The following is a 57,671-nucleotide window of genomic DNA, read 5'->3' as shown; positions in this document are numbered from 1 at the left end:
TTTCCTTGAACGAGGATGAAGAATGGATCATTGCCAGTGATATTAGTAGTGGCATTGGCTTGCAAGAACATGATGTATTAGCCGTACCCTATGATAGGGTGGGGGCCTTTGCTGCTCGTGTGGCCATGCTCGAAATTCTATGCGCTAGAGGTACTGTGAAAGCCATACAATACCTCATTGGCGGTGACTATGATACAGTAGTGAACTCTGTGGTTCAGGGAATCCGAGAAGAATTGAATATACTAGGTATTACTGTGCCCATTAATGGTAGCCATGAAAGTAATATGAAAGTGAGCACTACTTCTGTAGGGATTACTGCTTTAGGAATAGGGGAACCAGAAATACTTGGCGCAGGGGAACCCTATGCTGTATACATATTAGGAAAACCCTTAGTAGGTAATGAAGTGCTAGAGCAACCAGAATGGATTATTACCTATGATGAAGTTCAACGAGTTTTGGCACATCCCAGTACGTCCCGTGTAGTGCCGGTGGGGTCCAGAGGCATCCGCCAAGAGTTGACGGTGTTGAGCTATTTGGAAGGGTCGTCCTTGGAGTTCATAGAATTGACTGATGAGGAATTAGATCATAGTGGAGGACCAGCTACGGCTGTGGTTGTGGCTGTTCGCGCTAGTGGTGAAGCGGCGTGGTTAGCAGAGTTCCCTAAGGCACAGTATGTGGGACGGCATAGGTAATAGAAAGGATATAGATATGAAACAATTACGATATTACATCGCCTTGGCATTGGTGGCAGGTGGATTGACAGTAGCGCAAGCAGAGGCGAATCCTTATGGTGTCGTGAGTCCCCCTGATTGGGAATACCAAGCGCTCATGACTTTGGTGAAACATGGGGCGATTACGGATACAAAAGGCGTTGACTTAGGATCAAGGGCTTTCACTAGAAAAGAACTCATTCCGATGATGGCAGATGTGGTATCACGTCGTGAAACCATGAATGAAAGTGACCGTATGTTGGCATTACGACTATACAATGAAAATCGTCGGTCCATTATGAACTATGAGATTGAACAGGAAGAAACGGCGCAAGGGAAAGACCAAGAAGTGGGAAACGATGGGGGCATGCCGATTGTGCTGGAGCCAGCCTTGACGAAGGAAGAAATCCAAAAGAAAATGGAGACCTTCCAAATTGATGCGACTGCGTTGCCAACGCATGGCGCGGTATCCTTGCGGACGTATAAACAGGGCACAACTGAGCGAAAACAGTTAGAATTAGTAGTACCTTCGGTGAAAGCCGAAAGGAATATAGCCTTGCAACCGATTGACGAAGAAGTACAAGTGGCTATGGCTGGAGACCAATGGGATGCATCTAAAAAGGAACAACAACCGATTATGAAAGCGGCCAAACAAGGATAAGCATCAAGCGGTTAAAATAGAGGGGAAAATTATGAATAATGTTGAAGTCATAATATTTGATTTAGATAATACTCTATATGACTTTAAATATTTTTGGGGAAAAGCTCACTATCAATTGTATAAAGGATTAAACATAAAAGAATTTGACTATAATACCTTTATGACGGAGTATTTACTTCAAGACACACTGCTGTGGGCTGATATGTTAGCAGAAAAAATAGATTTAAATGAGTTGAGGGTCATTAGAACATATAGAACTTTTAAAAAGTTAGGCATAGATAAATCTATAAAGTTTTGCGAAGAATTTTATAGAAAAATGTTTAGTATTTTAGTTGAGGAAATGTCGATAGATTATACAATAGATAATATATTATCTAATCTAAGTAATAATTATAAGCTGTATATGCTAACTAATGGTTTAAAAAATGAACAAGAACTAAAAATACAAAAATTAGGGCTCAACAAATATTTTGAGAACATAGTAATTTCTGAGTGTATAGGATATGAGAAACCTAGCTTAAATGCATTTTTATATGTAATTGATAATTTTGGTATAAAACCAAGTAATAGTATTATGATTGGTGATTCGTATATACATGATATTGAACCAGCAAAAAAACTGAATTTTAATACACTTCATATAGATTATCAAAAAATAGTTACGCTAAATTATAATTTTAATAAAGATATATTAGAATTTTGGTGGGAGAACATTCTATGGGCTTAAATACAATAGCTATTTTATGAATTGCTGTATTTTTTTCATCTAGTATAGCACTATGCTTTTTGGGGGCCATAAATGATATTGCTAAGGAATTTAGTATATCATTATCTTTATCGGGTCAAACTGCAACGGTGTATGGTGTGTCATTGGCTGAGGTGTACTCAGTGTTAATAAATATATATGCTTGAATTAAAAGAAAAAATTCAGTATACTAAAGGGTATCAATCCATTTGGTGTACTTTCATCATGAACCGGAGGAACTATGATTATACGAGAAGAGAAAAAGCGTGAATTTTATACGGTCACAGCTCTCGTGCGAGAAGCCTATATCAACGCAGATCGCAGTACAGGACGAGAATATAAACTAGTGGAATTGTTGCGCGAGTCTGATGCGTATATTCCTAAGTTGTCCTTAGTGGCTGTTATCGACAATGCCATTGCAGGGTATGGTATGTTTTTGCGTGGTAAAGTAGGTAATCAAGATGTACTTATCTTGGGACTACTAGCGGTAGCACAGTCCATGCGTGGACATGGTGTCGGTGGTGCTCTTGTATTAGCAGGTCAACGATTGGCTCGGAAGATGGGATATTCCTACTTGTTCGTGTACGGTAGTAATGTGTACTACCCACGGTTGGGCTATGATTTTGCATATAACTTTGGTGTAGAACCACCAGAAGGATTGGACCGGGAGCATCTGATGGGGATTAAGCTTGATGCCCAAGCAGCACCTTTAGAAACTGGCACATTGGAATACCCGGTGCTTTTCAAAACCCTAGAAATGTTCTAGGTGACTACGAGGTATGTCGTAGTAGGTATTAGATAGACAGTTCGAGATCCTCCTGTCTGTAAACAAAACTAAGGAGTTACAATGAAACAATTTAACAACACACAACGATTGACGATTTCTGCCATTTCCATCGCTATGTATTTGGCGCTTATGATCGGTACACAAGGCTTTGCCTTTGGTCAGTATCAAGTGCGTATTGCTACAGCGCTCTATGGATTGTCAGCGATCTTCCCATTCACTATTCCAGCCTTTACTATTGCGAACTTTTTAAGTAATACAGTGATGGGCGGTTTTGGTATGGTGGATGCTATCGGTGGAGCTATCGTAGGCTTATTGACCACAGGTCTAATCGTCCTTGCGAAGCGCCAAGGCTTAGGCAACTGGGTATTGATCCCTATCATTACTTTTGTACCGGGTTTGATTGTACCAATTTGGTTGTCCTATTTCTTGCCAGTTCCGTACTGGGTATTAGTGAGCTCCCTTGTAGTAGGCCAGTTCGTGTGTGGTGTGGTGAGCTACTTCCTAATCAATGCATTGGAGAAAGTAGTTTATAAAAATAAGGAGGTTTTAGTTCGTGAGTAGTGGTCGTAATGCAGCGGAATTACAAGGTGTTCATGCTTTAGGTAGCCATACGGACTATCCCACAGATTATGCACCACAAGTGCTAGAAGCATTTCCTAATAAACATCCAGGGAATGACTATTTTGTGAAATTCAATTGTCCAGAGTTTACGAGCCTTTGTCCCATGACGGGGCAACCAGACTTTGCAACGATTTATATTTCCTATGTGCCAGATGAAAAACTGGTGGAAAGTAAATCCTTAAAATTATATTTATTTAGTTTCCGCAACCATGGAGACTTTCATGAAGATTGTATCAATATCATCATGAAAGATTTAGTGGCATTGATGGAGCCTAAATATATTGAAGTGTGGGGCGAATTTACGCCGCGTGGGGGCTTGTCCATTGACCCTTATGCTAACTATGGCAAACCGGGCACTGATTGGGAAGCCACAGCGAAGGAGCGCTTGCACTTTCACGATATGCAACCAAAACGGGTAGCGTACCGTTAATTACATACATACTATTGCCAGGTCAATCTCTTGAGGGACCTGGCAATTTTACTAAGTGCTCCAGACATGATAGGATAGAGATAGATACAACGTGTTGAGAGGAAAAGGAGTTGGACATGCAACCACAGTTATATATTGGCGGAGCGGGTACGGGAAAGACCACAGCTTGTTTCGCAGAGATAGAACGAATTTTACAAGACTATCCAGATCACCAGATTATCCTTCTTGTGCCAGACCCAGCTACGTATATGATGGAGCGCAAGTTAGCAGAGTACCGCCAAGAAAAAGGGTTCACTACGGTGCGCGTAGTGGGTATGACACGGTTAGCCTATCAAGTGTATCAATCCTTGGGCAAGGTGAAAGAAGGCGGTTTGTCAGAGATTGGCAAAAAACTAGTCCTTCGTGTATTGTTAAAGCAATCCGCAGGGGAATTGGACTTGTTTAAACAAGCGGCGAAACAACCTCATTTTGGAGATGTTATTCAAGGGTTGTTGACGGAGTGTAAAGCCTTTGGAGTGACGCCAGAGGACTTGTCTGGCGCAGTGGAACAAGTGGATTCCATGGTGTTGGGCAGGAAATTACAAGAATTATCCTTGTTGTTAGAACGCTACGACGCAGCATTAGAATCACTAGGCGTTCAAGATTCCATGGAAACATTGATCGAAATCTTACCGCAGTCGCCACTGATGCAACAATGTCATGTTTTTGTGGATGGATTCCATTGGTTTACGCCCTTGCAGTATCGCCTGATTCAACGGTTGTTTTCACTCAGTGAATCTTGCCATATGACGATTAGCTTACCATCCTTGGAGGAAGAGGTGCACAGTCGAAAGGGGTCTATGTATTTCCGTGTGTGGGAAACGTACCGAGATATGATGGCTTGGTATCCAGATGCAGTGGTGCATGACATGAACACCGTCTATCGTGGGACACCTGTGTTACAGCAGTTGAATGCACAGTTTTTTAGAACACCTATGAAACCAAACACCACCGAAGATTCGTTGACCATGGTGAGCGCCTACAATCGAGAACGGGAAGCCGATGCGGTATGTCGGAAGATATTGGCATACCGTCAAGAAGAGGGGCATCGCTGGAAAGACTGTACCATTATAGTGCGGGACATGGAGTCTTATGGTGATGTACTGGAAAAAGCGTGTATGAATTATGGCATCCCTTTTTTCTCGGATCAACGGAAGATGATGACTAGCCATCCTTTGGCGGAGTTTTTGCAAGGTCTATTCCATGTATATCGCACCTTTTTTGACCATGATGCGGTGTTCCGCTTGCTGAAAACGGATTTTGCTCCTTTCACACGGGAAGAAGTAGACCGATTAGAAAACTATTGTTTAGAATACGGCATTCAAGGGGCGGCGTGGCTCCGAGATACATGGACTTATGGTGGCGAGGACGATATTGAGCGACGGGCTGTGATGCAAGAGTTGCATAATCGCGTGTTGCATCAAGTATTACGACCTATTTATGACTTCTGTAAATTGCCACATAGGGGTCAGGAATGGAGTGAGTTTCTATACCAAACGATACAAGATTGGCACATACCAGAGCAATTGAAACAGTGGTATGACGAAGCAGAAGACCGTGGGGATGTGCAAGAAAGTGCTAGCCATGTACAGTTATATAAACATGCTATTCAATTGTTAGAGGAGTGTGCATCTGTAACGGGCACAGAGGAATTAAGCGCTGAAGAGATGGGACTCATCATCGAAGAAGGACTCGGTGAAGTGACCTACTCCTTGGTACCGCCATCGTTGGACCATGTGACCATTACCACCATCGACCGCAGTTATATGACAGATGCGAAGGAAGTCTATGTGCTAGGCCTTAATGAGGGCGTATTCCCTCGAAAAATGGGGGACGAAGGCATTCTGCGTGACCAAGAGCGGACTGCTTTGGCGAAGGTAGGGGTGCAACTAGCGGCGGGCGCTTTAGGGCAAATGTTCAATGAAAATTTCTTGTTCTACTTAGCCTGCACCCGTGCTAGCCAAGGATTGCACCTGTCCTATGTCACATCCGATGAAGAAGGGTCTAAAATGGAACCGTCTTTGGTGGTGCGCCGTTTACAGCAATATGGGTATGTGACAGCTATAGAAGAAGCGCCACTATCTATGCCAGAAGGACGAGAACAGGACTACTTATGGCGACCATCCCAGAGCTTAGGCCTCTTTTCTAGTCGCATGAGCGCCCTTATGAAAGGAGACCCTATCTCCTCTACATGGTGGAGTCTTTATAATTGGGGATTGGAATCGGGCTACAGAGGTGAGGTGTTCTTCGCCACACGAGGTATGTTTGATTCCAATACGGTGCCACGGATTGAGCAGAGTATTGTGCGAGGGTTATTGCTACGCAGCGATGCCTTAACGGGTTCCGTCACACGATTAGAACGATACCATCGCTGTCCATACAGTTTTTATGCCCAATATGCGTTACGCTTAGCCCCACGGAAGGTGAAATCCTTTGGATCCCCTGAAATCGGTACTTTTCTACACGAGACATTGCGTTATTTAGGGGAATATTTATTACAACAAGGTCGACAATGGCGTGATGTAACAGAGGAAGAACAAGAATCCTTATGTCGTGAAGCGGCCGATGCAGTGATGGGCACAGAGGATCGAGACGCCTACGAAGCGCAATTGTATACTCGATTAACATCCACCTTGTCTGCTACGGTAGCACGTCTCGTAGATTGGTCTAAGAAAAGCGAGTTTTCCACTACCGAAGTAGAGCAAAGTTTTGGCATGGGCGAATCTGGTTGGTACCCAGTACGCATTCCCTTGGGTAAGAACTACGGTGAAAGTATCGTACTGCGAGGTCAAATTGACCGTGTCGATGAATATCGAGGGCCTCTTGGTCATTATGCGGCAGTTATCGACTATAAATCAGGGGGCACTACGGTGCGTGCCGATGAAATTTACTACGGTTTGAAATTGCAGTTAATGACCTATCTATTGGCATTGGAAAAGAATACACAGGATAGAATTGGTACGGCGGCTGCTCTCTATACGTATGTGCGGAATCCGCAAGTGAAATTGTCTGAAGTCGTGAATCACAGACGGGCAGAGGAAGAAAAATCGGAAGGCCAACAATTGAAAAACAGTGGATATTTTGTAGATGGTGACGTGTTACAATCCTTAGATGTGACAAGGGCTTACCAAAGTAATTCCCCTTATGTACCGATTGTTCTGAAAAAGGATGGCACTCCAGATAGTCGCACATCCAAGAGTTTGAAGACGATGGAACAATTTGGCCTTATGAAGGAATACACAAAACAAATTATTTCCAACAGTGGTACACAGATGATGGATGGAGAATTTCCTATTAGTCCCTATCAAAAGGATAAACGGCGACCATGTGAATTTTGTGAGTTCCAAGCCCTATGTCGCTTTGATGGAACACGCAACAGATATCGCTATATTAAGACCATGACCGAAGAGGAAGCATTGGAGAAGATGGAAGCATTACAAAGAGGAGGGGCTACCTATGAAATGGACTGATGCGCAACAGAGCGCTATTGATGCACCTAGACCAGGGCAGTTACCATCTCAAACTATTTTGGTGTCTGCTGCGGCGGGATCCGGTAAGACGGCAGTCCTCGTAGAGCGTATGATACAACGCCTGAAACGGCGAGAACTAAGTATTCAAGAACTGATGGTGGTGACTTTCACAAAGGCGGCAGCAGCGGAAATGAAAGCCCGTATCGGGGTGAAACTAGCAGAAGAATTTCAAGCCACAGGGGATGCCTACTTAGAAGAACAATTGAATATGTTGCCGTCCGCCCATATTTCCACATTGCACTCCTTTTGCCAATGGGTCATCCGCAGTTATTTTTATAAACTAGATATAGACCCGTCTTTCACCATCGGTAATGAAGGGGAATTGGCGCTTATGCGCTACGATGTTCTAGATGCCATTTTGTTAGAAGCCTACGAACAAGGTTTGTATAATATTTACGATGTGAGCGATATGTTTAGCACGGAACGGTCCGACCAGGTTTTGAGGGAGACCGTGTTTCAAATTTACAACTTTGCCTTGGCGCAAAGTCAGCCTATGCGTTGGTTAGATCAGGTCTGTACTACCTATGAAAGTGCTTTACACCAAACCTTGTTAGAAACTACTTGGGGCACATTATTTTGGAAAGAACAACAACGACAAATTGAGTATCTTCTAGAGCGCTATGAAGAGGCACAGCGGTTGGCGACGTTAGGTACTGGGTTCGACAAATGGATGGAGAAGGTCAGCGAATTGCAAACGCTGTTACAAGCCATGCAAAAAGCAGACACCTGGGATGCTATGCATGTGGGTGTAGTCGGTATTGGGGGATTTAGTTTCCCCGTACTCCGTGCCACTAAGGCTATGAATGAAAGCGACCCAGCTATCTTGAGCGAAATCAAAGCTATTTTGGCTGAAGGAAAAGAAATACTGCAAGCCATGCCGAAAGGTGTCTTTGCTATTACGGAAACAGATTGGCGAGAGCAAATGGAGTACTTAGTGCCGTTGGTACGAGGTATTATCGAGTTGGTGAAACGATTCCATGAGGACTTTCAGAGGGCAAAACAAGAAGCGGGTATGATCGATTTCTCCGACTTGGAACATCTATGCTTAGCCTTGTTAGTAGACCCAGAATCTACAGAAGAACTCAAGCCATCTGAGGTGGCGCTGGAGTTACAAGAGACCTTCAAGGAAGTGATGGTCGATGAATACCAAGATACGAATGGCGTCCAAGAGGCCATCGTGAATTTAGTATCTCGTGGGGACAATCGATTCTATGTAGGCGATGTAAAACAGTCGATTTATGGATTCCGCATGGCAGATCCGCAGCTATTTATGGAAAAGTATCATCGTTTTAACCACGATGTGAACGGTGTGGAACGGCGCATCGATTTGTCCCAAAACTTCCGTTCCCATGAGGCGATTCTAAATGTGACGAACTTTATTTTCTCTCAAATTATGACTGATGAAGGGGCGGGGCTTACCTATGGTGAGGCAGAGGCGCTCCACACAGGTCGTATCGTAGAAGAGGCGCCACCAGAATGGGTAGGTGGCGATGTAGAAGTACACGTTCTCTGCTGTGATGAGGATAAAGCTCAAACAGAACTAGAAGATGGAGAAGACCTAGAGAACGATGAAAAAGAAATGCTCTTTGTCATCCGTAAAATTCAAGAGTTGAAGAACAATGGGGCCATGGTGCAAGATAAAGATGGCACCTTCCGTCCTATGGAATGGCGGGACATTGTGCTCTTGAAACGGTCTATCTCCGGGTCCGCGAGTCGTATGATCGACCTACTACGGCGAGAGGGCATCCCTGCCTATGCAGAAGAGAAATCCGGCTATTTCAGTGCTATGGAAGTGCAGTTTGTACTGTCCTTGTTGCAAATTATCGATAATCCAGAACAGGACTTGCCCATGGCCATCGTTTTGCAATCGCCTTTGATCGGGATGGATGCGAACGATTTAGGGCGCCTTCGCCTATCCGTAGGGGAGGACAGCTTGTGGAGTGGATTGCGCTCATTTGTAGAAACATCCCAGAATGCAGGCTGGATTCGCTTTGTGGACTCTATGGATACTTGGCGGACTATGTCTCGCCGTCAAGGCATTACGGACTTAATTTGGCACATCTACGACACCTTGCATGTGGTGGAATACGTGAGTGCTATGCCGAATGGTTTGGTGCGCCGTGGCAATGTGCTAGCCTTGTATGAGCGCGCCAAACAATATGAAAATGGCAATTACCGTGGCTTATTCCGGTTCTTGCGCTTTATTGAAAGCTTACAGGCATCTGGAGAAGACCTCAGTGTCGCTAAAACAGTGAGTGAAGCGGACAATGTGGTGCGCATTATGACCATCCACAAAAGTAAGGGCTTAGAATTCCCTGTAGTATTCCTTATGGGTACTCAAAAGGGCTTTAACAAGATGGATTTGAACCGATCCTTGCTATTGCACAAGGAATATGGAGTGGGCTTAAAAGGGTATTTCCCAGACTTGCGTGTGATGTATAACTCTGTGCCATGGATTTTTGTGCGCCAAGCCTTAGAAGAAAATTTGAAAGCCGAAGAGGAGCGTATCCTCTATGTAGCATTAACTCGGCCTAAAGATAAGCTGTATATCACAGGCTATCGAAAGGGGTCTATCAATGGCTCTACGGACCGACCGGCGACGAAGAAAATGGGCGAATGGGTAGCCCCTGTCTTGCAGTGGGGTGAAAGTGCTTTCACAAAAGAACAGATTCTAGGGTGTAATTCCTATTTAGATTGGATTTTGCGAAGTTTAGCTCGCCATGTTGCAGGAGGCGCGCAGTTACGTCAATTTGCGGAGGTAGAAAGCCCGCAATTCCCAGATATACCATACAAAAATTGTCCTGTATCCTTCCACGTTCATGATGGAAATGATTACAGTGTTTCACAGGAAACACCGTCCGTAAAAGTAGATATTCTGGAGCAAGTACGAGCCCAATTGCCAGTGGAAGCGCCACCACTAGATCCTATCGTGGTGGACCGATTGACCTCTGTGTATCCTTATGAAAGTTCTACAGAGCGGGCAGGGAAAATTTCTGTGTCTGAAATCAAACGTCGCTTTGTGGAGATGGAAGAATTGGCGAAACAGATGATTGAGCCGGACTATCGAACAGAGCAACATAACAGTAATATAGAAGGAGAATCTGGGACACCAGATGGGTCTGAACTACTCGTAGTAGACGCTAGTAAGGACTTAGATAGTTCCGTAGAAGGTATGTTAATAGGCGATAGTATAGTAGACCTAGGACCCTTCGACGTAGGCTTATCTTCCATGAATGAATCTACGCCGATTCGCAGTGGTGCCCGTTGGGGTACTCTCATGCATGAAGTGATGCAGTGGTTGCCATTGGAAAACTACACACGACCATCTTTGCGAGAAACTTTGGATTCGCTAGCATTACAAGGATACTTGACGGATGAAGAACGGAAGGCCATCAGTGAAAAACGGATTTATGATTTCTTTCAGTCTGACCTAGGACAACGATTGCTAACAGCACAGCGAGTGGAACGAGAACTACCATTTAGCATGCTATTTCCAGCGAATCGAGTGTATCCAGATATGCTAGATGGAGAAGAACTATTCCTACAAGGGATCATCGATACAGCATTCCTAGAAGACGGCACTTGGGTCCTAGTGGATTATAAAACAGACCGACTAGACGAAGAAGCCTTGGTAGAACGCTATCGCATTCAGCTCATGCTCTATAAAGAAGCCTTGGAACGATTGACACCATACCCTGTGAAAGAGGTATACATCTATTCCTTCCGATTGGAGCGGGCTATACCTGTATAGAGTTCTTGTTATAAGAAAATAACTCATATATACAACAGAGGAACGTTGATTCTATAGTGTCAACGTTCCTCTATTTTTGCACAAAAAAAGGGTCCCTTCGGGACCCTTTCAGTATGCTATTATTCGTTTTCGTGACCTTTATGCCACCAAGATATGCCTTTTTGAGTTGGTAAAATAGCACGGTCGAAGATTGGATCTTCAATACCACGAGATTTTTGTTCAAAGTAATCTTTCAGTGCAATTGTTACCAGTTTGCCAAGTCGAAGAATGGAGGTAATGTTACAAAGCACTAGGAATGCCATGAATAAGTCGGCCAAGTTCCAAACTAAGTTTAACTCAGAAACACAACCTACATAAACCATAATAATGACACAGATGCGGAAAAGGTTCACAGCAAACTTGTTATTCTTTGTCATATGTGCAATATTGACTTCCCCATAGAAATAGTTGCCTAAAATGGAGCTATACGCAAACATGAACACGAAGAGAGCGATTAAGGCAGGAGCCCAAGAACCTAGTTGTTGACCGATACTGTGTTGCACCAAGGCGATACCAGTTAAATCAGTATGCGCGTAGTCTCCAGATACAAGGACGATGAATGCAGATGCAGTACATACAAGCATAGTATCCACAAATACACCGAGAGCCATGATGAGACCTTGTTTAACAGGGTGGTTTACATCGGCAGAGGCGGATGCATTTGGTACAGAACCTTCACCGGCTTCGTTAGAGAACAAGCCCCGTTTAATTCCTTGCATAACTGCAGCACCGATGAAACCGCCAGTAGCAGAATCGATGGTGAAAGCATTGGTAAAGATAGCAGAAATAACTGCTGGTAATACGGTGATATTAGCAATCACGATGTACAAGGCGATGAGGAAATATAAACCTGCCATGAAAGGAACTAAAAATTCTGCTGTGTGGGCAATACGCTTAGCCCCACCGAAGATAACTAAGGCGGATAAAGCAGCTACAATCAAGCCTGTAGTAGAAGCATCGATATTCCAAGGTTGTACGGCAATAGCAATCGTATTAGCCTGTACAGAGTTATAGATTAAGCCGTAAGTAACGCTGATTAAGATGGCAAACAAGACTGATAAGAACGGGCTATTCAAGCCATGGCGGATGTAATAGGATGGACCGCCACGGAAGGATCCGTCAGGTAAACGCTCTTTGTAGATTTGACCTAATGTATTTTCGATGAAACTAGTAGCCGCACCGAGTAGAGCGATGAACCACATCCAGAATATAGCACCTGGACCACCTAAGGCGATAGCAATAGCGATACCAGCGATATTACCAACCCCAACATGAGAGGCAACACTGATACAGAATGCTTGGAATGGTGAAATGTGATGGTCTCCTTTACTTTTTTCGCCAGCACCAGATTTTAAGATGCGGAACATTTCAGGTAGTTGTCGTAATTGTACAAAGCGAGTAGTTGCAGTGAACCAAACGCCAGCGATGATGAGGAGTGCAATGATGATATTGTTCCATAGGAACCCATTTACATCCCCCAAGAGTTGAATGATTTGATCTTGCATAAGGACATCCTTTCTTTTCACATGGACAATGTATATATTCTATAGTATATCATAGGATGATAGAGAAATGGTAGAAAGTTATAGGAATCCTAGAAAAATTGTAAAAAAACATCTATCCATGAGGGGTAAAAGGTGTTACAATAAGGCGATAAATGAATGAAATTGCGTAGCTACATCCGAACCCATTCCGTACGGACTAGTTGCGCTAGCGGTTTTGATGACACGGATGCTTGCAACGTTTGCAAGCGATGTATGGAGAGGGGCTTGATACATGAAAACCACCGCTAAAAAAATGTCTGTATTCCAACTGACGTCCATCGTGGCAGCCAATATGTTGGGTGCTGGAATTATTATGCTACCGTCGCAATTAGCACAGGTAGGCACCATTTCTATCCTATCATGGATTATTACGGTACTAGGGTCCTTGACCTTAGCCTATATTTTTGCCCAATGTGGTTTATTTACAAAGAAAGCTGGTGGCTTAGGAGGCTATGTAGAATATGCCTTCGGGAGGACTGGTCATTTTATGGCGAACTACTCCTATGCAGTATCCTTGGTCATTGCCAATGTTGCCATCGCCATATCCATCGTAGGGTATGGGGCTGTGTTATTTGATGTACAGCTTTCACCATTAGAAGTGAGTGTAGCAACTATCGTGCTGCTCATGGTGGCAGCCCTAGTCAATGTGCGAGGCAATAAGAGCACAGGGCGCATTAGTAACATTACCATTTGGGGAACGATGTTGCCAGTCTTGTTTATTGGCGTGTTTGGTTGGTTTTGGTTCGATCCAGACATGTTTGTATCTGTTTGGAATCCACAAGAACTGCCCGTATTTGATGCGGTCAGTCAGTCCATTTCCCTCACATTGTGGGGCTTTTTAGGCTTTGAATCGGCGGCGGCCAATGCAGATGCCGTTGAGAATCCTAAAAAGAATGTACCTATAGCGACATTTTTTGGCACTTTGGCAGTAGCCGTGGTTTATATTGTATCTACGAATATTATGGCGGGTATTATTCCTAACATCGAGTTAGTGAACTCCACCGCGCCTTTCGGTCTCGTCTTTGCGTATATGTTCAATGGCACAGTAGGTAAAATCGTGATGGCACTCATGGCGGTGTCATGCTTCGGAGCCATCATGGGATGGCAATTCACTTTGAGCCGTGTGTTTAAAAGCTGTGCAGAAGCAGGATTCTTTCCAAAAGTATTCGCTCGTGTGAATCGAGTAGATTCTCCGGTGCGCGGTATTTTCATTCTCTTGGCATTGCAAGCTGTCTTAGCGTTGATGACTACCGATGAAAGTTTGAATGAACAGTTTGCGCAGCTCGTTAATCTAGCAGTAGTGACTAATGTATTCCCTTATATTCTGTGCTGCGTGGCAGTGAATAAGATGTTGTCCATTGAGGGGGCTACTATGGGATTGCGCCGTCTCATCTATGTGATGAGTGCAGTAGCCATTGCCTATGATAGCTATGCTATCTATGCCTGTGGCGAAGTTCCTATCCAAGGGGGCTTGGCGGTGATCATCTTTGGCTATGCAGCGTACCAAGCAGCATTCCATTGGAGACCACGCCTCGTGAAAGCAGTGGGGAAACATCCAGCCCATAAAAAAATAAAATCAGAGTATACATTATAATATGTGAATGAAAGATGTACTTTGAGAAAGATGCTCCTTCATTCTACGAAATAAAAAAATAATATAGAATACATAGAGGAAAGTTGATTTAAAGTGCATCAACTTTCCTCTATTGTATTTTAGAACTATTTTGTTACAGCCCCTTATAGTTAGAAGGGGGGATAAGGTGTTTCTACTCGAGGTAAAATCAAGATGATAATTGTTTTGCATATTACCTAGATTCTATGGGTGTATAGCACTGGTAGCAACCGTTTTAACGAGACAGAGAATCCTTTATATTAAGGGATTTATTAGCATTTGCGAAATGAATACTTTAAAACTTGATTTCAAATATCTAGTTATGCTATATTTGAAAAGCAATATACATAATAAAAGTATATGCTAGGTTTGTTGTGATCATGCATTATGCATTTCACATAATACTAATTATAGGTAAGGGACTTATGGCTTCGGCTCTGAGTCCTTTCCTATTACAGCAAATCGACATTAAAAATCAAGAATAAAATAATTTTCATTCGATTGAAGATAGAATGAATGTATACCTTAAAATATTGGTAGTTATGTCTTACTTTTAGCTGGACATCCAAAGCTATAGTTAATGCATAGGGATATGAAATATTTGCATAGGAAATGAATCCCATAGAAAAAAAGCTGTCATACTATTAGACTCATAGGTCTAGAGATGACAGCTTTTATAATTAACGATAATGATCAACTTCTTGAATATTTGCATAGTTCCGATATAATTCATTAGGTAATTTCGTAGTAATAATAGATGCTTTATCAATGGTGGCGAAGGTAACGGATGAAATACGATCAAATTTAGATGGATCCGCTAAGACGAAGGCATTGTGGCATTTTTGCAATGCTTTTTCTTTTACAGAGGCATCAAGAGGATCTTCTGTAGTAAAGCCAGATTTAAAACTAATACCATGGGCACCAAAGAACCCTTGAGTAAAGTTATACGAATCCAATTGATTGAGGGCTACGCTACCAACGATGGAAGACGAGATGGGATTGACGGTGCCGCCTAGTAGGATGACTTTCAAATGGCGTGATGCCAAATGGGTAGCATGGTGAATACCATTAGTCACAAAGGTTGCATTCGTGTGCTGTAAATAATGTAATACCATTTCGGTGGTACTGCCAGCATCAATGAAGATAAAACCAGAAGGACTAATTAATTCTGAAACGGCTAAGGCAATGGATTCCTTCGCATCACGATACATAACGGATTTAGGGAGCATATCTATATCCGTTGTGGTATGGTCGATGGTGAGGCTCGCAGCACCGCCATGGACCTTTTGCAATAAACCTTTGTTGTGGAGATAGGCTAAATCTCTGCGTATTGTTGGCGCTGAAGAAGACAAGGCTGTCACCAATTCGTGTACAGTGACCACCCGATTTTGTTTCAACCGTCGTAAAATAGCAGAATAACGTTCTTCAGGAAGCATAGTGAAATCACCTCCAATATATGATTAACCTAATACTGCTTAGGAAAACGTACCTATTATTTTTCTTATATTCATGGTAATATAAATGACAAATAAATTATAGTAGTCTAAGGTAGATTTCATCAAAATGTATAAAAGTAAAGACTATATTTTGCGATAAATTAAATATCCGCTCTGTGCGGATAGGAATTACATACTATAAATGAGGAGATACGTATGAAAATAACAAAAATGCACGGTTTAGGAAATGATTTTATTGTTTTTTTTAATGATGGTACATTACAATTTGATGTAACGGACCTAGCGCAACGTCTATGTGATCGTCATACGGGTATCGGAGCAGATGGTCTGGTCATCGTTATGCCTTCTGAGGTGGCAGATGTGCGCATGCGCATTATCAATTCTGATGGCAGTGAAGCGGAAATGTGTGGCAATGGCATTCGTTGCTTTGCGAAGTATGCCTATGACCGCAACATCATCAATAAAGAAGTGTTTACTGTAGAAACGTTGGCTGGCATTATGACGCCAACGATTATTGCTGAAAACGGAGTGGCTAAACTGGTGAAAGTTAACATGGGGAAACCAACGTTCTCGGCAAAGGACATTCCTATGGACGTAGAATTAGACAAAGTTATAGACTATACCATTGATGTAGATGGCACATCCTATGTGATGAGTTCCGTCTTGTTAGGCGTACCACATACAGAAGTCTTTGTAGAGGATGTAACAACAGTGCCACTTACCGTATTAGGCCCAAAAATTGAAAAACATCCACTCTTCCCGAAAGGAACAAATGTAAACTTTGTACAAGTGGTGAATGAAAACACTGTGAAAGTCCGCACGTGGGAACGTGGTGCAGGAGCGACCTTAGCATGTGGCACAGGCTCTTGCTCTAGTGCTGTGATGGCTCATGAAAAAGGACTTACTGGACGTTCTGTAGATGTAGAGTTATATCTTGGCACTTTACATATTGATTATGATGAGGATGGAACCGTGTATATGACGGGACCTGCTACAGAAGTGTTTACCTTGGAGTTGGAGGATGTAACTTGTTAGATAGATGCTAACATGTAGGAATATAAAAGAAGTGTAAGCACCTAAACTATATCAACAATTAAGCTATTCTAGTGTCTTGATGCGGGGATCGCCATACAACGAGATTTACATACAAAAGAGGAAAGTTGAACAAAGGCTATCAACTTTCCTCTTTTTGTGTAAGTAATTATGAATTAGTTTTAAGCTGAATTTTTTTACCAAACTTTTTCACAAATGCTGTGACAGTAGTGGCTTTTAGTGTATCTACTGTAATCATCAATCCATCTACATTCGGTGTTGGTATCACAGCTAGGATGGTCCCTTGCGGTTCTAATTGACGATACAAGTAAGCAGCATCGGTTTGTAAATTGTCAAAGTCACCTAGGCTATAACTACCTGTGGTAATGATGTGATTATCTAAGAAGTGTTTGTCCTTAATGTAGGCAGTTTCTGCACTGATGGCTTTTACATCTTTCGGTGATGTGAAAGAAATGACTAATTTCCCATCACGCCAGAACATAGCACCACGGTTGTGGAAATCGTAATTCTCGCCAAATGTTTTTTTGATCAGAGCCCGTGCCGTTTCTTCCATTTGTTGTTGCTGAATTGTGTGCTGAATGGCAGTAGCTTCTTTAGAGAAGAGTAAGCGATAGGTAATTTCTGCAGCCTCAGCACGAGTTATATACTTTTCAGGATTGAATAAACCTGTTGTACTATAGTTAATAAATCCTAGGAAAGCCAATTCACGAACGGATGATTGTGCCCAAGGGGCGATGAACTTCTGATCGCTAAAGTGAATGCTATCTAATGCTGTTGGATCCTCCGTGTGGTATCCTTGGTAATGTAAAAATTTATTGGCAACAACGGCAAACTCTTGGCGAGACATATATTGTTCTGGACGATAGGTAGAATCTCCATAGCCGCTGATAATATTAGCCCTTGCTACACTTTCAATAGCCAAGGAAGACCAACGGTCAGAGGTGATGTCCGAGAAAGAGCTGGCTAGCATGATGGACGGAGTGTCACCAAGCATATTGCTAAATAAGGAGGCCGCCTCTTCACGAGATAGGGGTTCATTCGGCTTAAATGTGCCATTACGATAGCCACTCATAAGCCCTTCTTTTGTCATTTGAGTAATCGATTCATAGGCCCAAAAATTAGTGGGTACATCGGTAAAACGATATTTTTGTACGCGATCAAAGGTAGAGGTACTATTTGGCTGTGAATAGGTGTAGGTGCTAGGACTCAGTGTTGTCGATGAGGGTAGCAAATTGACGGCCTCAGCGTGTACGAACAATGCGGACACGATAGTAAGTAATACTGCTGTCGATATACGGTTCATAATATGCCTCCAAATACAGAGAAGTGAATTGTGTTTTGCTATGCCTATCATACCATATTTGAAAGATTCACTCCATGCAAAAAGAGTGATATATATCAATGAATTTACTGTAGAAAAAGTTGGATTATACAGTGATAGTTATCTCTTTCATGAGTTTTGGTTATAGCAGTAGTTTTAAGTAGGAATTAGAGACTGAAAAGATATGTGTGTTTTAATAGAAGATTTGATATGTATTAAAATACATAAAAATTATAAAAGCCTTGATGCTATACGGCTTGATAAGACTAGGAAGAGGTGTGATTTATGGCACAATAGAGGTGATTGATAACGACTACCAAAAAGGTATAAAATAGGCTTCTTGCTAATATTGCAAGTCTTTTGTAATTATAGAAAAATTACTATATAATAAAATCATCAAAATACTATTTAGAATATACGATTCTAAATAGTGCATAGATGGAAACGATTGTTGCAATTAGCCAATCAAGTGATAGTAGTTTACTTTAAAGTTGAGGATGTGAAAAAATGAAAATTCATTTATTTCAACAATGTTTGATTGATATGTTCTACCCTCATGTAGGCATGGCAGGTGTAAAGGTTCTTGAAAACCTTGGCTGTGAATTAACAGTTCCTAAAAAGCAAGTGTGCTGTGGTCAGATGTTTGTTAACTCTGGTTACAATGATGCTGCCAAAGGCGCTATTAAGAACACAATTGAACAATTCGAGAATGCTGACTATGTGGTGAGCATGTCTGGTTCTTGTGCATTTGCGATTCGCGATGAATATCATCATATTTTAAAAGATGAACCAGAATGGTTAGCACGCGCTGAAAAATTGAGCTCTAAAATTTATGAGTTCACGCAATTTATCGTTGACGTATTAGGTGTCACTGATGTGGGAGCGCGCTTTAATGATAAAGTGACATACCATAAATCTTGTCACGTAACACGCTTGATGGAAATCAAAGAACAACCTATGAAACTGTTAGCAGGTATTCAAGGTCTAGAATACTTACCATTGTATCGTGCTGAACGTTGCTGTGGCTTTGGTGGTACTTTCACAGTGAAAAATCCTGAAATTTCAGCTGCTATGACAAAAGAAAAAGCATTGAATATTGCTGATTCTGGCGCTAACATTGTAGCAGGATCTGATATGGCTTGCTTGATGAATATTGAAGGTATGCTAGATCGACTTTACAAAGAAGGCGAAATTGATCGCCATATCCGTGTAATGCATATTGCGGAATTGTTGAATAGTCGATAGGAGGAGTCACCATGAGTAATATTATGTACGATAAACGCCCGTTTAAGACACGCGTTAATGATGTGCTTGCTAATGACTTCAAAGTAAAAGCCATTCATACGGCACAGGATGTATTCTATGAAAAACGTAAAGTTCTAGTGGATCAAGTAGCAGAATGGGAAGACTTCCGTAATGAATCTGCTGATTTGCGTGACCATGTATTGGCTAATTTGGATTACTATTTAAATCAATTTGCTGAAAATGCTGAAAAAGCTGGTGCTCATGTACACTTTGCAGCTGATGATAAAGAAGCAACAGCAATCTGTATGGAAGTGCTTCGTGCCAAAGAAGCAAAAATGGTTGTTAAATCTAAAACCATGGTTTCTGAAGAAATCGGATTAAACCACGAATTAATTAAAGCGGGTATCGAAGTAAACGAAACTGACTTGGCAGAATTTATCCTTCAAACAGCAGACTTTGATCCTCCGTCTCATATCGTAGTACCTGCATTGCACTTTGAACGTAACCGTATTCGTGATACATTTGCGAAAAAATTGGGTTATGAAGGTACTGAAAATCCAGAAGAAATGACTCGTTTCGTACGTCGCTATATTCGCGATCGTTTCTTGCGTGCTGACGTAGGTTTCACTGGTTGTAACTTCGGTGTAGCTGAAACTGGTACTATCACTATCGTATCTAACGAAGGTAATGGTCGTATGGCAAGCTCCATGCCTAAAACGCAAATCGCATTGATGGGTATGGAACGTTTGGTACCTGACTTTGCATCTTTGGATGTGATGATGGAAATGTTAATCCGTTCCTCTGTAGGTGCTAAGATTTCTAACTACTTCTCCATGATTACAGGTCCTGCTCGTGAAGGAGAAGCAGACGGTCCAGAAGAATTACACATCATTATCATTGATAATCGCCGTTCTGGCATTTTAGGTGGCGATTTTGTGGAAATGTTACGTTGTATCCGTTGCGGTGCATGTATGAACATTTGCCCTGTATATCGTCATATTACAGGTCATGGTTATGGATCTATCTATCCAGGTCCAATGGGTGCTGTATTAACTCCACTATTGGTTGGTTATGAAGAAGCTGGGGATCTTCCTTACGCATCCACATTGTGCGGCGAATGTTGGGAGCACTGCCCAGTTAAGATTCCATTGCATGAATTACTATTGAAACATCGTCAAGTCATTGCTGATAAATTACAAATGCGTCCAGCTATTGAACGCAGCATCTTCCACACAGTGGCAGGTGTATTTGCGAACTCCTTCTTGTTCGATATGGGTACTAAAATGGGTGCAATCGGCATGAAATTAATGAGTAATAATGGTCATATGGCAGACTGGACAAAAGTATTACCAGTAGTTGGTGGCTGGGTGAAAGCAAAAGACATGGGCTTGCTCAAAATGAGTAAATTCCGTGATGAATATGCAAAACACGTAGCACAAAAGAGAAAGGAGAAATAAAATGGATCAAGCAAAAAAACAAGCCTTTTTAGGTCGCCTATCTCGTGCGTTAGGCCGTGACTCAATTCCTACATCTGTAACACCTTTTGATTTTTCAAAAGGACCTCAAGAGACAATGTATTCTGAACTTAGCCATGAGCAAGTAGTAGAGATGTTTAAAATAGAAGCAGAACGCTTAGGTACTAAACTTATCGAAGTAGAAGAGTCTCAACTAGCTCAAACATTAGTGGACGAAATCGTGGCTCGTGGTGGTGGCAGCGTTGTGTACCCTAAATCTGCAGAAGTAGAAAACTATGGTTTAGAAGCTGCTTTCAAACAATTGGGCGAAGACCAAGCAACATTCTATCAATGGGATGCTACGAAAGGTCGTGAGGCAAATATCAATGTAGCGAAAGATTCTAATATTGGTATTACATTCCCAATTTTGGGTATTGCGGAAACAGCCACAGTTATCCAACCAAGTACAGAAGAATCTGGTCGTTCCCTAGGGTTATTGCCATTGACTCACATTTCTGTGTTACGTACTGAAAATATTCATCCACGTATGACACAAACGATGGCAGAATTAGCGAAAATCTATCGTAATGATCCAGCTAAGTTCCCTACCAACGTAGTTCACATCTCTGGTCCATCTAACACTGCGGATATCGAATTAGTTCGTGTCGTTGGTGTTCATGGTCCAATCAATGTAACATTCATCTTAGTTAAATAAGAAATATAGTTCACACACAATTAGGATATAGGGTAGTTGATAGGTATATCAGCTATCCTATATTTTGGCTCTATAATAAATGTTGGGGCTACTCATATAAGAGTAGTCGCCAACATTCTTTTTTTGCAATAAAATAGACATATACAAACTCAAACCGTATCATAAAAGTAAGCAAACCATTAAGAAAGGATGAGTCATATATGTCTAACATCAATTATACAGAAATTGTCTTTAAAATTAAAGAGGAACATATTAAATCTACGAAAATAAATGAGGATGGTTCTATTCATTTCACGCTTGAGATGCCAGTAACTGAGCAAGTATGTCCGCATTGTGAAGCAAGTACTAGAAAGTCTAAGGGTAAACGCCCTAGAGATGTTAAGTTTGGTGCTACACAGCATCACGTAGTGACTGCTACTTACTTACAAAGACGTTACAAGTGCCAGAAATGTAATCATACTTTCATAGAAGAGAATCCCTATGTTTGCCGCTATTTGCGACTTAGTAAAACTAATATGGAGTATCTATTTAGACAATTAAGCGAAAAAGGATCCTTCACCGAGATGGCTAAACGAAGTGATGTCTCTGTATCTACAGTTATTCGGTATTGCTCTAAATTAGCTATTCCAAAGCCTAAACAATTACCTACAGTACTAGGTATCGACGAATATAAAGGAAATGCTGAAGGTCAAATGTACCAAGTTATCATAACCGATTTAACCAATCATTCTATCGTAGATATTTTGCCAAAACGGGATACACGAGCTCTTATTCAATACTTCAAAACATTTTCTAAAGAAGCTAGAGAACAGGTTAAATACATCGTTATGGATATGTCTCCACTATTTAAATTAGTGATGCAAACTATGTTCCCTCATGCGCATATTGTGGCAGATCGCTATCATGTGTGTCGCTTGGTGGATTGGGCTCTAGAGCGTGTACGAAAGCGTGAGCAAAAGAGGTTAGTAGCACACTCTAGAATGCTCAAATATAACCGAAGGATTCTTATGAAGAACCCTGCCAAATTAACTGAAAGCGAGCGCATAAAGCTGTTAGAAATATTGCGTATATCCGATGACCTACGACGTACATATGGGCTTAGATTAGCCTTTAGGAGGATATTTAAGACATACAGCATACCTAACATAGAAAGGTACCTACAATTATGGTTAAACGCAGTAGAAAGCTGTCATTTACCGGAGTTTAGTAATTTTAAAACTTCCTTTGTTAGTTGGTTCCCTCAAATTGTTAATGCCTTTGTATTACCATACTCCAATGGGTTTACCGAAGGATGTAATAATAACATTAAAGTATTAAAGAGAATAAGTTATGGGTTGCGTAATTTTGATCGTTTCAGAGCTCGTATACTTCTATTAAGCCAAAAGAATAGCACTAGCTATTTAGATAGCTAGCGCTAAGAACTTTTTATATGAGCAGCCCCCACATTTGACAAAGAGCCTATATTTTTGTTCTATAATATATTTGGGGGACAGTAAGTAAGGTTCTATACTAAATGGAGATCTATCCGTATAGGACCGGATATGATATTTGACAAAGAAACTTTTTTTCGTATACTTAAAGATGATATATTTACAAGTTTAGTTTTATAGCTATCATAGAATGTAATTGTATGTGGGCTAGCTAGTATATACTGCAAGTTAGTTATAGGAAAGGAATCATGTATGTTATTAGCAGAAGAAAAAGTTTCCACAGCCACAGCGGTAGGTGCTGAGAAGGTGGCGGAGCATGTAGAGGAAAGCATTACGTTTGTGGGTCATATGCAAGCCTTAGTGATTGAATATTTACCAAGCATCATTTTGGCTATCATCGTGTTGATTGTAGGTCGTTATTTCGCTCTATTTGTAAGACGTGTATCAGTACAATTGATGAGTCGCACCGGTTATGATCAAACAGTGCGCAGCTTTGCGTCTCAAATTATTTATTACACTATTTTGTCCGTAGTCGTGCTATCCGCGTTGTCCTTAGTAGGATTTCCAACAAATAACTTCTTGGCAGCTTTTGGAGCCTTTGGTATTGCCATTGGTTTAGCCTTACAAAATAATATGTCTAACTTAGCGTCAGGGTTAATTATTTTGGCTTTCAAACCGTTTAAAGCTGGGGATTGGATTTCTGTGAATGGTGTGGAAGGGTCTGTGAAAGCCATTCATCTCATTAACACCGCTATTGCGACGAAAGAAAATCGTATTGTCTTCATTCCGAATTCGGCTATCACGTCCAATAACTTGATGAATAGTAACTATGAAACAACACGGTATATTACATTTGTGTTTGGTATTAACTATAATGCGGACCATCATCGTGCCATTGAGATTATCAAAGAAATTTTTGTGAGTACAGGCAAGGTTCATAATATGGATACTTTAGAAATCGGTATCAAAGAATTTGGCGATAGTTCTGTGAATATTGTGGCATATCCTTTAATTAATGCTAGTGATTTTAGAGAAGTTTATTATGGTGTTATGTCCGATGTGAAAGATCGCTTTGATGCAGAGGGCATCGATATTCCATATCCACAACGTGTGGTACATATGGCCAACTAATTATAATGAGGCATTAAAGTAAGAACAGTGAGGTAATTGTGGAATTTTATACCTATGCCTATGTGGTGGAACGAGGAGAGTTTCGCTCACTTTTACAATATATAGTGACATCTATATTACTAGTTGCATTACTAGTTGTGGGGGTGAAAGCTATGTACAGTCGATTTGATACTAAGTTCCGTGACTTGGGAATTATCATTGTATTAGGGCTTGTGTTTTTGTTGGGCATACAAGTCAATGATTACACTCGAGACATAGATAGTGCAGAAGAATCGAACTACATGGTGCAATTCTTGAATAGTTTAAGTGAACGTGCAGATGTGCCCAAAGATAAGATTCGTGTTAACACATTGCGGGTACAGGATCGTATGATTGTTAATATCGAGGAAGCCTATTTTGAGGTGACTTTCACCATGAATAAGGATGGCTATTCTTTGCGACCAGTGGAGATGATTAACGGCAATCCTAAGGTGATAGATGTGAAGAAGGACGGGCGATAATATGTTATCAGGATATACATTAGTATTTATCAAGCTAACCCTTGGTATCCTAGCTCTCATTTTGCAGATGAACTTGATGGGTAAAGGAAATTTAGCACCGAACTCGGCATTAGATCAAGTACAAAACTATGTGCTAGGTGGTATCATTGGTGCCGTTATCTACAGTGAAAGCATCGGCATCTTGCAATTTTTCCTAGTCTTGATTGCTTGGACTATCGTGGTGATGGGGTTGCGCTTTCTTAGTGCACATGTAAGATGGATTAAAACCCTCATTGATGGACGCCCAAGTATTGTTATTGATCGGGGACGGATTCGTGTGGGTGAATGTTTAAAGCGTGGTCTTCGTGGCAGTGATTTGCAGTTGAAACTTCGTAGTGCAGGGGTGACCCTCGTTAGTGATGTGCGTCGTGCAGTGTTAGAACAGAATGGTCAATTAACGTTAGTCATGAATGGTGACGATTTAATTCGTTACCCTGTGATTGTAGATGGCGTAGTAGATCCAGATATTCTAGAGCTAGCCGATAAAGATATGGCTTGGTTGGAAGAAGAAGTGCGAGACCAAGGATATTCCATTAGAGATATCTATGTGGGAGAATACTCCAAGGGACATCTTATTCTGCATCCTTATGAAGGGAGTAAAGGGTTAGTGTAACATATTTGTGAGGAAATAAAATAGCAAAAAACCTATGTAGAGCGAATGAAAGAAATCTATCCTCTCATTTGTATTGCTATAATGAGAGTATATTGAAACAAGGAGTGAAATTTGCATGAAATCTGTTTTATATACGATGATGATAGCCGCGTTTTTGAATCCTTTTGCATCGAGTTCGCTGACTATGTCCTTCCCAGATATGATGCAAGAGTTTGGAGCTACTACAAATGATATGGCATGGGTAGTGGAAGCCTTTTTGCTGTGTTGTACTGTGGCGGTAATTCCTGCTGGTAAGTTAGCGGATATCTATGGGAAACGCAAGTTGTTTTATATAGGTAGTGTTGTATTTACGATTATATCTGCATGTATGTGCTTTGTGGGGTCGGTAGAAATGTTAATGTTCTATCGTGCCTTGCAAGGGGTTGCCTTAGGGATTGTGTATACTACATCTATGTCTATATTAACCTTGTCCGTACCAGTAGAGCGGAGGGGATATGCGTTTGGTATGATTGGAGGCATGGTATACTTAGGGCTATCCTTAGGACCTGCCTTAGGTGGATTTCTAAATTATTATTATGGTTGGCGTAGTATTTTTGTGTTTACTGCTTTATTAGGAGTTGTGGCAAACATGATGGCTTTTCGCTCTTTGCATAAAGAATGGATACATACACCGGATAGTAGTATTTCCATAAGAAGTTTGCTTTTATATGCCTTTGGTATCGGTGCAGTGATGATTGGTATTACCGAATGGGTTCGCTTTTGGTGGAGTGCATATGCTTTTATAGTAGGACTCATCGCATTAGGTGCTTTAGGATATGTAGAATGGCATAGTAAAGATCCGCTCATTCCAGTTAAGATATTTGTGTCAAATCTAGGATTTACTATGTCTAGCGTAGCTGCGATGATGAATTTTAGTGCCACCTTTGGCGTAGGATTCGTATTATCTTTATTTTTACAAATGAGTATGGGATTTGATTCTCGAATGACTGGATTAATTTTGTGCATACAAACGGGAATTATGGTCTTCTTGGCGCCACGAATGGGGGCCTTATCGGATCGACACAATCCATCTCAATTTGCTCGATGGGGGATGGTGCTCATTGGTGTAGGTTTACTAGCTATGGCCTATGGTACTTTCACTGAAAGTCTGCCAATTATTATGAGTAGCTTAGCCATTGTTGGTATAGGGGTTAGCAGTTTTGCACCGCCGAATAATAATTTGATTATGAGTTCTGTACCAAAAACATATATCAGCTTTGCGTCATCTACGATTTCAACAGTACGTCTCTTGGGGCAAACCATGAGCATGGCTTTGATTGGAGTCATTTTAGCTTATACCATAGAAGGGATGTCCACACTCCAAATGCTAGAATACAATAGCACCGTCGCATTAGTTGTATTTGCAGTAATTTGCTTGATAGGAGCTATCCCAGCGGGCATCGGTAATATGCGTAAGTGAGTTGTCAACTAACAGTTGACAGTTCAACCAGTCATTAGCAACATATAAAGGTAAGATTATTCTATAAAGTACTTACATCATAGAAATGATCAGTACAAGATACGCATAAAAAATATACCTTAGAAGGTGGCTTTTGCTGCCAAAAAATATAGTATAGAATCAAAAATGGGGTTACCAATTTAAATGCATATATAGAACAGCTACATCGCTTCTAACAACGGCTCTTCGTGAAAGTTTTTAGAAACGACGTGGCTGTTCTTGCAATATGCTGGTTTGATATAGTTAGAGAGTTGATAAGGAGATTTCTATAAGGAGTAGTTGTAAACCATTAGTTGACAACCACTTAATAGTTGTTGAACTGTCAACTAATAGCTGACAGTTGCCCCTGATTTTTGTATAATGATAGGGTAATAGGTGACATCTAGTAGTAGGTTTTGCTTTCACTATGAACACTAGTAGTTTCCCTATGGGGATAGGTTTAATAAAGGAGTCAGGTTATGATCAATCGCTACACTCGTGAAGAGATGGGACATATTTGGAGCGAACGCAATGAGTTCGATACGATGTTATTAGTAGAAATATTAGCATCTGAGGCGCAAGCTGAGTTGGGAATTATCCCGAAGGAAGCGGCGGTAGCGATTCGTGAAAAAGGAAATTTTGAGGTGGAACGTATTCGTGAAATCGAACGTGAAACGAATCATGACATCATTTCCTTTGTCACTGCTGTCGGTGAATACGTAGGGCCTGAGTTTGCCAAATATATTCATCTTGGCTTAACGTCCACAGATGTAAAAGATACTGCCTTAGGATACATGATGAAACAAGCTTGTGATTTATTGTTAAAAGGCTTGCGCAATTTCCGTGACGTCTTGGCTCGTCGTGCGGTAGAGTTCAAATATACGCCGATGATTGGCCGTACGCATGGTATTCATGGGGAGCCTATCACATTTGGGGTGAAGTTAGTGAACTGGATGTCCGAAATTGATCGTGATATTGCTCGTTTAGAACAGGCTCGCCAATCTGTAGCAGTAGGTAAATTGTCTGGTGCTGTAGGAACATATTCCAATATCGATCCATTTGTGGAACAATATGTATGTGAAAAGTTGGGCTTAGAACCTGTGAAAGTAGCAACACAAGTGGTATCTCGTGACCGTCATGCAGAATTGTTGTCCATGATTGCTGTTATTGGTGGAACATTGGACCGTATTGCTTTGGAAATTCGTCATTTACAACGGACCGAAGTGCGTGAAGCGGAAGAATATTTCAGCCCGAAACAAAAAGGTTCCTCGGCGATGCCACATAAACGGAACCCTATTACTTGTGAAAGAATCTGTGGCCTAGCACGTGTATTGCGTGGTCATGCACAAGCAGCCTTTGAAGATCAAGCCTTATGGCATGAACGAGATATTTCTCATAGCTCTGTAGAACGGGTGATTTTACCAGATGCAACCATCACATTGGATTACATGATTCATTTAGCCACACGTACGGTGGATAAATTATTGGTATATCCTGAAAATATGATGAAAAACTTGAACTTAACAGGTGGCCTTGTATTTAGCCAAACAATTTTAACCCATTTAGTGGATAAGGGTGCTGTTCGTGATGAAGCGTACCGTTGGGTACAACGTCATGCTATGGCTCGTTGGTTAGAAGGTAAAGACTTCGCTACAGGATTAAAATCTGATCCAGAGATTGCAAAATACCTAAGTGCAGAAGAAATTGATGCTTGCTTTGATCCAACACCATTATTACGTCATGTAGATACCATTATGGCTCGCTTTGGATTATAATCTGCTGCAGAGAGTAATACCATTGTATTTTAGGATAGAATGGTGTATACTTGGAGTAGAAAGATATAAGAAGTTAGAGCATTCTTTCATAAACTCAAAAAAGGACGGCGGCCACCGTCCTTTTTTCTTTCTATTTTCTATTCTTGTAATATTGCAGAATTGCATATGTCAAAAAATTAACAATCAATCCTTGTAGAATAGGGGTCAGAAAGTGACCAGATAATAATGAAGTTAGAGCCTCGCACATAAACTCACCTCCTTTCTATCAAAGAGGATACCTAAAGTATAGCACATTTTGTGATAGAAAGGGGTGCAAAGTCTTGAATAGGGATAAAAAAACATGTATAATAATAGGGTGATAACATTGGAATATGACAGTTCTATGGGGCTTGTGCAAGGAGAGCCTGTGAACCATGTCAGGCCTTGATTGGAGCAGCATTAAGCGGTTACTCTCTTGTGCCACGAGGAAACCTATAGGGCTGTCAGATTCGAGTGCTATGGTAAAGCAGCTAGCTTAGCTGCTTTTTTTCATATCTTAAGGGAAAGGAGGGGCTATGAGTTATTTAGCATTATATAGACGATGGAGACCGAAACAGTTTACCGATGTTGTGGGTCAACATCATGTGTCGGATACATTACAACGAGCTATTCGGGAAGATAAAGTGGCCCATGCCTATTTATTTGCTGGTCCTAGAGGTACCGGCAAAACGAGTATGGCAAAGATATTTGCTCGTGCTATTAACTGTGAGCAAGGACCAACAGACACGCCGTGCGGTGTGTGTGAATCCTGTCAGCAAATGCTACAAGGGCAGGCCTTGGATGTGATAGAAATTGATGCGGCTTCCAATCGTGGCATTGATGAAGTGCGTGCCTTGCGTGAACAGGTGAACTTTTTGCCTGTGGTAGGTTATAAAAAAGTGTTCATCATCGATGAAGCCCACATGCTCACCAATGAAGCTTGGAATGCCTTGTTAAAAACCATCGAGGAACCGCCAAGTCATGTGATGTTCATTTTTGCCACTACAGAATCAGAAAAATTGCCGGTTACGATTTTATCTCGTTGTCAGCGCTATACATTCCGCCGTATCACCGCAAAAGATATTACAGCCCACTTATTACATGTGGCGAAGGAGAGCAATATCTCTCTTGACCCTGCGGCGGCACAAGTGATTGCAGTCCATGCAGATGGTGGTTTACGGGATGCCTTGAGTATTCTGGATCAATGTTCCGGTATGACTTCGGACATGATTACAGCACCTTTAGTAGAGACTATGATTGGTTTAGTGAGCAAATCCTGGGTGCTAACTATGGTAGATATATTGAAATCCGGTAATGGAGCGGCTTTATTGCAAGCTGTAGATGAAGCGCTACAAATGGGGCGTGATGCTCGTCAAATTGTAACGGCTTTAGTAGAACATTTGCGGGCTATGATTATAGCAAAAGTATTGCCAGATGCAGAAGAATTATTGGCTTATGATACGCATAGAGAACGCTTATTAGGACAGACAAATGAGTTATCTATGGAGGAAATCGGGCGCTATATCAATGTATTACAAACGGTACAAAATAACGCAAAGCAAGTAGATAATCCGCGAGTGATTGTGGAAATGGGATTACTTTCACTATTACAATTAGGCGGGGGGACCTATCAAACCTTAGAGGGACGCATGACGACGATGGAACAATTTGTGAATCGTCAAGAAGATACCTTGCTCCAGAAGCTGAATGAATGGGAGGAACAACGTCCAGCAATAACTATGAGCGGTTCGGCAGATAGTGCAGCTAGTATTGGCAGCGGTGTAGCTCATAATGCAATGATACATACAGTAAAGGCGGAGATGCCACAGATACCAGAACACGACATGTACGAAGGTATTATGGAAGATGTACCACCGCCTCTTGAGGATGATGAATTTTCGCCTCCAGTGCCACCTTCAGGGACTGTGAGGAGAACAGCACTGCCACCACTGGGTATAGCGAATGGAAGGGGAACAACAAGAGCTAAAGGGGCAGGTATGGCTTCTACTATAAAAAGCTCCTTGCCACCACCATTACCGAAGAAAGCATCTCCAGCGGTAACACCTAAAACGGCGACATTTGACACGGCGCAAGAGCTAACTGTAGGACAGGGTATGGTCAGTCCTCATGAATATAGCACGATTTTAGCAAACGTGATAAAATGGTTGAGAGGCAAGAACTATGGATTGCTCAATACGATCTATCAGCAAGGGACCTTGGTGTACTTAGATCAAGAGCGAGCCATATTGGTATTCCCTACGCCTATTGCGGGACCTATTCTGGTACAGCAGCAACATGTAGAATGTGGAAAGAAAGCGTTCCAACAAGTAATAGGACGACCGATTGTGGTGAAAGCCATGGATAAGAAGGATCCTAAACTGCAGGTGTACTTAGAGGCAGCGAAATCCTTTGGAGAGACTTCACAGCAAGGCGTGCAGTCGCAGGTACAACCGATGGTAACAGAGCCGATACCTGTGGTGGAAGCTCCTAAAGAAACTGAAGGGATAGGACAACCAATTGTTGCGGCGCAAGTAACGCCCCTGGTGACAGCTGATGAGGAGATGCCAACTGTATCTGTAGAAACGTCGAGGCCTGATGATGGTAAACCTACCTATATAGGAACAAACACCACTGCAAAGGTAGGTGCTGGTAGTGATCCGACCAATGTAGATGGCATCATTGATGACTTTCTCACAGTCTATGAGAATCCAGAGAAAGTATTAAATCCCTACTATCAAGAAACAGGGAATGGCATGCTTTCAGAAGAAGGTATAGACGAGATACGGAAGTTGCCGAAGTGGTCCTCAGCAGAGGCCAGTGATGAAGAAAAACAAGAAACTCTACTCTATGATGCTTTACAACATATGGAGGCTAATGGGTATGATATTTATGTGAAAGAAGTAGACGATACGTCTAAGTAATGAAGGAGGTTCACTATGTTTGGTGGCGGTAATATGCAAGGTATGTTGAAAAAAGTTCAAAAAATGCAAAAGGATATGGAAAAAGCACAAGAAGAAATTAAAAATACCGTGGTGGAAGCATCTATCGGTGGTGGTGCTGTATCCGTTACTATGAATGGAGAGCAAGAAGTGTTGTCCATTAAAATTGCTCCTGCGGCAGTGGATCCAGAAGATGTGGAAGCATTGGAAGATTTAATCTTAGCAGCTGTGAATGAAGCAAACCGTAAAGCAAAAGAAGTGGCAGAGAAAAAATTAGGTGCTGTCACAGGAAACTTGAAACTTCCTGGAATGCCAGGTATGTTCTAATATGACAAATCCTTTAGAACGATTAGTAGAAGAGTTGCGTCGCCTTCCAGGGGTGGGGGCTAAATCGGCTAGACGATTAGCATACCATTTAATTGAGGCTGATGCAGAGGATGTACAACGCTTGGTAGAAACCATCATTGCAGCGAAAGAAGCGACCCATAGATGTTCCCAATGTTTTAATTTATCGGCGCAAGATCCTTGTGAGTTTTGTGCTAGTTCTAAACGGGATCGGTCTATGATTTGCGTGGTGGAAACATCCCGCGATGTCATCGCCATCGAACGCAGTGGTGACTATAAAGGGCTATACCATGTATTGGAAGGGGCTTTGTCCCCTATTGATGGGGTTGGCGTAGAAGATATCCGCTTGAAAGAGCTCATGTTGCGACTTCAAGATAATACAGTGCAAGAGGTCATCATCGCCACGGACCCAGATGTAGAAGGGGAAGCAACGGCCCTATACATTGCTCGATTATTGCAACCTACGGGGATTAAGGTCACTCGTATTGCCCGTGGTATTCCCGTAGGCGGGGATATTGAATACGCTGATGAAGTGACCTTGAGCGGTGCTGTATTACATCGTCAAGAAATGAGGTAATGATGGATTACATATTACAAGCTATAGTAGCTATTGTTGTAGCTTGGGTGATTATCAAAGTAGCTTGGTTCACCATCAAAAGAGTGGCGACAAATGTCTTTTTAGGCATCATAAGCTACGCTGTTATCACAGAAGTGTTTCATGTATCATTAGATATGAATATTATGTTGTGGGCACTAACAGCCGTGTTAGGGCCTATACCAGTGCTAGGCTTAGCGTACTTTCATTGGTAAAATAAGGAGCAACTATGCAATCAAATACTGTGGTACTTAATGACATTCAACAACAAGTTGTACAGGAATTAGATAGAAATATTGTATTGTTAGCTTCTGCAGGAACGGGAAAAACAAATACATTGTCCTATCGAGTGGCACATATCTTGGAAACGGGACGTGCCACTGGTGAAGAAATCTTGTGTCTTACATTTACGAACAAGGCTTGTCGTGAAATGAAAGAACGCATGATTGCCATTGTAGGACAAGAGGCGCAAGCTGTGAAAGTATCTACATTTCACAGCTTTTGTTATACCATTTTGCAAGAAGAGGCAAAATTACAAGAAGATCTATTTAAAGAATTTCTCATCTTTGACGAAGAAGATGTAGAGGAATTGTTGAGTGAATGTTTGCCGAATCTTGTGAAAGCCTATAGTGAAGAACCAGGTGTTATGGCACCTAAAATACATGCAAATACGATTCGTCAGGTTATCAGTGCAGTGAAAGAGCATCGAACGAAGTATCAATATTATTCTTCTAGTATAGAAGAGGATTATGCACGGACAATTAAGCGTATGCAACAGGAAGAGTCTGTTTGGTATAGCATCATGTCAGAGGATACGGCTGCATTTTTAGCCGTAAAAGGTATGCAAGTACTGATGGAATACGAATGGCGATTGCGTTCGTTGAATGGGTTAGATTTTGCTGATTTGATTACAAGGGTACATCAAATCTTTCAGCGTCCCGAAGTGGCTAATCGTTGGCGCCAGCGCTATTCCTATATTGCAGTGGATGAAATGCAAGACACTAGCGAGTTAGAATATGAAGTGATGAATATCATGTGGAAGGGGAACCATATTTTGCTTTGTGGGGATTACTTTCAAACCATTTATGAGTGGCGTGGGTCTAATCCGATTACCTTAATCGATCGGTATCGCAGAGAGTATAACCCCATAGAATTGGTGTTTGATACAAACTATCGGTCTAATCAGATGTTGTTTAAGGGAGCTTTTTCCATGCTGAAAGATATGTTCCCTCAACGGGTGCGACAGTTGTATCAAAAAGAACCGAAAGTGATAGCCACACAGCAAGGTGAGCCTATTTCCATATATGCTGCTGCAGATGCTCAGGATGAGGCTAGATATATATTTCAATCGATTCAACAGTTGAGAACGGGCGAAGAGATGCCCCCTGTAGGCATTTTGGTGCGTACCAATAAGCAGGCTATACAATTGAGTGAGCATTTCAAACGATGTAATCGATCCTTGCCAGAAGAGAAACAATTGAAGTTTATTTTGGCAGATGAATTAAAATTTTTCCGGCGTTTGGAAATCAAGGATGTGTTGGCATTTTTTAAATGCTTAGTGAACCCTTGGGATTTAATGAGTACAAAACGAATCATTCGCACCTTTGTCAAAGGGGTTGGTGATAAACGGATGGAGGAATTAGAAAGCACAGCAGTGAGAAAAACGGGGTTACGTCTCACTGATTTTATGAGTACGAAAATCTTTACACGAGAGCCTTATGAACAATTAGAAAAAGGGCTCATCACCAAAGATATCGTTGTATTTGATGTGGAAACGACAGGTGTAAACATCATGGAAGACCGCATTGTGCAGATGGCAGCTATTCGCATTGATGAAGAAGGCAATACCATTGACACCTTTGAACAATTTATCAATCCTGGTGTGTCTGTTAGGGATTCAGAATTAGTCCATGGGTTTAGCGATGCCTATTTGCAAAAGGTTGGGGGCGATGCAGGAGCTGTCTTAGAAGCATTCCGACGATTTGCTGATGGGTCTATGATTGTAGGCCATAATGTACAGTATGATATGGGTATATTAGAACAAGAGTGCAGTCGTCACGGAGTACGGATGCCAAGAATACAGGCCATCTATGATACCCTAGACATATATCGTCGGTTTTATCCAAATTTGCCGAATCATAAGCTAGAGTTTTTAAGTGGATACTTCCCGATTGATTATCAGTCCACTCATAATGCAATGGATGATATTATAGCAACAGGCAAATTATTGGTGTATGCTATGAAAGAAAATATTATTCCTACGAAAGCACAGCGCATGGCATTTGTCAATAAATATAGAGATACATTTGCCAATATTGCAGCCTCTATGGATGCTTTACGAAGTAAGTGGACTACGAGCAAGCCTACAGAAATTCTTACCTATATTATGAAAGATATGGGGGTAGTAGAACATTATCAAAAGAAGGTAAAAGAAGATCCTACTGGGGAACGTAGGTTAACTAGTATTCGTGAATTATATCGTATCATGAAAGAGTTAGAAGGAGAACATCCACATTATGTAGGCCGTGATGGAGTGAAAGAGATATTAGAAATGTCTGCTCTTCACTCGGGAGAGGGCATGTTCCGACGAAAAGGAGACAGCCGTATCCCCATCATTACAGTGCATCAAGCCAAAGGTAGTGAATTTGAACATGTCTTTATTGCTAGTGCACATGATGGGGGACTTCCTTTCTATTTTGCTGTTAAAGATGGTAAATTAGAAGAAGAAAAACGTATTTTCTATGTGGCGTTAACTCGTGCTAAGAAACACTTGACCATAACCTATGCAAGGGTTAATGGAAAAGGATACTTTCAACAACCAAGTCGATTTCTATCTTCTATTCCAGAAGAATTTATAAAGTGGTTGGGTCCATCATAAAGATATGGGAATTTGGGGAATCTCTACCCCAATGTTTTCAATCTATGCTATAATAGAGTGTAAATAGTGTACGTTAGACGCCTATTTACGAAGGTAATACTAATAATGGAAGAACTTTCAGAGCGATGACTTAATGTGGTCGTTGCGATAGAAAGTTCTATGGTGTAATGGAGGCAATTCATATGGGAACCAATGTAGCAACAAGTATGGTAATTGGCACACAATGGGGCGATGAAGGGAAAGGTAAAATCGTTGATTATTTATCTGAACGGGCTGATGTGGTAGTACGTAGCCAAGGTGGTAATAATGCAGGTCATACTGTAGTCGTAGACGGTAAATCTTTTGCATTGCGTTTATTGCCTAGCGGTATTCTTTACGATGATAAAATGAATATCATTGGTACTGGTGTCGTTGTGGACCCTAAGGTATTGTTGGAAGAAATTGCAAACCTTGAAAAAGAAGGTAAAAGTGCAAAATCCTTATATATTTCTGATCGTGCGCACGTGATTTTACCGTATCATAATCGCTTAGATGAAGCGGAAGAATCTGTGAAAGGTGATGCTAAAATCGGTACTACAAAAAATGGTATCGGTCCATGCTATGCAGATAAAGTAAACCGTATTGGTATCCGTATTTGTGATTTAATGGATCCAGTTGTATTTGAGAAGAAACTTAAATTCAATGTAGAATTGAAAAATAAAATGTTAACTGCCGTATATGGATTTGAGCCAGTTAACTTTGAAGAAATTTTAAAAGATTATTTGGGCTATGCGGAACAATTGCGTCCATTTGTAAAAGATACAAACTTTGCCGTTATCGATGCTATCAAATCTGGTAAAAAAGTATTGTTTGAAGGCGCGCAAGCCACAATGCTTGACCTTGATCATGGTACATATCCATTCGTAACTAGCTCTCATCCAGTGGCAGGTGGTGCGTCTGTGGGCGCTGGTGTAGGTCCTAACTACTTAAAAAATATCTTTGGTGTAGTAAAAGCGTACTCTACTCGTGTTGGTGAAGGTCCATTCCCATCTGAATTATTAGATGAAACTGGTGAATACCTTCGTCAAACAGGTCATGAGTTCGGTACAGTTACAGGCCGTTCCCGTCGTTGCGGTTGGTTGGACTTGTCCGTAGTATCCTATGGCGCAGCATTGAATAGCTTGGATTATTTGGCGATTACTCGTCTAGATATCTTGGATGGCTTAGATGAAGTGAAAATCTGCGTAGGTTACACACGCAATGGTGAGCCTGTACAAGGCTTCCCTGCTAGCTTAGATGTATTAGCTGAATGCGAACCAGTATACGAAACATTCCCAGGCTGGAAAACAGATATTTCCGGTATCCGCAAGTATGAAGAATTACCAGAAGCAGCACGTCGTTATGTAGAACGCATTGCAGAAGTAACTGGTGTACAAGTAGGTATTGTATCGGTAGGTCCTGGTCGTGATCAAACGATTGACTTAGTGAATGTATTTGCCTAATAGCAATGAACCATGTAGAGACCCGTTTTGGGTCTCTATTTTATTTATTGTGCAAGAAAATTCCAGAAGATTCAAGAAGATATTCCTCCAAAGCCGTTGCCTATACTTGCAAGAGTGATATCTCTCATATATTGGATGATAGAACTCTATACAATGGTATGAGAGGTATAGAAACGGTGTATGATACTTGTATGATAGGTCGTTTTTATATATACTTGTATATGAATGCTACTAACTATTTCATAGCGTGTAGACCGTGCACGATGCCTATAGGCTATAAAGTAGTTACAGAAAAAATATTCTTACATAGGTATAGAAAACTTGAGCGAAAAGCTCACTAGATTAAATAGGAGTGTATATGTTAATACAAGATAAACATGCAGTAGAGCAACGGTTGTTGATTCAATCAGCCATACTCATGTCATTTGTGGCCATCGGCGGCACTATGATGGGGGTCTTTAGCGGATCCAGCGCCATCTTGTTAGATGGGGTCGTGTCCTTTATCGCCGTGATTATTAAGGTGATGATGATCATTACATCCAGATTGGTGTCCAATGAGACGAGTAAGCGCTTTCAGTTTGGCTATTGGCAGTTTGAACCGTTGGTGCTCATTGCGGAAGGTAGTTTTACCTTACTGATTGTAAGTTATGCCTTTTTATCGGGACTGACGGATTTATTGGGTGGCGGTCGTGCTGTTCATGTGGGTCCGGCTATCATTTATGCTACGATTTTTACCATTGCTGATACGTGCTATTATTTCTATGTGCATCAAATCAATAAAAAATTGCAATCTAATTTGGTAAAATTCGATAATATTAGCTGGTCCATTGACGCTATGTTAGAAGCTGGGATTTTAGTTAGCTTTTTAGTGGATTTTGGATTAGAACATTTTGGCTATGCAGAATGGGCGGTCTACGTGGACCCTATTGTGCTCATCATTTTATCCTTACAAATGATGCCCTCTGCTTTAAAAATTATCATTCCATCGGTAAAACAAATTATGGGTGTAGCGCCTTTGAAATTACATAATCGAATCCAATTTATTATGGATTCTTTCATGGAAAAGTATAAATTTAAAGATTATGTCACTAGTGTACAAGCTTATGGGAATGTAAAAATGATTGAAATTGATATTTTAATTCCTAAGAATTTCCCGAAACAAACCATTGTGGAATTAGATGAAATTCGCAATGAAATTGATCTTGCCATTGGTGGTGACCCTGCAGAGAAATGGGTGACAATCACATTTACAGCTACGAAAAAGTGGATGGCAAAAGATTATTTATTAGATGAAGAAGAGGAAGATTAATAACTATCTTCTCATGAGGAGACAACAGTGGATTATGTATTGACCATCATGGAGACATATGGGTATGCAGCCATGTTTATTTGTATGGTGCTAGAAAATGCGAACATTCCCATTCCTAGTGAAATTATTTTAGGGTTCGCAGGGTATTTAGTATTTCAAGGCGTATTTGATTTGAATACAGCTATTATTGTAGGTGTTGTAGCAGGTATTGTGGGTTCTGTATTGTCCTATTGGCTCGGGGAATATGGAGGCAGACCTGTATTGATGAAATATGGGAAATATATCTTATTTAATGAAGATAAATTTGGTGCTGCAGAAAAATTGTTCAATCGCTATGGCGGTGCCGCTGTGTTTATTGGTCGTTTATTACCAGGGGTGCGTACATTTATTTCCTTTCCTGCAGGTGTGGCTAAATATCCCATGACACCCTTTGTGATTTGGACTACTTTGGGCACTATCCCTTGGACTATCTTGTTAGTTTGGCTAGGTATGAAATTAGGGGAACATTGGAAAGACTTAATTGAGTATAATCATGAACTATTAATTGCTATGATTGTAGTGTTTGTGGTGGTTGCTGTAGTGTATGGTTTGAAATATTGGAAACGTCGTAAATAATAGGGAGATGCTTATGAAATTACATCGTGTAACCTATGTAGTATTTCTCTTTTTCTTAGGAGTTTATGTACTAGGGAACCATATATTACCAGTGTCGGATCCAGTAGAGTCGAATTACGCTTTAACCGCAAAAGAGATGGTACTTTCCGGAGATTGGTTGTCCCCACAAATTTATGGGCACTATTGGTTTGATAAACCAATTATGATGTATTGGCTATTAAGTTTGTCCTATTCTGTATTCGGCATGACAGACTTTGCAGCGCGTTTTCCGTCAGGTCTTTTTGGTGCTTTGTCAGTAGCTATGGTCTACCAAGGAGTGCGCACCTTAACAGGGCAACGAGTGGGATCTTTGCTATCTGCATTTATATTAGGCACATCTCTCATCGTATGGACCATTGCCCATGGTATCATCACAGATATGGTGTTGTTATTTGCCACGGTAGGTACCTTTTATTATGCTTATCGTGGACTACTAGTTAAGAATCCATGGTATATAGCAGTAGCCTATGGCTTTGCGGGGATTGCAGTATTGACGAAAGGCCCTGTAGGGCTGGTATTACCGGGATTATTGTTCCTGATGTATGCAGGGGTTAAACGATCTTGGTCTATGGTGAAAGCTTTATTTCCATGGCAAGGTATCCTCGTATTTTTAGCTGTGGTATTGCCTTGGTATGGATATATGTACCATACTCACGGCATGGAGTTTATCAATGGATTTTTAGGACTCCACAATGTAACGAGAGCCACCCAATCTGAACATCCCGAGGTGAATTATTGGTGGTACTATCTACCTATTTTTCTAGGCGGCTCTCTCCCTTGGACGGGGGCTATTCTATATGGTATGTATCGAGGCTGGAAAACAAAATCAGATGCCTATCTATATACCATGATTATGGGTTGGGGCACGATTTTGTTCTATACAATGATGGCTACGAAATATCCAACTTATGCTTTTATTTCGGTGATTCCTTTCAGCTTGTTAGGAGCTTTTGGGATTCTTTCTATGAAAGATGCCAGTCACCGTGCTTGGTGGTGGATATTAGGACCGACTTTAGTGTTATGGTGGGTTCTTGGGATTGGAACATTCTTTGCACCTTGGGGTTTTTGGTGGATTCTTCGAGCTGTTGTCGTAGCCCTTACCTTATTCCTAGGTGGGTGCTATTGGTATCGGAAACGATTGATGATGCCTTTCACGGTGGGGATGGGTACCTTGGTAGTACTAGGCATTGTGCTGATGGAAGGATTGGCACCATTCTTGGCCTTGCGTTCTTCTGTGACGTATCATGAACAGATACGCAGCTTTCATGGACCTGTGTATTATTATGGGGAATATGCGGCGTCAGTGCCGTATTATTTAGATGTGACACCAGTGCGAGTAGAGCCTAGTCCAGAACGATTGGCGAAGTATAATGTGCAGCGTAGTGCGAAGTGGAATGGCAAACATGTGATGCCTCAAATTGAGGAACAAGAATTATTTAAACGCTTGCAATCTGGGGAGCGGATGCTCATAATTACCAATAAAAATTATGGTAAAGAATTAGAGGAATCTTCAGTAGGTCAATACTTAGAACGTGATAAAAGTAGTGATAAAGTAGTGCTATTGCATTCCAAATAGAGAGGTGTCTATGTCAGTAGAACGGTTGATGCGACAATTAAAAGGATTTTCTAGTCCTCATGTGTATAATCCTTGGAATGATTTTGATGAACGCTATGATGCGAATCAACGAGCGAGTTCTATTCGTAGAAAGCAGTTGCAGGCTTATTTGGAGCAGCGATTAGAGCGTGCTAACATTCTCATCATCGCAGAAGCGGTGGGCTATCAAGGAGGGCGATTTACAGGGATTGCCATGACCTGTGAAAGAATGCTCTTAGGGCATCACCCTACGGTAACCCCATCTATGGTGTTTACTGGATTGGAGCCGAAACGAACTAGTAATCCAAAGAGCGAGTATATTATCAAACCAACACAAAAAGAAAAGGGCTTCAATGAGCCTACTGATTCTGTGGTGTGGAATGCTATGTTAGAAGCTAATATAGATCCTTATGAAGTGGTGTTGTGGAATATTTTTCCGTTTCATCCTTATAAGGGCACAGATGGTTTGACAAATCGAACGCCTACAAAGCAAGAATTAGACTTAGGGTGGACCTATACAAAGCAACTGTTAGACCTATTTCCACAGGCTCAGATCCTTGGAGTGGGACAGAAAGCGAGTCTTACCTTAGCGGAGTATGGGGTAGAAGTACAAGCAACCTTGCGCCATCCAGCCAATGGAGGAGCGGGGTTGTATAAACAGCAGTTTAGGGAGTTTTGTAAAACCTTATAGAGTGAAAAGCCGTGGTGCTTCTGAAAAGACGAAAAGCCGCAGCGCTTCTGAAAAGTAGAAAAGCCGCAGCGCTTCTGAAAACTGCCCTACGCGAAAGTTTTCAGTAAGCACTACGGCTTTTCTTACGGTGTTTATGGGGATTGAAAATCTGACTGCTTTAAAAACGGTCTATGCTGATGGTTTTTAGTAAGCACTACGGCTTTTCTTGGCGGTGTTTTTGGTGGAAGTTAGTTTCCAATGTGCATTTTCGATGAACATTTTTGGGGACTACGGCTTTTTTGCGGTGTTTATGGGGTTGAAAATCTGACGGCTTTAAAAACGGTCCAAGCTGATGTTTTTAGTAATTACTACGGCTTTTATTGGCGGGGAACATTTTGTTTATTACATGCATAAAAATAGAGGAAAGTTGATTCTGTTAGATCAACTTTCCTCTTTTGTATGTTGTGGTATATTTTGTAAGTGGTCTAGTTTTTTAGATAAGTCATCGTCATCTTTGTCAAGTGTTCCATGCAGGTTTTTTCGTTAGATTACTTTATGTGTTGGTATTTTTTTAATACATGGATGACCTTGTCTAATTCTTCTTCTGTGTGTGCAGCGGTGACGGTTAAGCGCAATCGTCCTGTGTTGACAGGGACTGTTGGTGGTCGAATGGCGCTGAGGATGATGCCATGTTCTTCACAATATTGGCTAGCTTGTAGGGTATCTTCGTTGGAACCAATGATGATTGGGAAGATAGGTGTATCATCGCTGCTGGGGATTCCTAGTGATTGCAAGGCTTTGTGCATATATTCTGTATTGCTTCGCAGGTTTTGATATACACTAGGTTCCTCTGCTAATACTTCTAGGGCTCCGATGCTCGCCCCAATGTCAGCAGGGGACAAAGCGGTGGCAAAGATAAAGGGACGACTGTGATTGATAATGTAATCGATAACAGTGCCAGAACCGCAGACGTATCCACCGATGGACCCTAAGGCTTTACTCATAGTGCCGGTGGTGATGATGCGTGGGCTTTCACAGTGAAAGTGATGGGCAGTGCCACGACCCTCACCAATGACGCCAGTAGCATGAGCATCATCTACGATGAGAAGAGCATCGTAGCGCTTAGCTAGATCTAGTAGTTCTGGTAAGGTGGCTATATCCCCATCCATGCTGAACACCCCATCAGTGATGATGAAACGCATGCCATAGTGCTTAGATTGAGCGAGTAATGTCTCAAGGGTTTGCACATCTTTGTGAGGGTAGACTTGTACTTTAGCGCCACTGAGACGACAGCCGTCGATGAGGCTAGCGTGATTCAATTCATCACTAAAAATAATATCTCCTTTATGAACTAGGGCAGAGATTGTTCCAAGGTTTGCCATAAATCCAGCTGTGAAAGTGAGTGCCTTTTCACAGTCTTTCCACTCTGCTAAGCAATGCTCTAACTCTTGAAACAAAGGGAAAGAACCAGAGGTAAGGCGAGCGCCACCAGAACCAGTACCATAGTGTTGGATGGCATGTAAGGCTCGATCTTTCACGTGGGGATGATGGGTTAAGCCTAGGTAATTATTTGATGCCATCATCAGATAGGTGGAACCTTCATACATAACATGAGTAGCATCGATAGGAGTATAGGTACGAGGAGAACGAAATTGTGATTCCTCTTGGCGCTTGACTAAGGCTTCGGAGTATCGATTAAACATGGTGAATCCCTTTCGTTGTGACCCACGTAGGAGTGGATGTAAAATACTGTATTACTTCTTCTATCGGTGCATCGTCAGTAATAAAGAAGGCCCGACCACCGATGGGACTACCATAGACTTTCATAGGGCTTAACCGATGGTAGGTAGTGCCATAGGACACATAGCCCGTCGTATACTCTGGATCATCGGACCAACACAGTTCACCTAGTATGTAAGGCGATGCGAGGACCTTGCTTGCTAGGATGAGAGCCTCCCTAGAATGGATGGAAGAACAGCCATAATATTGCAAATGGTGGTGTATGTCTGCATCTGATTCGGCATCCATACGGGATACCCGTACTGTTTGGGGATACACCTCACCAGTAGTAGCATTGACGAGCCAAGCACCACTCACAGTTTCTGTATTTTCGCTGAGTTTTGTAAAAGCAGTTAGAATCGCCTGTTCGTGAATCTGCGCTTGTTGCAATAGTTGGGTAGCTACTCGATGAGATTCCTCGATTGTTTCTGATTCTGTAGTAGCCACCGTGAGAGCAGGGACTTTCATGATGGATTCGTCAGGAATCTCATCAATTTGTAAATTGATAAAATCTGGACGACCTTTGCTGTGCTGCAAAGCTCGTTGTAAAAATTCTTCTGAAATGCGTGATAAGGACTCTAGAGAAACGAGACGTTCAGCTCCAGAAATATGAGAACCTCCTTGTTCGTGAGGCCCGCCCTTAGCAGCGCGCATGCGAATGCTGTAGACCATAAGAGACTAACCTTGTTTTACTTTCAAAGTCGTAGCCAAATGAGGTAGTCGGTGTAAGATGCTGTAGAAGATAGGACTTACAATGACTGTGAAAATCATGCCAGGCACTGCCATCACAAGCATAGGAATGACCATTTTGCCAAAGGATAAACCAATGGTGATACGGGCAATAGCAGATGCAATAGGACCAGAGATAAGAATGGACCACATGCGGTTTTTACCAATCCATAAGATAAGACCTACGATGAGGCGGAATTGCATGGCAATGGCAACATTTAGCAAGTTTTGCGTGCCCAATACAAGACCAATCAAACTAGAAAGACAACCGCAGATGATGTATTTGCGGAACCCAAAGGCAGCACAAATCGCTACCGCCAAAGGAGCAGATAATTGGAATTCTACACCTGGAATTAAGTTGGGAATCTTGATGCCACCTAAAATTGTCATCATCGCTGTTAAGATACCGATTTCTGCAACTGTGTGAATACTTACATTTCTCATTCTCGCGACCTCCTATTGTAAACTTTCAAAAACCTTACTTCGTTTACATTATAAAACGCAATTGCAGTTAGTGCAATATTCAATTGCAAATTTTATGGATTAGGGAGTGTCCCCTTAGTTGCTTAGGGTGGAATTTCTATAGTATAATGAAAGTAATTATTTTGATCGGCTTATGAACCTTATAGGTTCCCAAATGTTTCACAGTAGAAGTATGTATAGCGGGTATATGCTTTGCTGTGTAGAAGAATGTGACATAGATAGTGAGAAAGGTTTCTCACAGTGTTTTGCTGTATGAATAGGAACAGAAATAGATACTTATTTGTGCTTACATGCCGATACATGCTCAACCATCTGAGGATGGGATTATATAGTCTTGGACTATGGTAGTATGTATAGACAGTACGACTATAGTCCTGTAGGAGGAAATTTTGAATACAAAAGAAGAAAGAACAATGGTAGCTTCTCCAACAGGTGAAGCTACGGAACAACGACCACGTTCCACAACACGTACACGTCGTACGACGGGTCAAAATCGTCGTACCACTGTGAAAGCAGAGGGAGAACGTACTGGTCGTCCACGTCCACAAGAGGACAATGGAGAACGTCGCCAATCTAATCGTGGGGCGCGTCGTCCACAACGAACAAATACAACAGTGGAAAAGCATGAACAAACAACACGTCCACATGTGCGAAAAGATAAATTACAAATCATTCCATTAGGTGGTCTTGGTGAGATTGGTAAAAATATGACCATCTTCCAATATGGCGATGATATTGTGGTGTTGGATGCGGGCCTAGCATTCCCAGAAAATGATATGTTAGGGGTGGATATCGTTATCCCTGACATGAGCTATTTAATCGAGCATAAAGACAAAGTACGTGCTGTGGTGATTACTCATGGTCATGAAGACCATATTGGTTCCTTGGCGTACTTATTAAAAGAAGTGAACGTACCTGTGTATGCCACAAACTTAGTATGTGGCTTGATAGAAGGCAAATTAAAAGAACATCACGTAAAAGCTAAAAAATTACAAGTGGTACAAGCTGGTGATGAATTTAAAATTGGTTGTTTTAAAGTGGGTTTTATCCAAACAAACCATTCTATTCCAGATGCATGTGCTATCTTCGTAGAAACACCAGTAGGCACAGTGGTGCATACAGGGGACTTTAAAGTGGATCAAACTCCAGTAGATGGTAAATTGATGGACGTTCATAAATTTGCAGAACTTGGTAACAAAGGGGTATTGGCGTTGATGTCTGACTCCACCAATGTGGAAAAACCAGGATTTACGCCTTCTGAAAGTACAGTAGGACCAGCGATTATGCGTGCCGTAGCAGAAGCAACAGGTCGTGTCATCTTGGCAACTTTCGCATCCAATGTGTCCCGTTTGCAACAAGCTATTGATGCAGCGGTAGCCACAAAACGTAAAGTAGTAGTATTGGGTCGTTCCATGGTAAATGTGACAGAAATCGCTCAAGAACGTGGTTACTTAACAGTGCCAGAAGGAATGATCATCGGTGATGATGAAATGAATCGCTATCGTGCCGATGAGATTATGATCTTAACAACAGGGTCTCAAGGAGAACCAATGGCAGGTCTATCTCGTATGTCTACGAACAATCATCGCACCGTAGAGATTACACCTAATGATACAGTGATTATCTCTGCCACACCAATTCCTGGTAATGAAGCGGCCGTAGGACGTACTATCGATAACTTATTGCGCCAAGGCGCTCATGTAGTCTATGGCAAGGATCGTGGTATTCACGTATCTGGTCATGGTAGCCAAGAAGATTTAAAAACTATGCTTAACCTAGTACGACCTAAGTTCTTTATTCCTGTACATGGGGAATATCGGATGTTGAAAAAACATGGTGAGCTGGCTGTATCCATGGGGATTGTAAAACCTAGCAATGTCTTGGTAGGCGATAATGGACAAATTTTTGAGTTTACTACTCGTACAGGTCGTTTAGCAGGTCGTGTGCCAGCTGGTAAGGTCTTTGTGGATGGATTAGGTGTAGGCGATGTAGGTAATATCGTTATCCGTGACCGTCAACAATTAGCGCAAGAAGGCATGGTTGTAGTTGTGATGGCTATGGACCGTGCGTCTGGTACGATTGTAGCGGGTCCAGATATGCTATCCCGTGGCTTTGTGTATGTACGTGATGCAGAAGAATTGCTGAGGGAAGCGCAACGTCGAGTAGATGCAGCAGTAGAGAGATGTGAAATGGATCATATCAAAGATTGGACAACCATCAAAACTGTGGTGCGTGATACATTAGGTAAATTCTTCTATGAAAAAACACGTCGTCGTCCAATGATTCTACCAATCATTCAAGACGTATAAAGAATGTGATATAATAGGCATATGACGAAAGTCATATGTCTATTTATTGTATTGACATAGAACTATGCACCTAGGTAAGGTAGCATAGTGTGGAGTTAGTATATGAATCAAACAAGTACAAAATCTGTCGTAGAGTCTGGTATCTTAACGGCATTTATGATTGTCTTTGCCATGATAGGTCTCAGTGTACCTATGCTTGGATTTTTTGGATCTATTTTTGTGCCAATGACGATTGCTATCGTAGGTGTACGGCATGGCTTTCGTTGGAGTCTATTATCTGTTGTATCAGCGATTGCCGCTATTGCCTTTTTATTAGGACCTTTGACAGCCCTAGTAGAAGGGGGAGTTTTCGGTGTGATTGGTATGTTCATCGGTTATGGGTTACGCAAATACTGGTCTATTTCTAAACTGTTGATGATTCCTGCTGTGGTATTAATGCTAGCAGTAGTCGTTCAGTTTTGGGCATCCGCCTTGGTGATGCAGGTAAGTCCTATAGAGATGTGGTCATCTTTGGAAGAACAAATCACAGTATCCATGCAAGATATGTATGTGCAACAAGGTCTTTCAGAGGAACAGGTGTCGACAGCGATGACTGCCTTGGAAAATCAAATTGATATGATGAAAAAAGTGCTGATTGCCGGTTTATTTTGCGCAGGAGTGGCTATTTCTTATATTATCAATCGCCTCACCTATATTGTGCTCAGTCGTATTGGTACCTACCATATTCCTGAAATGCCGACCATCAAAGATTGGCGTGTACCGGATTGGGCATTGCATATCTTTTTAGTGGGGCTCATTTTCTATTTTGTGAAACAATATATTCCACTCCTTGAATATGCAGGCTATAATTTGATGTACTTAGGTGGTATAATGCTATTTATACGAGGCATATCTTGTGCTTGGCGTATTAGTAAAAGTTATCATCCACCGAAGTTTGTACCGTGGATTGTACTAGGTGTATTTATTATGATGTCACAGTCTGCCGCTATATTAGGGGCCTTGGATGTATTCTTGCACATAGAGGAACGATGGGGCAGACGAAGTGAGTGAAATTAGAGGATGTAGTATGGATATACAAACTGAATACAGTTCTATTGAAATTACTGCTGCCGTTCTCATTCTTATCTTATTAGGTATTATTTTCTATTTGAATTGGCAACTAGCCATGTTGGCTTGTATAGTGGTATTTGCTGCGTACTTGTACGTGGGACGTACCATTCGAAGAGGACGACATTTTAGAAAAGCTCAATTTGACTGTATGGCAAAAGGGATTACGCAGGCATCGACCTTTGCGCTACAAAACTTGCCGGTAGGCATTGTCATCATCGATGAACACAATGTGATCTGTTGGAGTAATAGCGTATTTAGAGATTGGCTACCAAGGGATCCCGATAAAACAATGAAATTAAGTGGATTTATTCCTACCTTGCGAATTGATAAATATTGGGGTAAATCTGGATTCTTTCGCGAGGAAATCGATGGAAAGTATTATCGTGTACTCTACAAAACATTAGTGGCGCCAAAGTCTAACTATTCCGATGTGAGTAGCGATGAGTTAGAATCCTATATGGCATTCTATTTCGATGATATTACAGAGATTGAAATAGAAAAACATAAAGCCATTTCCATGGTGCCAGCTCTTGGCTTCATTACTATGGATAATATTGAAGATTTGCGATCAGGTTTGAGCGATATTGAATACACGCAATTGTGGTCCGATATGAACCGCTTGATTGTAACGGAAATTGATAAGCATGATGGATTTATTCGCAATGCCACAGAAGATACGTATACTTTTAGCATTAGTAAGGCGGCTATGTTGCACATGATGGATTCGAAATTTAGCTTATTAGATAAAATTCGGGCATTAACTACGTCTAAACATATCCCACCAACCATTAGTATGGGGATTGCTTTAACAGAAGATACGGTGAAAGTGCAAGGTGAAAAGGCGAAGGCAGCTTTGGAAATTGCCTTAGGACGTGGAGGAGACCAAGTTTGCGTCTATTATGGAGAAGATGTTAAATTCTTCGGGGGTAAAACTTCGGGAAATGAAAAAAATACTCGTGTTCGTGCTAGGGTTGTATCCCATGCATTGCATGAGATTATGCTAGATTCTGATCGTGTCCTTGTGATGGGTCATGATCGAGAGGATTATGATAGCATTGGTGCTTCCGCAGGGGTAGCAGCGATGGCAAGAGCACTTAAAAAGCCAGTTCATATTGCCTTGAGTTCCCATCCTACGGCAGTCCGTAAACTAGTAGAGGTCTTGGTGGATCATTCAGATTTTCAAGGACTTATTATTGACGAAGAAGAAGCTACACAATTTGTGACAGACAATACAGTTGTGATTGTTACAGATGTGCATCGATCTGAAATGGTAGCGGCTCCATCGGCATTGAAAAAGGCTTCTCGCCGTGTGGTCATTGATCATCATAGACGGGGGTCGGACTTTATTGAATCTCCATTGTTGACGTATTTAGAAACATCAACGTCATCTACGAGTGAGCTGGTGACAGAATTAATTCAGTATTTTCCACAACATGTGATAATCAAAGATATTGAAGCCAGTGGATTGTATGCGGGTATTGTAGTAGATACGAAAAATTTCGTAGTCCAAACAGGAGCGCGTACCTTTGAGGCGGCATCATTCTTGCGTCGATCAGGAGCAGATGTATCCTTGGTGCGGCATCTATTTATGGATAGTTTTGAAGGCATGCGCTTGCGATCTGCTATGCTAGCATCTGCGGAAGAAATTTCTCATATGGCTTTCACAGAAGCCCCAGAAGATGCGAAGAATGCTACAGTGATTGCGGCTCAAACGGGGGATAAATTGATTACCTTAGAGGGGGTCGAAGCAAGTTTCGTATTCTATGTACTGCCAGATGGGGGTATTGGGGTCAGTGCTAGGTCACAAGGCAAATTGAATGTACAATTAATTATGGAAGCTGTCGGTGGCGGGGGCCATCGTACCGTGGCGGGGTCTCAAATTTACAATATGTCTATGAAAGAGGCACGCCAATGGGTGACTGAAGTGGCCCTATCCCATATGACAGAATTACAAAGAGAAGGTAAGGAGGAATTATCATGAAAGTAATTTTATTAGAAGATGTTAAAAAAGTTGGTAAACGTGGTGAAATCGTAGAAGTTTCCGAAGCCTATGGTCGCAATGTATTAATCAAAAAAGGTGTGGGTCTTGAAGGGACTCCACAAAACTTAAATAATGCAAAACAGAAATTAGGTGCACAAGCTCATAAAAAACAAGTGGACTCCGATGAAGCTACAGTATTAGCTAGTCAATTATCAAAAGTATCCGTTACAATCCCTGTAAAAATGGGTGATGGTGGCCGTGTATTCGGTTCCGTAACAGGTAAAGATATTTCTGATGCATTGCAAGCGCAAGTAAAGGTTGATGTGGATAAAAAGAAAATTGACTTAAAAGAGCCAATCAAAACATTGGGTACTCATGAAGTATTAATTCGGGTGCATCCAGAAATTACAGCTAAGATTACTGTAGAAGTAGTGGCAGGTTAATAGAAAGAGGGGCTAGGCCCCTCTTTTTTGTATGGAGATAGGTAATTGTGAATAGGGAGAATGTATATGTCAGGACGGATACCACCGCATAGTATAGAGGCAGAACGAGCCGTACTAGGAGCTATTTTGCTCAATAAAGATGCCTTTGATGCAGTCAGCTCGATTGTAAAAGCAGAAGATTTTTACAGTGATAATCATCGTGTGATTTATGAGGCGCTCGTAAGCATTGTAGGAAAGAATCAACGGGCAGACTATGTATTACTCTCTGAAGAGTTGAAAAAGTCTCAGAAATTAGAGGCCGTAGGAGGTATTCTGTATCTTACGAATTTGACCACAGATATTGTAGATGCGTACAATGTAGAGGATCATGCGAAAATTGTGCGAGATAAGGCTCACTTGCGTAAACTCATTCATGTAGCGAATGCGGTGGAATCTATGGCCTATCGCGAAGAAGAAGAGACAGAAGATATCGTCAATCGAGCTGAGCAGATGGTCCTCGATGTGAGTGGTACCACAAAAGGGGAATCCTCTTTTAGTGCCATGCGAGACGTAGTGTATGAAACCATTGATCGCATTAATGAACTACAGCGACATAAAGGGATATTGACTGGCGTATCTACAGGATTTAAGGATTTAGATAACTTGACAAGTGGATTACAAAAATCGGATTTAATTTTGGTAGCTGCGCGGCCTTCTATGGGGAAAACAGCATTTACGTTGAATATCGCTCAAAATGTGGCTATGAAATCGAAGAAAAATGTAGCTTTTTTCTCCTTGGAAATGTCCAAAACTCAGTTAGTAGCCCGTGTATTAGCTGCTGTGGCAGGGATTAACTCTGGTCGTATCCGGAATGGTCAGTTGAGTCAGGAAGACTGGGGAAAAGCGATCAATGCTTTGAATGATTTAGCAGAAGCACCATTATATATTGATGATACTTCTGGGTTGACGCCGCAATTAATGAAGAAAAAGTTACGTCGTTTAATTCAAGAACATGGGGAACTAGGTCTTGTGGTGGTGGACTATATTCAGCTTATGGAAAATGGCGGTAAAAAAATGGCGGATAATCGTCAACAAGAGGTATCGGCGATTTCTCGACAATTAAAAATTATGGCGCGAGAATTTAATGTGCCGTTGATTGCCTTGTCGCAGTTAAGTCGTGGTGTGGAAAGCCGGGCAGACAAAACTCCGATGCTAAGTGATTTGCGTGAATCTGGGTCCTTGGAACAAGACGCTGATATAGTAGCTTTCTTGAATCGTGAAAACTATCAAGATACAGAAGATACTAGTGATGGTGTAGAAACACAAGTTATCATCCGTAAGCATCGTAATGGGGAATTAGGAATTGTAAAATTATGGTTTGAAGGGGCATATACTCGATTTAGAGATTTGGCGTATAGAGAAGATGATCCTGGCATTTAATAAAAGGAGAGACAATGTATGTTAACCCAGATGAAGATTTCAATTCTGGAGATTTAGGGTAAATTGCGGCGGGACTTACTGGAAAATATTTAGATAGTAAAGTGTTTACCATGTCGCAAGAGAAGAATGCTGATGAACTAGGGTTTAGTATCTTAGCAGATTCTTCATATAATGTAGGTGGTGCCCGTGTAGATGGATCTACCGTAGCAATTGGAACGACCTATATCGTAACTATGCCAGCCTATGATGCTGTCTTTGAAATAGCAAAACAAATGAATGTAGCTATTAGTGATAACTCAGGTGTAGTAACAGATAAGAATAAGAAAGACAAAAAAGACAAAAAGTATAAAAAAGATAAAAAAGATAAAAAATAATTAAAATAGTAAAATAATAAGGATACATACAACTAGTCGTTATAGTAAACTATACATTACAGTCGGATTATCGATGAATATCGATAAAGAAGAACGATAAACCTAGATATCCTTTCATAAAATTCGATATAGTTGTGAATGTTTATGATTTTATGATGAAGAAGATAGATGAAGTATAACTAAAAGTAATAATTGGTTTATCCCTTTAAAATAGCTATTTACAGACTATTTTTTAAAGGAATTAATTAAATTAACCCTTAACTATGCATATATGATAAGGTTAAAACGGCGATAGCAAAGGGTTTTCTATTCCATGTAGTGTACATGTGTGCTATAATTTACGTATCAAGAGTAGTGACAATTTATTGAGGAGTACTAAGAGTTGTCACAAGTATTTTTATGGTTAGGGAAAGAGGTTTTAACGATGGGAAATTTTGTTTACATCCAAGAAGAAAAACTTAACGCATTCTGTCAAGACGCATTCGAAGGATTTGGTTTCACTCCTGAAGAAGCAGGCATCATTAAAGACGTATTGATGATGTCCGACATGTACGGTATCCAATCCCACGGCATGCAACGTGTAGTTCGTTACCACAAAGGTATTGAAAAAGGTCTTATCGACATCAATGCTAAACCAGAAGTTGTTTTCGAAACTCCAGTATCTGCAGTTATCGAAGGTCATGATGCAATGGGTCAATTAGTTGGTCACTTCGCTATGGAATTGGCAATTAAAAAAGCTAAAGAATCTGGTATCGGTATCGTATCTGCTCGTAACTCTAACCACTATGGTATCGCTGGTTACTATGCTGATCTTGCTTTAAAAGAAGGTTTAATTGGTTTCTCTTGCACTAACTCCGAAGCAATCATGGTTCCTACATTCGCTCGTAAAGCAATGCTTGGTTCCAACCCAATCGCTTTCACAATGCCAGCTGAACCATACAACTTCTTCTTCGACGCTTCTACAACAGTAGTAACTCGTGGTAAATTAGAAATGTACAACAAATTAGGTAAAGAATTACCTAACGGTTGGGCATTAAATAAAGACGGTAAAGCATCTCAAGATGCTGGCGAAGTATTAGGCAACATCTCCGATCACGTTGGTGGCGGTATCATGCCTCTAGGTGGCAACACTGAACAATTAGGTTCCCATAAAGGTTATGGTTATGGTATGCTTTGTGAAATCTTCGCATCTATCTTCTCTCAAGGTGGTACATCCAATAAATGTATGACTGGTGGCCGTTCCAATATTTGTCATGGTTTCATGGCTATTAACCCAGCTATCTTCGGTAACCCAGAAGACGTTAAAAAACACTTCTCCACATTCTTACAAGAACTTCGTGAAGCTCCTAAAGCTGAAGGTGCTGACCGCATCTACACTCATGGTGAAAAAGAAGCAGAAGCTATCGAAGTTTGCCGTAAAGAAGGTGTGCCAGTTATCGACAAAACTGTGGCAGAATTGTTCGATGTATGTCACTTGTTAAAATTGGATCCTAAAAAATACTTCGGCGACTATGAACCACCTAAAGCAGTTGCATCCAACTACTAATTAGCAGGTCAGTAGCTGACAATTACAAATCTTTATCGATGCAGAATCAGTAGTTTTGTATCCCTAAGGAATACTTCTTAGAGACTGGCAACAGTCAACATCTTAGAACATATGAGAGAGGGGATCTATGGATTTCCTCTCTTTTTGTTTATATCACACTGTGCGTATGCTAGAATTTGAATTACAGTGATTCACACTATAGAAAGGGATTGTTAATATGGATATATTTTTAGCAGTCTTGCCGATCCTATGGCTTATCGTAGCATTGGCAATTTTAAAAATGCCTGCATGGAAAGCATGTTTGGCAGCAGCAGTTGGTTCTTATGTACTAGCTGTAGGTTATTATGGAAAAGATGCTTTCATCATGGCAACAGGTGCCTTGGAAGGTGTAGCTCTTGCAGTTTGGCCAATTCTTTTGGTTATTACAGCAGCAATTTTTACATACCAATTAGTAGTTCATACGAAAGCGATGGATACGATTAAAATTATGTTATCTTCCGTAACTAGTGATAAACGTATTTTAGCATTGTTATTAGCTTGGGGCTTTGGTAATTTTATGGAAGGTATGGCAGGTTTCGGTACAGCCGTTGCCATTCCAGCAGCAATGATGGTAGCAGTAGGTTTCGATCCATTGAAGTCTATCTTGGCTTGTTTAGTAGCAAACTCCGTACCAACTACATTTGGTTCTATTGCGATTCCAACGACTACATTGGCATCATTAACTGGTCTACAACCAGCTGAATTAGGTACGTTCATTGCAGCACAATTATTCATTTTAAATATAGTGACTCCACTCTTTATTGTCGGTATTATTGCTGGTGGTGTGAAAGCAATCAAAGGCGTATTTATTCAAACTATTATTGCGGGTTTGGCATTGGCAATTCCAGAGTTGATAATCAACATGTATGCAGGAGGTCCAGAACTTTCTGTTATGGGATCCTCTGTTGTGATTATGGGCGTAATCATTGCTATCGCTAAATTAATGCCTGTTAACGATCCAGAATACAAAGTTGAAACTGGTGCTGTACGCACAGTATCTGCTAAAGAAGGCTTAATTGCAGCTTCTCCATTCATCCTAATTTTTATATTGTTGATTGGTACATCCAAATTGGTGCCACCAGTATTTAATGCGTTGATTCAATTCAAAACATCTGTACATATCTATGCGGCAGAAGGTGCAAAACCTTATACCTTCGTATGGATTGCAACACCAGGTATCATGATTTTTATCTCTGCTTTCATCGGTGGCTTCATCCAAAAAGCAAATTTTGGCACTCAAACTACAGTATTATCTAATACTTTTAAAACATTAAAATTAACATATGTAACAATCATTTCTGTAGTTGTAACAGCTAAGTTAATGACATATGCTGGCATGACTAGCTTAATTGCTAACGCATTAGTAGCTGCTACAGGTACTATGTATCCTGCATTTGCTCCTGTTATCGGTGCCTTAGGTGCCTTCTTAACTGGTTCTGGTACAAATGCAAACGTATTATTTGGACCATTACAAACAGCAGCAGCACATCAATTGACTCCTGGACACGATACATTAGCATTGTGGTTGGCAGCAACTAACTCTGGCTCCGCTGGTGTTGGTAAAATGTTCTCCCCTCAAAGTATTGCGATTGCTATTGGTGCCGTAGGCCCTGCTTTGAATACATACATCGAAGAACATAAAATTGATGCACAAAAAGCAGATCAATTGCGTCATTCTATCGATGCAAGCTCCATTATGGTTCATGTATCTAAATACTTCTTGTTATATCTAATCGTTTTTGGTATTTTCACTTATTTTGGACAAGTTTTCTTCCCTCAATTAGAAAATCTTTTGACATTAGTTAAACATTAACGATTAAGCTAGCATACTAAAACAGACAAAGAGACAACATTTCGGTGTTGTCTCTTTTGGTTCTATAGGCTCTATAATAAATGTTGGGGCTGCTCATATAAGAGTAGTCGCCCAATCTTTTGGGAGCCGCCTAGCTTAACTTGTGAGTATGTAAGGTATATCTTTTAGAGATATAGGAATGCTAGGAATTAATAAGGGATAGAAACTTCATAAAACATTCATACTTTTTTCATACTTCTTTCATAGACATAAGATATACTATGAACAAGTTAAAGATAGTAATTATTACTTAATAATTAGATAACAAAAGTCGGTATAGTACCGAATATGAAGGAGGATATTATGAAAAAAATGTTTCGTTTAAGTGCAACAGTAATGGCTCTTGGTGCAGGTCTTATGTTAGCGACTGGGGTTGCAAATGCAGCAGATACGACTATGATGAATACTATGTCGGTGAAAGCAAATCCTAATGAAATGATGATTGTTATGCCTATGAATAGTATGGACAAAATGCCTATGGCGATGATGGATGGAATGAAAATGGATGCCATGAATAAGAAGATGATGAACGATTCATCTATGATGAACAATATGAGCATGGATTCCATGAAAATGATGAGTCAAGATCAAATGGCTAAGATGGGAACTTGGAATGGTGTGGGCAGTGTTATGCCGAGCATGATGGACATGAAACAAGTCGACTATAAAGGAGCAGTAACAACGTTTATGTCCATGTATCCAAATGCACAAGTTACGTCCATTTCCTATGATGGTAAACATCATCCAATGTATGAAGTGGAAGGTTTCAGCAATGGTCAAAAAATGGAAATACACATGACTGAAGCTGGTGAAGTGATGAGTACGGAAGTAAAATCCTTGAAGCATGATATGAAACCTATGCATATGAAAAAAGATAACATGATGAAGTCTATGGATATGAACCATGGGAAGATGATGAAACATGGCTCTATGATGCATGGACAAGGTATGCCAAGCATGGAAGATCGCATGATGGCAAAATCTTTCAATGTGAATGACATTATTATGCCAGAAGTAGCGGAAACAAAAGCACAAGAAAAAGTAGGTGGCATGTATCAAGCGATGGAATGGACTGTGGAGAAAGAGCATGGTCGTTTGATGTATGAATTAGATATGATTGATGGTAGCGGTAAAGAAGCGGAAGTCAAAGTAGATGCGATGACTGGGGATATCATCAATGTAGATATGAAGCAAACAAAATATTAATAGTAACTTACTCAATAGAATAATACCCTTACCCTCCCTTACGACGTCACTGGTTTCGTTATGAAACCAGTGGCGTTTTATTTGCTTAGCAAAGGGAAGGGCACGACATATTCCTCCGCAAACTGATACAGTGGTTAGGTTTGCTCCGGAATATGTCGTGCTCCTCTAGTATTGCTTTATTTAGGCAAAAAAAGGAACGCAACTGGTGTTCTACACGCAACTGCGTTCCTTAGGTTTGTCGGTTATATCGTGCTCTTATGGTTTATTTTAATTTAGGCAAAAAGGAACACCACAAGGCTACTACGTATAACTGCATTCCTCAGAGGGTATGTCACACTCTTATGGTTTATTCTAATTTAGGCAAAAAAAGGAACGCCACTGGTGTTCTACACGAAATGGCGTTCTTTAAGAATGCTGTTTATATCCTTTGAGATGAGCCTAACGTCTACGCTACGTTGATGGCTCTTCTTTTGTTATGTCTAGTATAGCATAGTTTTTCGCGTAAGACTACTTATTTTATTCTAGTCGGTAATCTAAAACGACCGTCCCCCTAGGCTAGGGTGTTTACATGGTTTTAATGTGTATCGATCGATGATACGGCACGCTTCGTCTAGGGGAAGGTCTTCTTTAGTAGGTCCTTGTTCGAAGATGCATCGAGGGTCGCTAGATCCAACTTCTCCGGCTGGTAGGTATAGGTATTCTGAGTTATTAGGGTCACCAAAGATGTACCCTGCTTGTTAGTGTAAAATGTTTGTGGGAAAATAAAATAGAAAAGAAGGTCATCCTTTGTTACAATGAATGTGTTCAAATAACTCAAAGCAAAGGAGACCTTCTTATGGAACTTATTTTACAACAAGCAGCGGATTGTTGCACTGACTTTTTTAACTTTTCTGAAAACAAGATATTTAATAATGAAGAAATGTATTCATTCTTCCATCTTATGGAAGACTTTTCAACGTTAATTAATGGTATGGCGATTATGATGTTAGAGGGGTATTTTTCTAAGTTAGATAATCAACTCTATGAACTGATTAAACAAGAAAAGCGCTATCATGTACAAGAGAAGGGTCGAGAACGAACAATTACTACTCAATGGGGAGAGGTGAAAATTGCACGAAGGTATTACAAAGATAAAGTAACTGGGGAGTATGTATATCTATTGGATGCATTATTAGAACTACCTTCTCATAAACGAATCGAGCCCTATTGTGCCAGTGAAATCATTAGGCATGCTACATC

45 protein-coding genes and 1 other RNA gene (1 of these 46 running past the window's edge) are annotated in these 57,671 nt (G+C 41.0%); 40 read left to right on the top strand and 6 right to left on the bottom strand.

Annotated features, from left to right (window positions below; genetic code table 11):
• The 8 genes from EO125_RS05990 to addA form a co-directional block, all read left to right on the top strand.
• On the top strand, positions 1–692 hold the 3' portion of the coding sequence (locus EO125_RS05990) for a hypothetical protein (protein ID WP_127148098.1). It extends 19 nt beyond the left edge of the window; only the last 692 of its 711 coding nucleotides appear in the window; its start codon lies beyond the left edge, outside the window; it ends in the stop codon at positions 690–692.
• A gap of 16 nt (positions 693–708) precedes the next feature.
• Positions 709–1,371 (top strand): hypothetical protein, encoded by a 663-nt coding sequence (locus EO125_RS05985; RefSeq protein ID WP_127148097.1) that lies wholly within the window; start codon positions 709–711, stop codon positions 1,369–1,371.
• Positions 1,372–1,402: 31 nt separating this feature from the next.
• Complete coding sequence (locus tag EO125_RS05980) at positions 1,403–2,098, top strand: HAD family hydrolase (protein ID WP_127148096.1); 696 nt, start codon at positions 1,403–1,405, stop codon at positions 2,096–2,098.
• 259 nt (positions 2,099–2,357) lie between these two features.
• Positions 2,358–2,882 (top strand): GNAT family N-acetyltransferase, encoded by a 525-nt coding sequence (locus EO125_RS05975; RefSeq protein WP_127148095.1) that lies wholly within the window; start codon positions 2,358–2,360, stop codon positions 2,880–2,882.
• 81 nt (positions 2,883–2,963) lie between these two features.
• The gene (locus tag EO125_RS05970; RefSeq protein ID WP_127148094.1) at positions 2,964–3,464 is read left to right on the top strand and encodes a QueT transporter family protein; all 501 of its coding nucleotides are present in this window, start codon (positions 2,964–2,966) and stop codon (positions 3,462–3,464) included.
• The gene (gene queF, locus EO125_RS05965; protein WP_009353151.1) at positions 3,457–3,954 is read left to right on the top strand and encodes a preQ(1) synthase; all 498 of its coding nucleotides are present in this window, start codon (positions 3,457–3,459) and stop codon (positions 3,952–3,954) included. Before EO125_RS05970 ends, queF begins: the two co-directional genes overlap by 8 nt.
• 116 nt (positions 3,955–4,070) lie before the next feature.
• Positions 4,071–7,463, top strand: a complete 3,393-nt coding sequence (locus EO125_RS05960; protein WP_127148093.1) for a PD-(D/E)XK nuclease family protein — start codon at positions 4,071–4,073, stop codon at positions 7,461–7,463.
• Positions 7,450–11,274 carry a helicase-exonuclease AddAB subunit AddA gene (gene addA / locus EO125_RS05955; RefSeq protein WP_127148092.1) on the top strand — a complete coding sequence of 1,275 codons (3,825 nt, stop codon included), beginning with the start codon at positions 7,450–7,452 and terminating at the stop codon, positions 11,272–11,274. Before EO125_RS05960 ends, addA begins: the two co-directional genes overlap by 14 nt.
• 119 nt (positions 11,275–11,393) lie before the next feature.
• On the opposite strand, the gene EO125_RS05950 is transcribed toward addA, so the two are convergent.
• Positions 11,394–12,818, bottom strand: a complete 1,425-nt coding sequence (locus EO125_RS05950; protein WP_127148091.1) for a sodium:alanine symporter family protein — start codon at positions 12,816–12,818, stop codon at positions 11,394–11,396.
• Between the two features lie 271 nt (positions 12,819–13,089).
• Between EO125_RS05950 and potE the strand changes: the two genes are divergently transcribed.
• On the top strand, positions 13,090–14,451 hold the full coding sequence (gene potE, locus EO125_RS05945; RefSeq protein WP_127148090.1) for a putrescine-ornithine antiporter: 1,362 nt from the start codon (positions 13,090–13,092) through the stop codon (positions 14,449–14,451).
• A gap of 698 nt (positions 14,452–15,149) precedes the next feature.
• Here the strand turns inward: potE and EO125_RS05940 are convergent.
• Positions 15,150–15,905 carry a DeoR/GlpR family DNA-binding transcription regulator gene (locus tag EO125_RS05940; RefSeq protein WP_127148089.1) on the bottom strand — a complete coding sequence of 252 codons (756 nt, stop codon included), beginning with the start codon at positions 15,903–15,905 and terminating at the stop codon, positions 15,150–15,152.
• 216 nt (positions 15,906–16,121) lie between these two features.
• Between EO125_RS05940 and dapF the strand changes: the two genes are divergently transcribed.
• The gene (gene dapF, locus EO125_RS05935) at positions 16,122–16,961 is read left to right on the top strand and encodes a diaminopimelate epimerase (protein ID WP_127148088.1); all 840 of its coding nucleotides are present in this window, start codon (positions 16,122–16,124) and stop codon (positions 16,959–16,961) included.
• A 166-nt stretch (positions 16,962–17,127) separates the two neighbouring features.
• Here the strand turns inward: dapF and EO125_RS05930 are convergent, their stop codons facing one another.
• The gene (locus EO125_RS05930) at positions 17,128–18,282 is read right to left on the bottom strand and encodes an S-layer homology domain-containing protein (RefSeq protein WP_127148087.1); all 1,155 of its coding nucleotides are present in this window, start codon (positions 18,280–18,282) and stop codon (positions 17,128–17,130) included.
• A gap of 525 nt (positions 18,283–18,807) precedes the next feature.
• On the opposite strand from EO125_RS05930, the gene EO125_RS05925 reads away from it, so the two are divergent.
• The 20 genes from EO125_RS05925 to EO125_RS05830 all read left to right on the top strand — a co-directional run bounded on the left by EO125_RS05925 (position 18,808) and on the right by EO125_RS05830 (position 41,183).
• The gene (locus EO125_RS05925) at positions 18,808–19,545 is read left to right on the top strand and encodes a (Fe-S)-binding protein (protein WP_127148086.1); all 738 of its coding nucleotides are present in this window, start codon (positions 18,808–18,810) and stop codon (positions 19,543–19,545) included.
• Positions 19,546–19,556: 11 nt separating this feature from the next.
• Positions 19,557–21,002 carry a LutB/LldF family L-lactate oxidation iron-sulfur protein gene (locus EO125_RS05920; protein WP_127148085.1) on the top strand — a complete coding sequence of 482 codons (1,446 nt, stop codon included), beginning with the start codon at positions 19,557–19,559 and terminating at the stop codon, positions 21,000–21,002.
• A 1-nt stretch (position 21,003) separates the two neighbouring features.
• Positions 21,004–21,714, top strand: coding sequence for a lactate utilization protein C (locus EO125_RS05915; RefSeq protein ID WP_127148084.1), 711 nt, complete (start codon positions 21,004–21,006; stop codon positions 21,712–21,714).
• A gap of 200 nt (positions 21,715–21,914) precedes the next feature.
• On the top strand, positions 21,915–23,126 hold the full coding sequence (locus EO125_RS05910; RefSeq protein ID WP_127148083.1) for an ISL3 family transposase: 1,212 nt from the start codon (positions 21,915–21,917) through the stop codon (positions 23,124–23,126).
• Positions 23,127–23,396: 270 nt separating this feature from the next.
• Complete coding sequence (locus EO125_RS05905) at positions 23,397–24,275, top strand: mechanosensitive ion channel family protein (protein WP_127148082.1); 879 nt, start codon at positions 23,397–23,399, stop codon at positions 24,273–24,275.
• 38 nt (positions 24,276–24,313) lie between these two features.
• Complete coding sequence (locus tag EO125_RS05900; protein WP_164726452.1) at positions 24,314–24,775, top strand: DUF3290 family protein; 462 nt, start codon at positions 24,314–24,316, stop codon at positions 24,773–24,775.
• A gap of 1 nt (position 24,776) precedes the next feature.
• Positions 24,777–25,427, top strand: a complete 651-nt coding sequence (locus tag EO125_RS05895) for a DUF421 domain-containing protein (protein ID WP_127148080.1) — start codon at positions 24,777–24,779, stop codon at positions 25,425–25,427.
• Between the two features lie 115 nt (positions 25,428–25,542).
• Complete coding sequence (locus tag EO125_RS05890) at positions 25,543–26,886, top strand: MFS transporter (RefSeq protein ID WP_127148079.1); 1,344 nt, start codon at positions 25,543–25,545, stop codon at positions 26,884–26,886.
• Positions 26,887–27,383: 497 nt separating this feature from the next.
• Positions 27,384–28,679, top strand: coding sequence for an adenylosuccinate lyase (purB, locus tag EO125_RS05885; protein ID WP_127148078.1), 1,296 nt, complete (start codon positions 27,384–27,386; stop codon positions 28,677–28,679).
• 362 nt (positions 28,680–29,041) lie between these two features.
• Positions 29,042–29,174: signal recognition particle sRNA large type (ffs, locus tag EO125_RS05880), an RNA gene on the top strand.
• A 59-nt stretch (positions 29,175–29,233) separates the two neighbouring features.
• Entirely contained in the window at positions 29,234–31,618 is a 2,385-nt protein-coding gene (gene dnaX / locus EO125_RS05875; protein ID WP_127148077.1) for a DNA polymerase III subunit gamma/tau, read from the top strand.
• A gap of 15 nt (positions 31,619–31,633) precedes the next feature.
• A complete protein-coding gene (locus tag EO125_RS05870; protein WP_009353175.1) occupies positions 31,634–31,963 on the top strand; it encodes a YbaB/EbfC family nucleoid-associated protein in 330 nt (109 codons plus the stop codon).
• Between the two features lies 1 nt (position 31,964).
• Positions 31,965–32,558, top strand: a complete 594-nt coding sequence (gene recR, locus EO125_RS05865; RefSeq protein WP_127148076.1) for a recombination mediator RecR — start codon at positions 31,965–31,967, stop codon at positions 32,556–32,558.
• A 2-nt stretch (positions 32,559–32,560) separates the two neighbouring features.
• The gene (locus EO125_RS05860) at positions 32,561–32,791 is read left to right on the top strand and encodes a hypothetical protein (RefSeq protein ID WP_127148075.1); all 231 of its coding nucleotides are present in this window, start codon (positions 32,561–32,563) and stop codon (positions 32,789–32,791) included.
• 14 nt (positions 32,792–32,805) lie between these two features.
• A complete protein-coding gene (locus tag EO125_RS05855; RefSeq protein ID WP_127148074.1) occupies positions 32,806–35,454 on the top strand; it encodes a 3'-5' exonuclease in 2,649 nt (882 codons plus the stop codon).
• Between the two features lie 182 nt (positions 35,455–35,636).
• The gene (locus tag EO125_RS05850) at positions 35,637–36,935 is read left to right on the top strand and encodes an adenylosuccinate synthase (protein ID WP_126939712.1); all 1,299 of its coding nucleotides are present in this window, start codon (positions 35,637–35,639) and stop codon (positions 36,933–36,935) included.
• A 358-nt stretch (positions 36,936–37,293) separates the two neighbouring features.
• Entirely contained in the window at positions 37,294–38,244 is a 951-nt protein-coding gene (locus tag EO125_RS05845; protein ID WP_127148073.1) for a cation diffusion facilitator family transporter, read from the top strand.
• A gap of 48 nt (positions 38,245–38,292) precedes the next feature.
• Complete coding sequence (locus EO125_RS05840; RefSeq protein WP_370447292.1) at positions 38,293–38,859, top strand: DedA family protein; 567 nt, start codon at positions 38,293–38,295, stop codon at positions 38,857–38,859.
• A gap of 13 nt (positions 38,860–38,872) precedes the next feature.
• A complete protein-coding gene (locus EO125_RS05835; RefSeq protein ID WP_127148071.1) occupies positions 38,873–40,474 on the top strand; it encodes a glycosyltransferase family 39 protein in 1,602 nt (533 codons plus the stop codon).
• 10 nt (positions 40,475–40,484) lie between these two features.
• Entirely contained in the window at positions 40,485–41,183 is a 699-nt protein-coding gene (locus EO125_RS05830) for a uracil-DNA glycosylase (RefSeq protein WP_127148070.1), read from the top strand.
• Between the two features lie 527 nt (positions 41,184–41,710).
• Here EO125_RS05830 and bioF read toward each other — a convergent pair.
• From bioF to EO125_RS05815, 3 genes are read right to left on the bottom strand one after another with little or no spacing between them, the layout of a single operon-like run.
• Positions 41,711–42,865, bottom strand: a complete 1,155-nt coding sequence (gene bioF, locus EO125_RS05825; RefSeq protein WP_127148069.1) for an 8-amino-7-oxononanoate synthase — start codon at positions 42,863–42,865, stop codon at positions 41,711–41,713.
• On the bottom strand, positions 42,858–43,613 hold the full coding sequence (locus EO125_RS05820) for a 6-carboxyhexanoate--CoA ligase (protein ID WP_127148068.1): 756 nt from the start codon (positions 43,611–43,613) through the stop codon (positions 42,858–42,860). Before EO125_RS05820 ends, bioF begins: the two co-directional genes overlap by 8 nt.
• Before the next feature lie 6 nt (positions 43,614–43,619).
• A complete protein-coding gene (locus EO125_RS05815) occupies positions 43,620–44,114 on the bottom strand; it encodes a hypothetical protein (protein ID WP_127148067.1) in 495 nt (164 codons plus the stop codon).
• Between the two features lie 452 nt (positions 44,115–44,566).
• Here EO125_RS05815 and EO125_RS05810 point away from each other — a divergent pair, with 452 nt between their 5' ends.
• The 10 genes from EO125_RS05810 to EO125_RS05760 form a co-directional block, all read left to right on the top strand.
• Positions 44,567–46,462, top strand: a complete 1,896-nt coding sequence (locus EO125_RS05810; RefSeq protein WP_240630445.1) for a ribonuclease J — start codon at positions 44,567–44,569, stop codon at positions 46,460–46,462.
• 102 nt (positions 46,463–46,564) lie between these two features.
• Entirely contained in the window at positions 46,565–47,512 is a 948-nt protein-coding gene (locus EO125_RS05805; RefSeq protein ID WP_127148065.1) for a YybS family protein, read from the top strand.
• 16 nt (positions 47,513–47,528) lie between these two features.
• The gene (locus EO125_RS05800) at positions 47,529–49,553 is read left to right on the top strand and encodes a DHH family phosphoesterase (RefSeq protein WP_127148064.1); all 2,025 of its coding nucleotides are present in this window, start codon (positions 47,529–47,531) and stop codon (positions 49,551–49,553) included.
• On the top strand, positions 49,550–49,996 hold the full coding sequence (gene rplI / locus EO125_RS05795) for a 50S ribosomal protein L9 (RefSeq protein ID WP_126939482.1): 447 nt from the start codon (positions 49,550–49,552) through the stop codon (positions 49,994–49,996). The genes EO125_RS05800 and rplI overlap by 4 nt, the downstream gene beginning before the upstream one ends.
• A gap of 66 nt (positions 49,997–50,062) precedes the next feature.
• A complete protein-coding gene (gene dnaB, locus EO125_RS05790) occupies positions 50,063–51,415 on the top strand; it encodes a replicative DNA helicase (RefSeq protein WP_127148063.1) in 1,353 nt (450 codons plus the stop codon).
• 110 nt (positions 51,416–51,525) lie between these two features.
• A complete protein-coding gene (locus EO125_RS05785) occupies positions 51,526–51,789 on the top strand; it encodes a hypothetical protein (protein ID WP_127148062.1) in 264 nt (87 codons plus the stop codon).
• A gap of 424 nt (positions 51,790–52,213) precedes the next feature.
• Positions 52,214–53,335 (top strand): Ldh family oxidoreductase, encoded by a 1,122-nt coding sequence (locus EO125_RS05780; protein WP_127148061.1) that lies wholly within the window; start codon positions 52,214–52,216, stop codon positions 53,333–53,335.
• A gap of 217 nt (positions 53,336–53,552) precedes the next feature.
• Positions 53,553–55,187 carry an L-lactate permease gene (locus EO125_RS05775; RefSeq protein WP_370447291.1) on the top strand — a complete coding sequence of 545 codons (1,635 nt, stop codon included), beginning with the start codon at positions 53,553–53,555 and terminating at the stop codon, positions 55,185–55,187.
• A 342-nt stretch (positions 55,188–55,529) separates the two neighbouring features.
• Positions 55,530–56,432 carry a PepSY domain-containing protein gene (locus EO125_RS10065; RefSeq protein ID WP_240630444.1) on the top strand — a complete coding sequence of 301 codons (903 nt, stop codon included), beginning with the start codon at positions 55,530–55,532 and terminating at the stop codon, positions 56,430–56,432.
• Positions 56,433–57,267: 835 nt separating this feature from the next.
• A partial coding sequence (locus tag EO125_RS05760; RefSeq protein ID WP_206168370.1) for a UPF0236 family transposase-like protein occupies positions 57,268–57,671 on the top strand: 404 nt, incomplete at its 3' end.

The sequence above is a fragment of the Veillonella sp. VA139 genome, assembly GCF_003992005.1.
Taxonomy (GTDB): Bacteria; Bacillota; Negativicutes; order Veillonellales; family Veillonellaceae; genus F0422.
This window is presented reverse-complemented; position numbering and strand designations above follow the sequence as displayed.

Coding starts and splice junctions, on each gene's coding strand:
- EO125_RS05985 (WP_127148097.1), top strand. CDS start 709: ATGAAACAATTACGATATTACATCGCCTTGGCATTGGTGGCAGGTGGA.
- EO125_RS05775 (WP_370447291.1), top strand. CDS start 53,553: ATGGATATATTTTTAGCAGTCTTGCCGATCCTATGGCTTATCGTAGCA.
- EO125_RS05980 (WP_127148096.1), top strand. CDS start 1,403: ATGAATAATGTTGAAGTCATAATATTTGATTTAGATAATACTCTATAT.
- bioF (WP_127148069.1), bottom strand. CDS start 42,865: ATGTTTAATCGATACTCCGAAGCCTTAGTCAAGCGCCAAGAGGAATCA.
- EO125_RS05890 (WP_127148079.1), top strand. CDS start 25,543: ATGAAATCTGTTTTATATACGATGATGATAGCCGCGTTTTTGAATCCT.
- EO125_RS05860 (WP_127148075.1), top strand. CDS start 32,561: ATGGATTACATATTACAAGCTATAGTAGCTATTGTTGTAGCTTGGGTG.
- rplI (WP_126939482.1), top strand. CDS start 49,550: ATGAAAGTAATTTTATTAGAAGATGTTAAAAAAGTTGGTAAACGTGGT.
- EO125_RS05800 (WP_127148064.1), top strand. CDS start 47,529: ATGGATATACAAACTGAATACAGTTCTATTGAAATTACTGCTGCCGTT.
- EO125_RS05850 (WP_126939712.1), top strand. CDS start 35,637: ATGGGAACCAATGTAGCAACAAGTATGGTAATTGGCACACAATGGGGC.
- EO125_RS05845 (WP_127148073.1), top strand. CDS start 37,294: ATGTTAATACAAGATAAACATGCAGTAGAGCAACGGTTGTTGATTCAA.
- EO125_RS05905 (WP_127148082.1), top strand. CDS start 23,397: ATGTTATTAGCAGAAGAAAAAGTTTCCACAGCCACAGCGGTAGGTGCT.
- EO125_RS05950 (WP_127148091.1), bottom strand. CDS start 12,818: ATGCAAGATCAAATCATTCAACTCTTGGGGGATGTAAATGGGTTCCTA.
- EO125_RS05840 (WP_370447292.1), top strand. CDS start 38,293: ATGGAGACATATGGGTATGCAGCCATGTTTATTTGTATGGTGCTAGAA.
- EO125_RS05870 (WP_009353175.1), top strand. CDS start 31,634: ATGTTTGGTGGCGGTAATATGCAAGGTATGTTGAAAAAAGTTCAAAAA.
- EO125_RS05960 (WP_127148093.1), top strand. CDS start 4,071: ATGCAACCACAGTTATATATTGGCGGAGCGGGTACGGGAAAGACCACA.
- dnaB (WP_127148063.1), top strand. CDS start 50,063: ATGTCAGGACGGATACCACCGCATAGTATAGAGGCAGAACGAGCCGTA.
- EO125_RS05970 (WP_127148094.1), top strand. CDS start 2,964: ATGAAACAATTTAACAACACACAACGATTGACGATTTCTGCCATTTCC.
- addA (WP_127148092.1), top strand. CDS start 7,450: ATGAAATGGACTGATGCGCAACAGAGCGCTATTGATGCACCTAGACCA.
- EO125_RS05785 (WP_127148062.1), top strand. CDS start 51,526: ATGTCGCAAGAGAAGAATGCTGATGAACTAGGGTTTAGTATCTTAGCA.
- EO125_RS05830 (WP_127148070.1), top strand. CDS start 40,485: ATGTCAGTAGAACGGTTGATGCGACAATTAAAAGGATTTTCTAGTCCT.
- EO125_RS05940 (WP_127148089.1), bottom strand. CDS start 15,905: ATGCTTCCTGAAGAACGTTATTCTGCTATTTTACGACGGTTGAAACAA.
- EO125_RS05920 (WP_127148085.1), top strand. CDS start 19,557: ATGAGTAATATTATGTACGATAAACGCCCGTTTAAGACACGCGTTAAT.
- EO125_RS05895 (WP_127148080.1), top strand. CDS start 24,777: ATGTTATCAGGATATACATTAGTATTTATCAAGCTAACCCTTGGTATC.
- EO125_RS05815 (WP_127148067.1), bottom strand. CDS start 44,114: ATGAGAAATGTAAGTATTCACACAGTTGCAGAAATCGGTATCTTAACA.
- EO125_RS05780 (WP_127148061.1), top strand. CDS start 52,214: ATGGGAAATTTTGTTTACATCCAAGAAGAAAAACTTAACGCATTCTGT.
- dapF (WP_127148088.1), top strand. CDS start 16,122: ATGAAAATAACAAAAATGCACGGTTTAGGAAATGATTTTATTGTTTTT.
- dnaX (WP_127148077.1), top strand. CDS start 29,234: ATGAGTTATTTAGCATTATATAGACGATGGAGACCGAAACAGTTTACC.
- EO125_RS05925 (WP_127148086.1), top strand. CDS start 18,808: ATGAAAATTCATTTATTTCAACAATGTTTGATTGATATGTTCTACCCT.
- EO125_RS05910 (WP_127148083.1), top strand. CDS start 21,915: ATGTCTAACATCAATTATACAGAAATTGTCTTTAAAATTAAAGAGGAA.
- EO125_RS05835 (WP_127148071.1), top strand. CDS start 38,873: ATGAAATTACATCGTGTAACCTATGTAGTATTTCTCTTTTTCTTAGGA.
- EO125_RS05915 (WP_127148084.1), top strand. CDS start 21,004: ATGGATCAAGCAAAAAAACAAGCCTTTTTAGGTCGCCTATCTCGTGCG.
- EO125_RS05930 (WP_127148087.1), bottom strand. CDS start 18,282: ATGAACCGTATATCGACAGCAGTATTACTTACTATCGTGTCCGCATTG.
- EO125_RS05820 (WP_127148068.1), bottom strand. CDS start 43,613: ATGGTCTACAGCATTCGCATGCGCGCTGCTAAGGGCGGGCCTCACGAA.
- EO125_RS05805 (WP_127148065.1), top strand. CDS start 46,565: ATGAATCAAACAAGTACAAAATCTGTCGTAGAGTCTGGTATCTTAACG.
- EO125_RS10065 (WP_240630444.1), top strand. CDS start 55,530: ATGAAAAAAATGTTTCGTTTAAGTGCAACAGTAATGGCTCTTGGTGCA.
- EO125_RS05975 (WP_127148095.1), top strand. CDS start 2,358: ATGATTATACGAGAAGAGAAAAAGCGTGAATTTTATACGGTCACAGCT.
- EO125_RS05810 (WP_240630445.1), top strand. CDS start 44,567: ATGGTAGCTTCTCCAACAGGTGAAGCTACGGAACAACGACCACGTTCC.
- EO125_RS05855 (WP_127148074.1), top strand. CDS start 32,806: ATGCAATCAAATACTGTGGTACTTAATGACATTCAACAACAAGTTGTA.
- recR (WP_127148076.1), top strand. CDS start 31,965: ATGACAAATCCTTTAGAACGATTAGTAGAAGAGTTGCGTCGCCTTCCA.
- potE (WP_127148090.1), top strand. CDS start 13,090: ATGAAAACCACCGCTAAAAAAATGTCTGTATTCCAACTGACGTCCATC.
- purB (WP_127148078.1), top strand. CDS start 27,384: ATGATCAATCGCTACACTCGTGAAGAGATGGGACATATTTGGAGCGAA.